The 57,671-nt window shown below is 37.3% G+C and carries 50 protein-coding genes and 1 riboswitch (2 of these 51 only partly in view); of the genes, 31 read left to right on the top strand and 19 right to left on the bottom strand.

Annotated features, from left to right (window positions below):
* A protein-coding gene (locus QH639_RS26020) for a hypothetical protein (RefSeq protein WP_259419725.1) crosses the window boundary here: on the top strand, nucleotides 1-819 show its end. 861 nt of this gene lie to the left of the window's left edge; only the last 819 of its 1,680 coding nucleotides appear in the window; its start codon lies off the left edge, out of view; it ends in the stop codon at nucleotides 817-819.
* 41 nt (nucleotides 820-860) lie between these two features.
* Here QH639_RS26020 and QH639_RS26015 read toward each other — a convergent pair whose 3' ends face one another.
* Together QH639_RS26015 and chrR are read right to left on the bottom strand one after the other, a co-directional pair.
* The gene (locus tag QH639_RS26015; RefSeq protein WP_054549068.1) at nucleotides 861-1,286 is read right to left on the bottom strand and encodes a hypothetical protein; all 426 of its coding nucleotides are present in this window, start codon (nucleotides 1,284-1,286) and stop codon (nucleotides 861-863) included.
* Between the two features lie 204 nt (nucleotides 1,287-1,490).
* Nucleotides 1,491-2,222 carry a class II chromate reductase ChrR gene (chrR, locus tag QH639_RS26010; protein WP_259419726.1) on the bottom strand — a complete coding sequence of 244 codons (732 nt, stop codon included), beginning with the start codon at nucleotides 2,220-2,222 and terminating at the stop codon, nucleotides 1,491-1,493.
* Nucleotides 2,223-2,589: 367 nt separating this feature from the next.
* Here chrR and QH639_RS26005 point away from each other — a divergent pair, with 367 nt between their 5' ends.
* The gene (locus QH639_RS26005; protein WP_259419727.1) at nucleotides 2,590-4,113 is read left to right on the top strand and encodes a succinyl-CoA:acetate CoA-transferase ScpC; all 1,524 of its coding nucleotides are present in this window, start codon (nucleotides 2,590-2,592) and stop codon (nucleotides 4,111-4,113) included.
* A gap of 73 nt (nucleotides 4,114-4,186) precedes the next feature.
* On the opposite strand, the gene QH639_RS26000 is transcribed toward QH639_RS26005, so the two are convergent.
* Entirely contained in the window at nucleotides 4,187-5,668 is a 1,482-nt protein-coding gene (locus tag QH639_RS26000) for a DASS family sodium-coupled anion symporter (RefSeq protein ID WP_281115472.1), read from the bottom strand.
* A 195-nt stretch (nucleotides 5,669-5,863) separates the two neighbouring features.
* Nucleotides 5,864-6,496, bottom strand: coding sequence for a glycerol-3-phosphate acyltransferase (locus tag QH639_RS25995; protein ID WP_131520686.1), 633 nt, complete (start codon nucleotides 6,494-6,496; stop codon nucleotides 5,864-5,866).
* Between the two features lie 155 nt (nucleotides 6,497-6,651).
* A riboswitch (SAM riboswitch) is annotated at nucleotides 6,652-6,765 on the top strand.
* Nucleotides 6,766-6,881: 116 nt separating this feature from the next.
* Here QH639_RS25995 and QH639_RS25990 point away from each other — a divergent pair.
* From QH639_RS25990 to QH639_RS25980, 3 genes are all read left to right on the top strand, one after another.
* Entirely contained in the window at nucleotides 6,882-8,183 is a 1,302-nt protein-coding gene (locus tag QH639_RS25990; RefSeq protein ID WP_131520687.1) for an O-acetylhomoserine aminocarboxypropyltransferase/cysteine synthase family protein, read from the top strand.
* Nucleotides 8,184-8,516: 333 nt separating this feature from the next.
* Nucleotides 8,517-8,900, top strand: a complete 384-nt coding sequence (locus tag QH639_RS25985) for a hypothetical protein (RefSeq protein ID WP_131520688.1) — start codon at nucleotides 8,517-8,519, stop codon at nucleotides 8,898-8,900.
* A 463-nt stretch (nucleotides 8,901-9,363) separates the two neighbouring features.
* Nucleotides 9,364-10,350 carry a homoserine dehydrogenase gene (locus tag QH639_RS25980; protein WP_066038433.1) on the top strand — a complete coding sequence of 329 codons (987 nt, stop codon included), beginning with the start codon at nucleotides 9,364-9,366 and terminating at the stop codon, nucleotides 10,348-10,350.
* A 59-nt stretch (nucleotides 10,351-10,409) separates the two neighbouring features.
* On the opposite strand, the gene QH639_RS25975 is transcribed toward QH639_RS25980, so the two are convergent.
* Nucleotides 10,410-10,640, bottom strand: coding sequence for a MerR family transcriptional regulator (locus QH639_RS25975; protein WP_281115471.1), 231 nt, complete (start codon nucleotides 10,638-10,640; stop codon nucleotides 10,410-10,412).
* A gap of 155 nt (nucleotides 10,641-10,795) precedes the next feature.
* Here QH639_RS25975 and QH639_RS25970 point away from each other — a divergent pair, with 155 nt between their 5' ends.
* From QH639_RS25970 to QH639_RS25955, 4 genes are all read left to right on the top strand, one after another.
* Nucleotides 10,796-11,659, top strand: a complete 864-nt coding sequence (locus QH639_RS25970; protein ID WP_131520690.1) for a DMT family transporter — start codon at nucleotides 10,796-10,798, stop codon at nucleotides 11,657-11,659.
* A 76-nt stretch (nucleotides 11,660-11,735) separates the two neighbouring features.
* Nucleotides 11,736-12,428 carry a response regulator transcription factor gene (locus QH639_RS25965; protein ID WP_004229740.1) on the top strand — a complete coding sequence of 231 codons (693 nt, stop codon included), beginning with the start codon at nucleotides 11,736-11,738 and terminating at the stop codon, nucleotides 12,426-12,428.
* Nucleotides 12,406-12,561, top strand: a complete 156-nt coding sequence (locus QH639_RS25960) for a hypothetical protein (protein ID WP_193767359.1) — start codon at nucleotides 12,406-12,408, stop codon at nucleotides 12,559-12,561. Before QH639_RS25965 ends, QH639_RS25960 begins: the two co-directional genes overlap by 23 nt.
* Nucleotides 12,562-12,577: 16 nt before the next feature.
* Nucleotides 12,578-14,788, top strand: a complete 2,211-nt coding sequence (locus QH639_RS25955) for a sensor histidine kinase (RefSeq protein WP_281115470.1) — start codon at nucleotides 12,578-12,580, stop codon at nucleotides 14,786-14,788.
* A 36-nt stretch (nucleotides 14,789-14,824) separates the two neighbouring features.
* Here the strand turns inward: QH639_RS25955 and QH639_RS25950 are convergent, their stop codons facing one another.
* Nucleotides 14,825-15,973, bottom strand: a complete 1,149-nt coding sequence (locus tag QH639_RS25950) for an acyl-CoA dehydrogenase family protein (RefSeq protein ID WP_004229727.1) — start codon at nucleotides 15,971-15,973, stop codon at nucleotides 14,825-14,827.
* 309 nt (nucleotides 15,974-16,282) lie between these two features.
* On the opposite strand from QH639_RS25950, the gene QH639_RS25945 reads away from it, so the two are divergent.
* From QH639_RS25945 to QH639_RS25930, 4 genes are all read left to right on the top strand, one after another.
* On the top strand, nucleotides 16,283-17,362 hold the full coding sequence (locus QH639_RS25945; protein WP_237899177.1) for a metallophosphoesterase: 1,080 nt from the start codon (nucleotides 16,283-16,285) through the stop codon (nucleotides 17,360-17,362).
* Nucleotides 17,363-17,466: 104 nt separating this feature from the next.
* Nucleotides 17,467-18,303, top strand: coding sequence for an undecaprenyl-diphosphate phosphatase (locus QH639_RS25940; RefSeq protein WP_175400802.1), 837 nt, complete (start codon nucleotides 17,467-17,469; stop codon nucleotides 18,301-18,303).
* Between the two features lie 294 nt (nucleotides 18,304-18,597).
* Nucleotides 18,598-19,890, top strand: coding sequence for a globin-coupled sensor protein (locus QH639_RS25935; protein WP_131520693.1), 1,293 nt, complete (start codon nucleotides 18,598-18,600; stop codon nucleotides 19,888-19,890).
* Nucleotides 19,891-20,106: 216 nt separating this feature from the next.
* Entirely contained in the window at nucleotides 20,107-21,069 is a 963-nt protein-coding gene (locus QH639_RS25930) for a 2-hydroxyacid dehydrogenase (RefSeq protein WP_281115469.1), read from the top strand.
* A 37-nt stretch (nucleotides 21,070-21,106) separates the two neighbouring features.
* Here the strand turns inward: QH639_RS25930 and QH639_RS25925 are convergent, their stop codons facing one another.
* Nucleotides 21,107-21,907 (bottom strand): TIGR00266 family protein, encoded by an 801-nt coding sequence (locus QH639_RS25925; protein WP_004229711.1) that lies wholly within the window; start codon nucleotides 21,905-21,907, stop codon nucleotides 21,107-21,109.
* A gap of 579 nt (nucleotides 21,908-22,486) precedes the next feature.
* On the opposite strand from QH639_RS25925, the gene QH639_RS25920 reads away from it, so the two are divergent.
* The 4 genes from QH639_RS25920 to QH639_RS25905 all read left to right on the top strand — a co-directional run bounded on the left by QH639_RS25920 (nucleotide 22,487) and on the right by QH639_RS25905 (nucleotide 28,591).
* The gene (locus tag QH639_RS25920) at nucleotides 22,487-23,965 is read left to right on the top strand and encodes an aldehyde dehydrogenase family protein (protein ID WP_004229708.1); all 1,479 of its coding nucleotides are present in this window, start codon (nucleotides 22,487-22,489) and stop codon (nucleotides 23,963-23,965) included.
* 26 nt (nucleotides 23,966-23,991) lie between these two features.
* Nucleotides 23,992-25,164: a saccharopine dehydrogenase family protein gene (locus QH639_RS25915; protein WP_131520695.1), complete on the top strand. Its 1,173-nt coding sequence runs from the start codon at nucleotides 23,992-23,994 to the stop codon at nucleotides 25,162-25,164.
* A gap of 9 nt (nucleotides 25,165-25,173) precedes the next feature.
* Nucleotides 25,174-26,367: an acyl-CoA dehydrogenase family protein gene (locus QH639_RS25910; RefSeq protein ID WP_237899183.1), complete on the top strand. Its 1,194-nt coding sequence runs from the start codon at nucleotides 25,174-25,176 to the stop codon at nucleotides 26,365-26,367.
* A gap of 124 nt (nucleotides 26,368-26,491) precedes the next feature.
* On the top strand, nucleotides 26,492-28,591 hold the full coding sequence (locus QH639_RS25905; RefSeq protein ID WP_281115468.1) for a beta-propeller domain-containing protein: 2,100 nt from the start codon (nucleotides 26,492-26,494) through the stop codon (nucleotides 28,589-28,591).
* A 52-nt stretch (nucleotides 28,592-28,643) separates the two neighbouring features.
* Here QH639_RS25905 and QH639_RS25900 read toward each other — a convergent pair whose 3' ends face one another.
* Nucleotides 28,644-30,053, bottom strand: a complete 1,410-nt coding sequence (locus QH639_RS25900) for a polysaccharide deacetylase family protein (RefSeq protein ID WP_131520697.1) — start codon at nucleotides 30,051-30,053, stop codon at nucleotides 28,644-28,646.
* Nucleotides 30,054-30,391: 338 nt separating this feature from the next.
* Here QH639_RS25900 and QH639_RS25895 point away from each other — a divergent pair, with 338 nt between their 5' ends.
* Together QH639_RS25895 and QH639_RS25890 are read left to right on the top strand one after the other, a co-directional pair.
* The gene (locus QH639_RS25895; protein WP_131520698.1) at nucleotides 30,392-31,144 is read left to right on the top strand and encodes a threonine/serine exporter family protein; all 753 of its coding nucleotides are present in this window, start codon (nucleotides 30,392-30,394) and stop codon (nucleotides 31,142-31,144) included.
* Nucleotides 31,145-31,156: 12 nt separating this feature from the next.
* Nucleotides 31,157-31,633 (top strand): threonine/serine exporter family protein, encoded by a 477-nt coding sequence (locus QH639_RS25890; protein ID WP_131520699.1) that lies wholly within the window; start codon nucleotides 31,157-31,159, stop codon nucleotides 31,631-31,633.
* Between the two features lie 44 nt (nucleotides 31,634-31,677).
* On the opposite strand, the gene QH639_RS25885 is transcribed toward QH639_RS25890, so the two are convergent.
* Entirely contained in the window at nucleotides 31,678-33,702 is a 2,025-nt protein-coding gene (locus QH639_RS25885; RefSeq protein WP_281115467.1) for an EAL domain-containing protein, read from the bottom strand.
* 186 nt (nucleotides 33,703-33,888) lie between these two features.
* On the opposite strand from QH639_RS25885, the gene QH639_RS25880 reads away from it, so the two are divergent.
* The 4 genes from QH639_RS25880 to QH639_RS25865 all read left to right on the top strand — a co-directional run bounded on the left by QH639_RS25880 (nucleotide 33,889) and on the right by QH639_RS25865 (nucleotide 39,635).
* Nucleotides 33,889-34,785 carry a DMT family transporter gene (locus QH639_RS25880; protein ID WP_131520701.1) on the top strand — a complete coding sequence of 299 codons (897 nt, stop codon included), beginning with the start codon at nucleotides 33,889-33,891 and terminating at the stop codon, nucleotides 34,783-34,785.
* A 66-nt stretch (nucleotides 34,786-34,851) separates the two neighbouring features.
* Nucleotides 34,852-36,573: an ABC transporter ATP-binding protein gene (locus QH639_RS25875; RefSeq protein WP_281115466.1), complete on the top strand. Its 1,722-nt coding sequence runs from the start codon at nucleotides 34,852-34,854 to the stop codon at nucleotides 36,571-36,573.
* Nucleotides 36,573-38,405 (top strand): ABC transporter ATP-binding protein, encoded by a 1,833-nt coding sequence (locus QH639_RS25870; RefSeq protein ID WP_131520703.1) that lies wholly within the window; start codon nucleotides 36,573-36,575, stop codon nucleotides 38,403-38,405. Before QH639_RS25875 ends, QH639_RS25870 begins: the two co-directional genes overlap by 1 nt.
* A gap of 360 nt (nucleotides 38,406-38,765) precedes the next feature.
* Nucleotides 38,766-39,635: a GNAT family N-acetyltransferase gene (locus QH639_RS25865; protein ID WP_237899187.1), complete on the top strand. Its 870-nt coding sequence runs from the start codon at nucleotides 38,766-38,768 to the stop codon at nucleotides 39,633-39,635.
* 266 nt (nucleotides 39,636-39,901) lie between these two features.
* Here QH639_RS25865 and helD read toward each other — a convergent pair whose 3' ends face one another.
* On the bottom strand, nucleotides 39,902-42,127 hold the full coding sequence (helD, locus tag QH639_RS25860; RefSeq protein WP_131520704.1) for an RNA polymerase recycling motor HelD: 2,226 nt from the start codon (nucleotides 42,125-42,127) through the stop codon (nucleotides 39,902-39,904).
* 157 nt (nucleotides 42,128-42,284) lie between these two features.
* On the opposite strand from helD, the gene QH639_RS25855 reads away from it, so the two are divergent.
* On the top strand, nucleotides 42,285-43,001 hold the full coding sequence (locus QH639_RS25855; RefSeq protein WP_281115465.1) for a glycerophosphodiester phosphodiesterase: 717 nt from the start codon (nucleotides 42,285-42,287) through the stop codon (nucleotides 42,999-43,001).
* 91 nt (nucleotides 43,002-43,092) lie between these two features.
* Here the strand turns inward: QH639_RS25855 and QH639_RS25850 are convergent, their stop codons facing one another.
* Complete coding sequence (locus tag QH639_RS25850; protein ID WP_131520705.1) at nucleotides 43,093-44,115, bottom strand: DUF2804 domain-containing protein; 1,023 nt, start codon at nucleotides 44,113-44,115, stop codon at nucleotides 43,093-43,095.
* A gap of 182 nt (nucleotides 44,116-44,297) precedes the next feature.
* On the opposite strand from QH639_RS25850, the gene QH639_RS25845 reads away from it, so the two are divergent.
* Nucleotides 44,298-44,792: an amidase domain-containing protein gene (locus QH639_RS25845; protein WP_131520706.1), complete on the top strand. Its 495-nt coding sequence runs from the start codon at nucleotides 44,298-44,300 to the stop codon at nucleotides 44,790-44,792.
* A gap of 97 nt (nucleotides 44,793-44,889) precedes the next feature.
* The gene (locus tag QH639_RS25840) at nucleotides 44,890-45,462 is read left to right on the top strand and encodes a nitroreductase family protein (protein WP_237899189.1); all 573 of its coding nucleotides are present in this window, start codon (nucleotides 44,890-44,892) and stop codon (nucleotides 45,460-45,462) included.
* 57 nt (nucleotides 45,463-45,519) lie between these two features.
* Here the strand turns inward: QH639_RS25840 and QH639_RS25835 are convergent, their stop codons facing one another.
* The 3 genes from QH639_RS25835 to QH639_RS25825 form a co-directional block, all read right to left on the bottom strand.
* On the bottom strand, nucleotides 45,520-46,902 hold the full coding sequence (locus QH639_RS25835; protein ID WP_054549083.1) for a dipeptidase: 1,383 nt from the start codon (nucleotides 46,900-46,902) through the stop codon (nucleotides 45,520-45,522).
* Nucleotides 46,903-47,179: 277 nt separating this feature from the next.
* Nucleotides 47,180-47,923: an SDR family NAD(P)-dependent oxidoreductase gene (locus tag QH639_RS25830; RefSeq protein ID WP_131520708.1), complete on the bottom strand. Its 744-nt coding sequence runs from the start codon at nucleotides 47,921-47,923 to the stop codon at nucleotides 47,180-47,182.
* Between the two features lie 20 nt (nucleotides 47,924-47,943).
* On the bottom strand, nucleotides 47,944-48,699 hold the full coding sequence (locus tag QH639_RS25825; RefSeq protein WP_048393320.1) for an SDR family NAD(P)-dependent oxidoreductase: 756 nt from the start codon (nucleotides 48,697-48,699) through the stop codon (nucleotides 47,944-47,946).
* Nucleotides 48,700-48,891: 192 nt separating this feature from the next.
* Between QH639_RS25825 and QH639_RS25820 the strand changes: the two genes are divergently transcribed.
* Both QH639_RS25820 and QH639_RS25815 read left to right on the top strand, forming a co-directional pair.
* On the top strand, nucleotides 48,892-50,025 hold the full coding sequence (locus tag QH639_RS25820) for a LuxR C-terminal-related transcriptional regulator (RefSeq protein ID WP_131520709.1): 1,134 nt from the start codon (nucleotides 48,892-48,894) through the stop codon (nucleotides 50,023-50,025).
* Nucleotides 50,026-50,318: 293 nt separating this feature from the next.
* On the top strand, nucleotides 50,319-50,867 hold the full coding sequence (locus QH639_RS25815; protein ID WP_036078118.1) for an RNA polymerase sigma factor: 549 nt from the start codon (nucleotides 50,319-50,321) through the stop codon (nucleotides 50,865-50,867).
* A gap of 106 nt (nucleotides 50,868-50,973) precedes the next feature.
* Here the strand turns inward: QH639_RS25815 and QH639_RS25810 are convergent, their stop codons facing one another.
* The 5 genes from QH639_RS25810 to QH639_RS25790 form a co-directional block, all read right to left on the bottom strand.
* Nucleotides 50,974-51,420 (bottom strand): MarR family winged helix-turn-helix transcriptional regulator, encoded by a 447-nt coding sequence (locus QH639_RS25810; RefSeq protein WP_131520710.1) that lies wholly within the window; start codon nucleotides 51,418-51,420, stop codon nucleotides 50,974-50,976.
* A 23-nt stretch (nucleotides 51,421-51,443) separates the two neighbouring features.
* Nucleotides 51,444-51,848 (bottom strand): transcriptional regulator Spx, encoded by a 405-nt coding sequence (gene spx / locus QH639_RS25805; RefSeq protein ID WP_004225558.1) that lies wholly within the window; start codon nucleotides 51,846-51,848, stop codon nucleotides 51,444-51,446.
* Nucleotides 51,849-52,287: 439 nt separating this feature from the next.
* Nucleotides 52,288-53,859, bottom strand: coding sequence for an ABC-F family ATP-binding cassette domain-containing protein (locus tag QH639_RS25800; protein WP_281115464.1), 1,572 nt, complete (start codon nucleotides 53,857-53,859; stop codon nucleotides 52,288-52,290).
* 34 nt (nucleotides 53,860-53,893) lie between these two features.
* Nucleotides 53,894-54,079, bottom strand: coding sequence for an SE1832 family protein (locus tag QH639_RS25795; protein WP_004225556.1), 186 nt, complete (start codon nucleotides 54,077-54,079; stop codon nucleotides 53,894-53,896).
* Between the two features lie 192 nt (nucleotides 54,080-54,271).
* Nucleotides 54,272-55,318, bottom strand: coding sequence for a PseG/SpsG family protein (locus tag QH639_RS25790; RefSeq protein WP_281115463.1), 1,047 nt, complete (start codon nucleotides 55,316-55,318; stop codon nucleotides 54,272-54,274).
* 318 nt (nucleotides 55,319-55,636) lie between these two features.
* Between QH639_RS25790 and QH639_RS25785 the strand changes: the two genes are divergently transcribed.
* The 3 genes from QH639_RS25785 to QH639_RS25775 all read left to right on the top strand — a co-directional run.
* Nucleotides 55,637-56,467, top strand: coding sequence for an oxidoreductase (locus QH639_RS25785; protein WP_237899195.1), 831 nt, complete (start codon nucleotides 55,637-55,639; stop codon nucleotides 56,465-56,467).
* Nucleotides 56,468-56,595: 128 nt separating this feature from the next.
* Nucleotides 56,596-57,150 carry an NADPH-dependent FMN reductase gene (locus QH639_RS25780; protein WP_131520713.1) on the top strand — a complete coding sequence of 185 codons (555 nt, stop codon included), beginning with the start codon at nucleotides 56,596-56,598 and terminating at the stop codon, nucleotides 57,148-57,150.
* A 112-nt stretch (nucleotides 57,151-57,262) separates the two neighbouring features.
* Nucleotides 57,263-57,671: the 5' portion of a DEAD/DEAH box helicase gene (locus QH639_RS25775; protein ID WP_281115462.1), read on the top strand. Its footprint extends 3,374 nt past the window's final position; only the first 409 of its 3,783 coding nucleotides appear in the window; its start codon is at nucleotides 57,263-57,265; the stop codon falls past the right edge of the window.

Raw genomic sequence — 57,671 nt, 5'->3', positions numbered from 1 at the left:
GAGGTCATTAAACTGGATCAAATACCTGAATTTATTGATGGTGCTGTATCACCAGAGACAGTAAGTTTACAAAACAGTTATTTCGGTAATTATGTACATGGTTTTTGGAATAGTATGTTTGGTAAAAAGGATGTAAAGATTCCTTCTGATGAAGGAACAGAATCGAATGTTAGCCCGATTTTCGATGAGAAGGGTGATATGTATTACTTTACAGATTTTACAAGTCCTAAAGAAGGTGTAGATTCAATGTTAGGCTATTCACTAACTAACGCACGAACAGGGGATGCAACATACTATACAGGGAATCAAGACTCAAGTTATATGGATTCACAAGGTAATTTACAAATAATAGAGAAGAAATTTATTGAGAAAAAGTGGAGTGGCGAAATGCCAGTGTTGTATAACTTTTATGGAGAAGCGAGCTGGCTGACAGCGGTGCTAGATTCCAATGGTTTCTTACAAAACTATTTTATTGTTTCTGCAGCCAATCCTGAAATTTCCGTTTACGCTACTACTCCTAAGGAGGCATTGAAATTATATAAAACAGCCTTAAGTCGAGGAGGAAATACTGTAGATGGTAGCTCAAGTGCTGAGGAAAAACAAATAAGTGGTAAGGTATTACGTGTATATAAAGAACGTCTAGGCGATTTTACAACTGTATCTTTCTTATTAAACAATGGTGAAAATTATTTAGTGAGTGCCGAAACAGAACCTTTAGCAATTTATTTACAGGAGGGTGATGAGGTAATACTCACTTATGGAGATACAGGAGAGCAGTTCCTACCAGTTCGCTCTCTTATAATTAGAGGACTACAATAAAAGAACAAAAGACGATCTTGTTATTACGAAGATCGTCTTTTTTATGTAGCTTGCCCTTGAACATAGGTAAGCATCTTTTCTCTATGGTTCATAAATAGTCTTTTTGCATGATCATTTAGTGTAAAGATTTCTTGTATATACCCCTGTAACAATTTATCTTCATATTCAAAAGCATGGCTTTGAGTGTTTTCTAAAATATAGGATAATAAAAGAGCATGCAAGACAACTACTTCTAAATTCTGTGTATTCGTAACGAATTTTAAATTGAGTATAGTAGTGTGAGAAACGAACTGATTGACATAATCAATGGGTTTTTTATATACATTCAAATCAATATGTGGCTCCAGTCTTTTTCTTAATTGGGTGCATTCATTATTTAAGTCTTCAATTTTTAAGAATAAACCTCTTACACTTCTCTTATGCTGTTGTTCTAAGGTGCGAGCAAGATGTTTATTGATATTGGACATTGTTTCTATAACTCCTTTCTTTAATAGGTATCATTTATTAATATGAATGGAATAGCTGGAAAAGGAAAGAGTCTTTTCGTTTAATTTAAGGTTAGATTTATAGAAGTAATTGTGGCAATATCCCTAGATTGAATATATATAGGTAATATTTTTATGTAAAAAATGGAATTATTATCATACGATAGTAACTCCATTTTCGTTCGTTTATTTCCAATTAAACCCTTTAGTTGCTAAAAACTCTTTGATATGCGGACGTCGTTGTTCAATTAAAAAGTCAGCCATCTGTTTTGTCCAGTTATCAATTTTTCTGTTAGACGAGCGGCTGTTATAATATATTTCCATTTCCTCGTTGTAGGCTGGTAAGAGTTCTTCATATTTTTCAACATTGTATTCATTTTCATGTAATACAGCAGATACAGGTAAACGAGGTTTTACCTCATTGCGACGTACAGGAACGCCGATTGTTAGCCCGAATAATGGGAAAACGTGATCAGGCAGATTAAATAATTCACTGATTTCAGAAGGTTTATTGCGTACACCTCCAATATAGCAAATGCCATAACCCATTGATTCAGCCGCAATAACAAAATTCTGTGCAAACAATGATACATCTGCTACCCCAACAAGGACATTTTCAGCAGAATCAGCTACAATATCCACTCCCTCTAGTTTCCCGGCCATTTGAAGTCGCTTGAAATCTACGCAAAAAACAAATGCCCCACCTGAAGTTTCATATTGACGTGGATTACCAGAGAGTAAGCCTAATTTTTCCTTTTTATCTGCATCTGTTACCCATATTACACTATAGGCTTGCACAAAATGTGATGTTGCAGCCATTTGTGCTGTTCCAATTAAATCTTCAATGATTTCTTTTGAAATCGGTTCTCCATCATAGATGCGTACCGAGGAATGGCTACGTAATAGTTCTTTAACCATTAAAAACTCTCTCCTTTGTGTCTGTTCTATACCTTGAGCATAGCATGCTTTTCTAGCAAAATCGAATAATGAGGAACAAAAAGTTATTTATAAATAATTTATAAATGTCGAAATTATCTCGTAAAGTAAAATATTTCATTTGATATAGATTAAATATTCTAAATAGTATAAAATTATAGAAGCGACTGTTTATTTGGTTGTGCTACCAAAAATTACATGATCTTTATTCACAAATGTTTAGACAGCATTAGCTATTAGGTGATGAGATCCTTCTGGAATAAAGATACACTCTCTGACGGATGTCACAGATTTACTGGAACCAAATATGCAAGTTGAACAAAAATAAAGTGGAATGGAGGAATAGGGAATGGAAGAAAAGTTAGCGAAAAAGCTTCGTCATGAACAATTACGAAGCAAGGTTGTAACAGCAGAAGAAGCAGCTTCTTGGATTAAGGATGGCATGGTATTAGGGATGAGCGGATTCACACGTGCTGGCGATGTTAAGGTTGTACCTCTTGCACTTGTAGAAAAAGCAAAAAAAGAGGATTTTCAAGTAGATGTCTTTACAGGTGCATCACTTGGACCTGAAGTAGACCAATATTTAGCGGAAGCAGGGGTCATTCGTAAGCGCGGTCCTTTCCAAGCAGATTCTGGTATTCGTAATAAAATCAATAGTGGTGATATCACATTTGTCGATGCCCATCTTTCCCATAATGCTGAGCTTGTTCGTCAAGGTATTATTGGACCAATTGATTTTGCGATCATTGAAGCTGCTGCTATTACAGAAGAAGGCTTATTAATTCCTACAACATCAGTTGGTAACTCTCCTATTTTTGTGCAAGAAGCAGACCAAGTCATCATTGAATTAAACGTAGCACAGCTTGATGCATTAGAAGGTATACATGATATTTATGTACCTGCACAACAAGGAAAACGTGATCCAATTCCTTTACAGAATGTTTCTGATCGTCTTGGTATAATTGGAATTCCACTAGATTTAGATAAAGTAAAAGGCATCGTCATTTCGGATATATTAGATGCGCCATCAACAATTGTCCCTGCGGATGAAGAGACAGATGTTATGGCTAATCACTTATTAAATTTCCTACGTGAAGAGATTAAAGTAGGTCGCTTAACTACAAGTTTGCGACCAATTCAATCTGGTGTAGGTTCAGTAGCAAATGCTGTATTGCTAGGCTTTAAAGACTCTGAGTTTGAGAACTTAGAAGTTTATTCTGAAGTTCTCCAGGATGCAGTATTTGAATTAATGGATGCAGGGAAAGTGAATTTTGCATCTGCAACTTCTATTACCCTTTCTGAGCAAGTAGGAAACCGTGTTTATGGGAATTTTGAAAAATATGCTGATAAATTAGTGCTGCGCCCTCAAGAAATTTCAAATCAGCCTGAAATTATTCGTCGACTCGGATTAATTTCAGTGAATACGGCATTGGAATTAGATATTTACGGCAATGTGAATTCCACACATGTTTCTGGTACAAAGATGATGAATGGTATCGGAGGGTCTGGTGACTTTGCTCGTAATGCACGTTTAGGAATTTTTGTAACAAAGTCTTATGCTAAGGGTGGAGATATTTCGAGTATTGTCCCAATGGTCTCACATGTGGATCATACGGAGCATGATGTTGATGTCATTGTAACTGAACAGGGCGTAGCAGATTTACGAGGACTTGCTCCAAAAGAACGAGTGGGACTTATCATTGATAATTGTGCACATCCTGATTATAGGGAGCAGTTGTGGCAGTACTTTAATGATGCCAATGAGGCAACGGGTGGACATCACACACCACATGACCTAGAAAAAGCACTATCATGGCACGTTAACTATGCGAAAAACGGTACGATGAAGGACCCTGCTTTTACGAAACAATAGTCTTATCTTAAAAGCCTTGAAGGACAGATAGTCTGTTTCTTCAAGGCTTTTACGTTTTAATTTAATGAAAGTTCTATAATAATCCAATCCATTTCCAATAAGTTGCAGAGAACAAAAGTACGAGAAGGAAACCGATAATGGTTAATGGAATTCCAGATTTCAAGAAATCCTTTGTTGTAAAGGAGCCTGTACCATAGGCAAGCATGTTTTGTGGTGCACTAATTGGTAATAGGAAGCCAAAGCTTATGACGAATTGTTGCACAATAACAAAACCAACTTGATCAACATTAGCCGTTAATGTGGAGGCTAAAACGATAAACACAGGTATAAGTGCTGAGGCTAAGCTAGTTGCGCTTGCAAAGCCTAAATGAATCAAAATGTTAAATAAAGTTACGAGTGCAATGGTTGCTAGTAAAGGCATAGTATCTAGCCCAAGTGAACCGAAAACTTTATCTGATAACCATGCAGCACCTTGCGTATTCAGTAAAATGGTTCCTAACATAATACCTACCGCAAAGACGATAATTGTCCCCCATGGAATATGGGGCTCAACTTCCTTCCATGAATACACACCGATTTTGGGCATTAATAGAATAGCGATAGCAATAATTGTGACTGTTGTCGTATCGAATGGATGTAGCTTTCCTTCAGTTGCCCAGAAAAATAGTAAAACTACGGATGTAATGATTAAACGAATTTCAGGAGCCTTTAATGGGCCCAGCTCTGCAAGCTGTTTTTTGATGACCTCTTTACCACCTTCGATATTGCTAGTCTCAGGTTTAATTAAAGCAATCATAATGAAAAATAAAAAGATAGACATAATAATTGAGAAGGGGGCGGCATAAAGTAGCCAAGCACCCCATGAAATATCCACGTTAAATTGCTCTTGGATAAAGTTTAAGGCCACCATATTTTGAGCTGCTGCAGTCTTAATACCGATATTCCAAATGGAAACGGCTTGTACCGAAGTAATAACTAACAAGGCAGCAAGCCGACTATCACGTGGTAAACCAAACGCTGCAACCATTCCAAGCAATATCGGTACTACCGCGCCAGCTCGTGCTGTAGCAGAGGGTACAAAAAATGCGAGGACGATAGAGACTAAAATAGCGCCAAATACGATAGCTTTTGTTTTCGTTCCCACCAGTGAAAGAATCCAAAGAGCAAGTCGTTTATGTAGATTAGTAATTTGCATTGCTGCCGCTAGAAAAAGAGCTGCTGCTACTAAAGCAACGGCAGAATTACTAAAGCCACTTAAAGATAATTTTAATGCGCTAGCTGTTCCTAGCTCTGTAGTTGGATCATCCATTGACGGAGCGAGTCCTAGTAATACAGTTACTAGTGCAATGATCATGGCCGAGCTTACAGGATATGAAACGGCCTCTGTAACCCAAAGGATGACTGCAAAAGCTAAAATGGCTAAAGCTCGTTGTCCAGCTATAGGTAAATCACCATTATTAGGTAAAAAGGTAATAATGATAAGTAACGCGAATGCCAAGCCAATCCATAGTGGCTTTAAATTAAGTTTTGTAGCTGCTTGCTTTGGTGAAGACATATTTCCTCATCCTTTCTACGATAAAAATGACGATTATTATCCATAACATCGGCCTGTATAATGTTTTATTAAGATAAGAATATATGTATTTTATTGTAGATAAAAATCTATGTGAAAATGGTGTTTTTTACAGCAATATGAGTAGATAAAGAGAAAATACATGGTCACAAAAAATACAAAAATATCCATAAAATATTATTTCTTTTTCTTAAAGGCAGAAGTTACTTTAGGCTCTGTGCCATTGACTAATCGTTTAATATTTTCAAGATGCAGGATGATGGCTATGCCAAAAAGAAAAAGAGCTATAATGGTTGGACCAATGCCAGGAATCCATAAATAAGTTGCTGTACAAAACACGAGATAAAATTCTAGCACACCAACAATTAAATAATTTGTTGCAAAGGATAAAATAACAAATAAAATAAGTGCAAATAAACCAATCTTCCAATCAACGGCAAGTAAAATACCAATGATGGAGGCCGTTCCTTTCCCGCCGTTGAAGCCCATGTAGAATGGGAAATTATGACCTAAAATAACCCCAGCAGCCATAATATAAGTAAGCAGCCAAATCTGTTCTTCTGTTAAATGAATGGCGTCCGCTAGATAAAAATGTGCACCTATAATAGCCACAACGCCTTTCCCTATATCGATGAGGGCTACTAAAACGCCATATTTCCAGCCGAGGGAAAGAGTAGCATTAGAGGCACCAGCATTACCGTGGCCAGCCTTTTTTAAATCAACCCCCGATAAAAATTGGGCTACTTTAGAGCCGTGAATACAGCCTATTAAATAGCCAATCATAAGAAAAATGATCACGGCTTTTACCATAAAAATACTCCTCTCAAAATTTTTTCTAAAATAGTGTATGCGTTCATATTACGTATAAGAGCAGACAGAAGTTTCGGAAAAAATAAAATTTACATGTTGACAGAAAAAAACTCTATGTTTATACTGTGTAACAACGATGGAAATTGAATCTCATACTCTTATCAAGAGCGGCGGAGGGATAGGCCCTATGATGCCCGGCAACCAGTAAGCAATGAGCTTACTAAGGTGCTAATTCCTACAGATTCTTACTTGGATCTGGCAGATAAGGGGAGGAAAACTTGCAACCGCAACCCTCTTCTTAGCTGAAGAGGGTTTTTGTTTTCTACAGAAAAATCCTCCTCATCTCCGGTACCATCGTAAAAAAATAACCATTTGGAGGTACACAATGACAAATTTTAAACCAGAAACATTGCTGTTGCATGGTGGTCAAGAGCCAGACCCAGTGACGGGTTCTCGCACAGTTCCAGTCTATCGCTCAACTGCTTTTGTATTTAAAGACACTGCTCATGCGCAACGTCTTTTTGCCTTAGAGGAAGCAGGGAACATTTACACACGAATTACCAATCCAACAGTTGATGTGTTTGAAAAACGTGTGGCTTTATTGGAAGGTGGAACAGCAGCAGTAGCACTTTCATCTGGTGCAGCAGCTATCGCATTTTCCATTTTAAATCTAGCTGGAGCTGGTGATGAGATAGTAGCAGCTAGTTCTTTATATGGTGGTACGTATAATTTATTTGCTAACACATTACCAAACTATGGTATTAAAACGATTTTTGTAGATGAAACAAACCCAGAGAATTTTAATGCGGCGATTACTGATAAAACAAAAGCTGTCTTTGCAGAGGTTTATGGTAATCCAAGCTTAAAGGTTTTAGATATTGAAGCAGTAGCTAAAATTGCACATGATAATGGTCTACCATTAATTATTGACAGCACGTTCGCTTCTCCTTACGGTTCTACACCTATTGAATACGGTGCAGATGTTGTGGTTCATTCAGCAACTAAATGGATAGGAGGTCATGGCACAACTTTAGGGGGCGTTGTTGTAGACGCTGGTAAGTTTGATTGGACTAGCGGTCGATTCCCTGGTTTTACTGAACCAGATGCCTCTTACCATGGTCTACGTTATGGAATTGATACAGCTTCTGCTGCCTTTGCTACAAAGCTACGTGTACAATTATTACGTGATTTTGGTCCAACATTAAGTGCTGATGCTGCCTTTAATTTATTGCAAGGGTTAGAAACGCTTCATCTGCGTATCCCTAAACACAATGAAAATGCATTGGCAGTGGCTGAGTATTTACAAAACCACCCATCTGTGGAGTATGTAAATTATAATGGCCTAGAAGATTTTCCGACACATGGGTTAGCAAAAAAATATTTAAGAAATGGCTTCGGTTCAGTGCTTACATTTGGCATAAAGGGTGGACGAGAAGCTGGGCGAAAGCTTATTGATAGCGTGAAATTATTCTCACATGTAGCAAATGTAGGTGATGCAAAGTCATTAATTATTCATCCAGCTTCCACTACTCATCAGCAACTATCAGCAGACGAATTAGTTCAAGCTGGTGTAACCGAGTCGCTCATTCGCTTATCCATCGGTTTAGAGGCAGTAGAGGATATTATTGCTGATTTAGATCAAGCCATTACACAGGCAACAACAGCTGAACAAACAGTAGAAGCTTAAAATTTAAAACAAATGGTAGAATGTTGTGGCGTTTACGTATTTTCTCATTCGATTAGCCTCATTTGGTAATGCGTTAAACGCTGCTACATCAACCTATTACTGCACCCGTTAATTATCAGAACCTTATAAAAAATAATACCAAGTAATTATATATGTATTGTTGACTTATTTAAATCCATGTTCTATACTAGGAAATAAGTTAATGGTACGAAAATTCTTTTTAAAAAAGGTAAATGTTTTCATAAGTGCTCCCCCACTTTTGAATATATAGAAGGGTAGTTGCCTAGCCAGTGACTACTCTTCCCAAAAACTGATGATAAAGGAGTGTTTAAAATGGGTAACATCTATAGTGCGCAAAACATTGTATCCTATCTAATATATGAGCTAAATGAAGGGCATGTATTTGTCAACAATAAATCCATTCAACACCTTCTTACATCAGTCGAAAGAAAATGGCAGGAAGTTTTTGGTCATACAGCATTTCAAGAACATGTTTTTACAGAAGAAAACTTTACTGTTAAGGAAGTATTTGAGACTTATGAACAGTACGGTGTGAGCCATATCTCACTTCCTGCGACAGAGTTTTACTTGAAGTATGGTACATTTCAATTAGTGGAACGTACGTATGCAATACCAAATTTTACAGAAGAAGAGATTAGTCTTGTTCAACAAGCTTTAGCACAATATCGTTATCAATTGCTTTCAAAAGCAAGTTAAAACCCCCTCATATTTTTAAGCTCATTCTCTGCTGCTACAGGGAATGAGTTTTTTCTTTAAAAGGATTGTTATGAGTGTCTGAGCATACATATATATAATAGAAGAAAGACATTCATATATTGAAATGTAAATAGTCAATATTTGTTCAAATCTTATAGATTGATTAATAAAACGTATAATAAAGGGAATGAAACCGATTTCTTTTGCACATCTAGAGAAAACAAATGTCCTTCCTAGAAAGATTTTTCTTGTGCAAAGTGTGTATTTGCGTTACAATTTTCTTTAAGTTAAATTTTGAATTATTTGAATTTGTATGTGTCCTAACACATATAGAAATAGCGAAACTCATACAAAGAGAGTTGTTGGCTAAAGGCTGCGGTGGGTGTCAAATTGTTATGACACAACCCCATAGAGAGTTAGCTTTAATGAAACTGCGGAATGTAAGTTGGAGGGAATAATAAGAATGGCAACTATAAAGGCAGCGATTTTAGGATTTGGAACGGTAGGTCAGGGGATTTACCATATTTTAAATGAAAAACGAGAAGAGCTAAAAAATAAATTAGGTATTGAATTAGAGGTAGCGAAGATTTTAGTGACAGATGCTAGTCGTGAACGTGTCCCAGGCACAGCACATTTAATGACAACAAGTATGGATGAAGTCTTAGCAGAGCCAGGTATGCAGGTTGTGTTTGAAGCAATTGTGAACGAAGAACCTGCATACAGTTATTTAAAGCGAGCGGTGGAACATAAGTGTCATGTTATTACTGCCAATAAAGTGATGTTTGCCAAACGAGGTTTGGAGTTGCAGGATCTTGCAAAAGCTAATGGCGTTTTTGTAGGCTATGAGGCTACTACTGCTGGTGGCGTACCTGTTATAAAAACAATGAAAAATATCTTACTTGTAAATGATGTAAGTCGTATTCAAGGTGTCTTAAACGGCACATGTAATTATATTTTAACAAAAATGCGTGCACAGGGCTGGTCGTTCGAAACAGCTTTAAAAGAGGCACAAGGCTTAGGTTATGCCGAAGCAGATCCATATAATGATATATCTGGACAGGATGCATTTAAAAAATTAATGATATTAAGTGCCTTAGCTTTTGGTGAGCAGCCTGACTGGTCAGATGTAGAGGTAATTGGGATCGATAGTATCTCTGCAGAACAAGTTCATGAAGCATGTGAAAAGGGTCTACGTTACCGCCATGTAGCTGAAGTGGAAAAACTAGCTGACGGTAAGATTATTGCAAAAGTAGGCCCTCAACTAGTTGATAAAGAGCATCCACTTTATCCAGTCGATGATGTGTTCAATGCGGTGGCATTAGAGACTAACTATATTGGTACATTAACATTAATCGGTCCTGGAGCAGGAATGTATCCAACAGCGAGTGTCATGGTAGAAGATTATGCTGAAATCATTGGGAAAAGAGCAGGATTTGTTGTGACAATCTAATAAAAGCTTTAAAAAAGGCCCGCCATTCAACAATGTTCAATTGTATGAATGGTGGGCTTTTAGTCTTCATCTTTGACGTCTATGTCCTCTGGAATAGGGGTAGCACGCCAAATTTCAATTTCCTCTTTTATACGTTCCAATTGTTTAAAATAAGTGCTGAATTGTCCACTATTGATTAAAATTTGTTGGCCATCGTAAACAGAACGGATGCGTCCTTCGTAAACTAGACGCATTACTTGATCCTCAGGCATACCAAGATCAATAGCTGTCTCTCCAATTGATTTGTACATACGATTCGCTCCTTTTACTGTTTTTATTATAACGTCCAATCATGAGAAAACATACTATTGGAATTAAAAGAAAAGTAAAAATGATAATTGTTTGATTTTGGATAAATATGTATGATTAGTATGGATAAAGATGTGGAGTGGGGATGAGTTGATAAATGTTAAATTCATTGTTTGTATTACTAGCAGCTATTCTATGGGGAATGACAGGTACTGCCCAAACCTATTTGGATCAAGGGGTATCTCCAATAGCAGTGGCCATGATTCGTTCTGCAATTGGTGGCAGTTTATTATTAGCTATTACGATTATAATGAGGAAAATTAATTTTTTAAGGTGGTCATGGAAATGGACAATTTTAGCTGCGGCTAGTATTGCACTTTTCCAAGGTCTTTTCTTCTCATCCATTCGTCTAACAGGTATAGCCATTGGAACTGTTGCTACTATTGGTAGTGCACCAGTGTTTTCTGGTGTTTTGGAGTGGCTAGTATGGAAAACACGTCCCACAGCGGTATGGGGACTTGCGACATTAATGGCCATTGTCGGATGTCTTTTATTGTTTATGAATAATGGAGAGGAGTCTGTTCACGTTGGCGGATTCACATTAGCGCTTTGTGCAGGTTTATCCTTTGCATTTTACACAAACATAAGTAAAAAATTAATGGCACAAGAAGAGGCATTACCCGCAGTTGCTATGACTTTCTCCATTTGCGCTTTGTTTTTACTGCCGTTTTCTTTACAAGGTGGATTTTCCTGGTTAGTAAATGTACACAACTTATGGACAATGTTATTTATGGGGATTATGTGTACAAGCGTAGCGTATTTCCTGTTTTTAAGTGGACTACAAAAAATTAGTTCATCCTCAGCTGTAACACTTTCATTAGCAGAACCATTGACTGCTGCAATTCTTGGTGTGTTTTTAATTGGAGAACACTTAAGTATAGTTTCCTGGCTTGGAGTAGCGATGCTTTTAGGTGGCATTGTTGTTTTAACATTGGGTGGGAGAAAAAAGCTAAAACCTTAAGAAATTCTTCATTTTTATAATAGCTGGTTTTTAAGATTTAGAAGATACACTTATATTTGAGAGCGAGGTGTATATCATGACGAAATTAACAGTTCTTGTTACAGATGACGATCAAGATATTCGTGATGGTATTGAAATCTATTTAAAAAATGAAGGCTATCATGTCATTAAAGCAGCAGATGGCTTAGACGCATTAAAAAAGCTAGAGAACAATGAAGTACATTTAATCATTTTAGATATCATGATGCCAAATATGGATGGAATTACAGCAACCTTTAAAATTAGAGAAGAGCGCAATATTCCCATTATCATGCTAAGTGCTAAGGCGGAGGATGGCGATAAGATTCATGGATTATCAGTTGGAGCAGATGATTATGTGACAAAGCCATTCCATCCATTAGAGCTATTGGCACGTGTAAAATCTCAGCTGCGCCGTTATGTTCAGCTAGGAACGTATAGTGAGGGAGCTACAAAGGTGGAAATAGACGGACTTGTACTTGATGAAGAGGCAAAAGAGGTTGTACTAGAAGGAGAACCAGTTCGACTAACCCCGATAGAATATAAAATTACAGAACTATTAATGAAAAATGCAGGGCGTGTGTTTTCGATTCGTGAAATTTATGAACGTGTTTGGAATGAGGAAGCTTATAATGCTGAAAATATTGTAGCTGTTCACATTCGGAAAATACGTGAAAAAATTGAAGCTGATCCGAAAAATCCGCGCTATCTAAAGGTGGTATGGGGCGTTGGTTATAAAATGGAAAAATAAACTAGAGAAGTATATGACAATTGCAGGGTTTGTTGCAGGCGTTGTTGGACTCATTTATTTTGGTGTTTATGCCTACCAAATTGTCAATTCTCGCTCCTCAGAGGTTTTACAATTGTTAGAAAGAATTTTTTAGAGGAGTGTAAAAAAGGATGGTAAAAAAGTGGAAATCTCTTCTCGTATTAATGTGTTTAATTTGGACAATTTTCGGTGTCTTTACTTTTTATAATGTGGGCTATCAGTATATTGGTAAATCATATTTTGATTCGGAAAATTTCCAACATGAAATCGATAATTTCACGGCAGAACTAGGACCGTTAGTAATTAATGTACCAAATGCAGAGGAATTGAAAAATAAAATTGAGATTACTCAAACTGAAATAGAAGATCATCGTAATTATTATGGTACATTAGGACAGCAAATCGATAATATTAAGGCACAATACGAACAACGTATTCAGGAAGCTATAGATGCCAATGCAACAGAATTAAAGACAAAGCTAGTGTCTGAACGTGATAATAAAATTAAAGATATTACAGCAAATTTTGAAGATGATGAGCATGTAAGAAAAAAGATTCTTGCTGAAAAGGAAGCCCTCATTGATAAATATATTAAAGCCGCAAAAGGTGATTCCAAAAACTTTGGAAAAAACTACGACTATTGGTCTTATGAGTTGACCAATACAGAAACTGGTAAAACGTACCGTGCAGGTGATGTTACCGAAAGTAGTGCCTATAAAATTAAGTATACTGATCGAAAACCGCTATATGCATGGAATATCAGTGAGAATTTAAGAGATATTTTTTACAATACCGAAACATACGTGAATGTAGATGATCTTTACGAAACAGCTGAATATACAGGTGTAATAGCTATTTCAAAAAAAGCAGCTATGTCAGAAGATGTTATACGGGGAGGATATCAACAATTTCAACAGTTTCAACGCAATCAATATACTCATTACTTTATTTGGCTCACAAGTATTTTAATGGCCGTCTTAGTATGGAGGGGGCGTAAAGACTTATTACAGATAGTTACGAGTATGAAGGAAAAAGATCTTTTAACAAAGTATAAAATCGATGTACAAATTATTCTTTTGTTAATAACGAGCCTTATGTATTTCATTTCAGCCCAGGTTGTTTTTGAATCTATTGAATATAATTCTGTTTATAATTATAATTATGTCCGTTTTATACTCGATATTGGCTTTAAAATAGTTGTTTTAATGGTAATTGGTAGTGCTTTCTTCGTGCAATTAATTTGGTTGTATACAAGAGTAAATACTTTGAATAAGCTAGAGGAAAATGTGAAATCGAGCTATTTATGGTCACTTGGGGATTCGTTGACTGACTTATTTATTAATCGTTCGATCGCATTACATTCAATTGTAATGCTAGCCGCAGCCTTCTTTGGAGGTGGTAGCCTTGTTGCTACCATGATAGGAGGCGGAGCTTTTCCAGTCCTTGTACTTGGCATTTGTATGTTTATAGGATTTCCTGCTATGATTGTTTTCCTATCAAGAATGGGTTATTTAAACCGTATTATGAAAGATACGAAGGACATGGCTGAAGGACGTTTAAATCGTGATGTAAAGGTAAAAGGTAAATCTCCGCTTGCAGGTCATGCAGAAAACCTCAATCATTTACGAGAAGGTGTGCGTACGTCCATGCATGAGCAGGCGAAAAGTGAGCGGTTAAAAACAGAGCTGATTACAAATGTGAGTCATGATTTACGTACTCCTTTAACCTCTATAATTACGTATACTGATTTACTGAAGAAGCCAAATATTACAGAGGAAGAACGGAAACAATACATCCATATACTGGATAAAAAGTCTGAACGTTTAAAAGTGCTGATTGAAGACCTTTTTGAAGTATCGAAAATGGCTAGTGGTAATATTGAACTTCACCGCAGTCGAGTAGATTTAACACAGCTTATCCAACAAGCTGTAGGGGAGCATAAAGAGGATTTAACACAGTCACAACTAGATTTACGAATGACCATGCCTCATGATCCAATCTTTGCATATGTGGATGGTCAAAAATGGTGGAGACTTATTGATAATTTAATTGTCAATGTGTTGAAGTATGCGCTAGAGGGAACGCGTGTTTATGTGACATTTAAGCGTACGGCAGATGGCGATGCTGAATTTACGGTGAAAAATGTAGCAAAGTATGAAATTAGTGAAGATGCTGAGGAGTTATTTGAACGCTTTAAACGTGCAGATGCCTCACGTCATACAGAGGGCTCAGGGCTTGGATTAGCCATTGCACAATCCATTGTCGATTTACATGGAGCAAGAATGAGCATTGATGTAGATGGCGATTTATTTAAAGTAATCGTTCGAATTCCAGCAGTTTAATGGTAAAAGGGCGGCAAACTTCTGCCGCCTTTTTTATTATAGGCCTAAATTTTTGGCGATAATAACCTTCATGACTTCATTAGTACCCGCATAGATCGACATAACAGGTATATCTCTATATCTTCTAGCAATCTTATATTCCTCCATATAGCCATAGCCACCATGCAATTGCATACATTGCGTAGCAAGGTCACGTGCATTTTCGGTAATCCAGTATTTTGCCATAGAAACTTTTGTCACAACATCATTGCCTGCAATATGCTCTTCAATCAATGATTCCAAAAATGATTTACCAAGCTCGATTTTAGTAGCCATTTCAGCTATTTTAAATTGTGTATTTTGGAAGTCACCAATTGTTTTGCCAAAAGCCTGACGTGATTTCACATAGTCTAGTGTTAGCGTAAGCATATCCTCAGCGGCTGTTTGTGCGGCAATCGCTACTGCTAATCGCTCTTGCTGCAGTTTTTCCATCATATAATGAAAGCCCTTGCCTTCTTCGCCAAGTAGGTTTTGAACAGGTACTCGACAATCTTCAAAATAGAGTTCAGCTGTATCTTGGGCATGCATACCAACTTTTTCGAGCTGTCTTCCTTTTGTAAAGCCAGGTGTGCCTTCTTCAATAACAAGTAGGCTAATACCACGATGTTTTTTCTCAGCCTGAGGATTTGTTTTTACTGCGACAACTGCTAAGTTTGTATGGATGCCATTTGTTATAAAGGTTTTTTGACCATTTACAATATAATGGTCCCCATCACGAATGGCTGACGTTTTGATATTTGCCAAGTCTGATCCTGTACCTGGTTCCGTCATTGCAATAGCTGTTATATAGTCGCCTGTAACACATTTTGGCAGCCAACGAGATTTTTGTTCGTGTGTACCATATGCTTCGATATACGGGACAACAATATCATTATGCAGGCCAACCCCGATAAGACTTGAGCCTATACGTTCAAGTTCTTCTTGTATGATGACGCCAAAGCTGAAATCCAAGCCTAGTCCGCCATATTGTTCTTCTACTTGTGGACAAAGATAACCCATATCACCAAGCTTACGCCAAAAAGAAAGCGGAATAAGATGATCCTTTTCCCACTGTGCATAATGCGGTTCAGCTTCTTCAGCTAAAAACTTACGAAAGGTTTTGCGAAATAGCTCATGCTCTGTTGTTTCAAATTTATATCGTGTCATTTGAAATAGCACCCCTTTTTCTTCGTAAATACGCGAATTTGCTCGTTCACCTACTATGTTACTGGAAGAAATGAGAAAATAAAAGTGGCGTTTAGTATGTAAATGACGAAAATGTCATCTATATACAGTGAAATGTCATGTAAAACGAGAGTAACGAATGAAATGAAAAGGTAAACTTAAATTTGTCATAGAATAAATGGACAAGTTCCCACTTTCTCTAGAAGATTATTCAAGTGCTATAAGCAATATGATTGATAAGTATAATGGTATAATCAATTAAATTATAGAAAGAAAGTAGAGGACTTGGTTATGCCAAAAGTAATCGGCGCTGTTCTTTTAATTAGTATTTATAGTGCTTTGACTTTCTATTTAGGGTGGGGAGTAAAGCAGTGGCTTGTAGCAATGGGGTGGTTTCGTTTTCCAGTATTATTTTGGATATTGCTGTATATTGTTGCTTTTAGTATTATAATCGGAAGATTACACGAGTCATTACGAGTGTTTTCTGTAATCAGTAATTATTGGATGTTTATCTTTGAATATGGCTTATTGCTATGTTTAGTTGCACAATTCATTATTTGGCTCACGCCTTTTAAAAATGTGCAAATAATAGGTAGTATAGCAGTAGCAATCCTATTCTTGTTAAGTATCATTGGCTCCTATTTAGCCTACTCTCCAGTCGTTCGTCATTTAGAAATAACTGTTGATAAACAAGATAGTGAGTTAAACACACTAAGAGCTGTTGTAGCATCTGATTTTCACTTAGGTGTTTTATCACATAAACGACATTTACAACGTTTTGTAAGTTTAGCTAATGAAGCACAACCAGATATCGTGTTGTTAGCTGGGGATATTGTGGACGATGACCCTAAATGGTTTGTTCAAGAGGGTATGGCAGATGTCATGAAGCAATTAACATCTACATATGGAACATATGGTATAGTAGGTAACCATGAATATTATGGCAAAAAAATTCCTGAATTTATTAAGGAAATGGAAAATGCCAATGTGAAAATGCTCCTAGATGAAACAATTTTTATAGAAGATGCGTTTATATTAACAGGGCAAGAGGACAGAACGAATAAAGAAAGAAAACCACTTGAGGTACTAAAGCCTTCTGCTAATTTACCATGGCTTGTAATGAATCATACACCTGACGACTTGATCACGCCTTCTGAAATGGGCGTTGATTTACATATGTCTGGTCATACACACAAGGGACAACTGTGGCCGAATCAATTTATAACAGCTCGTGTATTTGAACTGGATTATGGTTATAAGTTGAAGGAACAGATGCATACACTTGTTTCATCAGGCTATGGCTTCTGGGGCCCACCGATGCGAATTGGCAGTAGATCAGAGCTTTGGGTAGTAGATATAACATTTAAATAGTATGTGATAATCTAACAATCGGCTTCTTAGGTGAAATGGCAGTAGTATATAAAAACGTAGTATTTTATAATAAGTGGGTATTTGATTAAAAAAGGTAAGGTGACATGGTGGAAATTATAGAGTTATTAAAAGCATTAATATTAGGCTTTGTCGAGGGTATGACAGAATTTGCACCAGTATCTTCTACGGGGCATATGATTATCGTGGATGATATGTGGTTAAAGACTGAGGAGTTTTTAGGGAAATATCCTGCCAACACATTTAAAATTGTTGTACAACTTGGTTCCATATTAGCGGTTATTGTAGTTATGTGGAAACGTATGTTAAGCTTAGTTGGTTTATATAAAATTGAAGGTCAAGCTAAGTCCATAAATGGCCGCTTTAACTTATTGCATGTTATTGTTGGTATGCTACCAGCAGTTGTCTTAGGTTTTGCATTCAAGGATTTTATTGACGACCATCTTTTTAAAGTAGAGCATGTTGTTTATGCACTCGTGGCAGGAGCAATTCTCATGATTGCTGCAGATAAGTTGGCACCGAGAAAACCAAAAGTAGATTCTTTAGATAAGATTTCTTATGGTTTAGCATTTAAGGTAGGACTTGTACAATGCCTATCTCTATGGCCAGGTTTTTCTCGTTCAGGTGCAACGATTTCAGGTGGGGTACTATTTGGTATGAGTCACCGTGTTGCAGCCGATTTTACATTCATTATGGCTGTGCCAATCATGGCAGGAGCTAGCCTCGTATCCGTTTTGAAAAACTGGGATACTTTATCAATGGACTATTTTGGCTTTTATGCTGTAGGATTTATTAGTTCGTTCGTCTTTGCATTACTGTCCATTAAGTTTTTCTTAGCGCTTATTTCAAAGGTAAAATTAATGCCTTTTGCCATTTATCGTTTAGTTTTAGCCGCAGTTCTTTGCGTTATCATTTTCATGTAAACAATAAGTCACGCTTCTTCTTCAAGAAGCAGTGGCTTTTTTTGCGTTAAAATTATTGAATCATCCATCCGTTTTTTCAATAAAGTGAGAAATAATGAGTATAAAGAATCATGTTGCGGCATAAATTAATAGCAAATTATAATAATATTAGACAACATTTACCTACATATTGTTCATTTAGATGTTTTGAGATTATAATTGATACATAAAGTGTCTAATTATTTGTTGTTTTTTTATAAAAAGTAGGAATATAGACTTAGTAAGGTATATGATTAAATATATGAGGTGGAGAAAATGTTTCAACTTATCAATAGATCTAAGAAAAGTACAATTGAAATAAGCAATGAAACAACAATCGGTATTTTTATAGAAGATCCAGACCGTTTACTACAATTAAATCTTGTAGGGTTAAGTGTGCATGATCTTCAGCTGATTAATAGTTTAAAACCATATGTAGAAAGAAATGTAGTAGAAGTGGTAGTGGCATTTTATCATGCAATAGAAAGTGTTCCTACCTTACAAAAGGTCATTCAATCACATAGCTCCAGCGAACGTTTACGTCAGACATTACGTCATCATATTATTGAAATGTTTGAGGGGCGAATAGATGAAGCCTTTTTAGAGAAGCGAAGACGTGTGGCAAAAATGCATGTAAAGATTAATTTATATCCGAAATGGTATTTAGCTGCATTTCAAATACTTGAGAAATCACTTCGCAAAATAGTCTATGAACTACGATTACCAAAGGGCGAAGAAGAGAAGTTTTGTGATGCTATCAGTAAAATATGTAATTTTGAACAACAAATCGTTTTAGAAGAATATGATAGCTATGCAAGTATACTAATTGAAACACAACGCAATAATGTTAGGGACCATGTAAAGGATGTTATAGGCGGAATTTCTACACAATTAGAGGTTCAATCACAAACTACGACTGAAACAGTAACAGAACTTGTATATAGCGCAAAGCGTGTCAACGTTTCTTTGAAGGAAAGTATGTATGAAGCAGAATCAATGCAAAAAGTGTCTAGTGAAGGCTATACTAAAATAATATCTATTAATGAGCAAACAGGGAAGATTCATCATAAGACCGTAGAAATGGCAAATATGGTGGAGCAATTAGATGCATCCTCTTCGAAAATAAATGCCGTTGTAGAAATTGTGAAAAGTATTTCTGGGCAAACAAATTTACTTGCGTTAAACTCTGCAATTGAGGCGGCACGTGCTGGTGAGCATGGTAAAGGCTTTGCAGTTGTTGCAAACGAAGTACGCAAACTTGCGGATCAAACGAAAAGTTCTGTTGAACAGATTGCTGAGTTAATCATGACGTCAAATGGTATCACAACACAAGTTGTACAAGCTATTCAGGACATACAGGAGCTTGTAAATAGTAGTATCGAACGTAATGCTGAATCTCTAAAAGCTTTTGATGCGATTTCTGGCTCTGTAGAAAATTCGATCTCAAATTTCCAAAAAGTCGATAATCAAGTATCTGAATTAGCTACTATTATTGAATCGATTGGTGAATCTTCGGAAGAATTAGCGGGGGTGGCTAATCGCTTAAATACAACAATAAGAGAGTTTTAAAAGAAACATAGCTATGCATACTATCTATGCATAGTTTTTTAGTATGTGAATTAGGATAAAAGGTCTTATTTTATGGATAAATCAACTAATAGGCTGATGAATTAGCTAATAACAAATTTTATAGAAAGAGGAAGATTACAAAACCCCTAGAAAATGCTTGTTTTAAGTGTTACGCTATAGGCGAATTAGGGAATTGAGTAGAGGGGTGTTTGGAGCATGAAAAAGAAATTATTTATAACACGTAAGTTTCCTACACATATTGTTGAACTGCTACAGGAGTTTTATGAAATCTCACAATGGGATGAGGAAGAAATTGTGATTCCACGTGAAAAATTGCTCACAGCTGTCGCTGACTGTGAGGTACTGTGGGTAACGATAGCTGACCAAGTAGATGAAGTATTACTTTCGCATGCCCCCAACTTAAAATTAGTGACGAATTTAGCAGTTGGATATAATAATATCGATGTGAAGGCTTTAAAAAAACGAGGCATTATGGCGACAAATACGCCTGGAGTTCTAACTAATACAACTGCGGATTTAGTATTTGGCTTACTGCTTGCAACTGCTCGTAGAATTCCAGAAAGTGAAAGATATTTACGTGAGGGCAAATGGAAAAGCTGGTATCCAATGCAACTGGTTGGCAAGGATGTTTCAGGAGCCACAATTGGCATTATTGGCATGGGAAGAATTGGCCAAGCTGTTGCTAGAAGAGCAAAAGGGTTTGATATGAAAATTTTGTATAATAATCGCAGACGTCGTCATGAAGCAGAAGAAATGTATGGCTTTCAGTATGTTTCGCTGGAGGATCTATTAAAGCAATCTGATTTTGTTGTGATTATGACACCTTATAATAGTGATACGGAAGGGCTCATTGGTGCAAAGGAACTTGCTTTGATGAAAGAAGATGCGGTATTAATTAATGCCTCACGGGGTGGAATTATTGATGAGGATGCGCTGTACGATGTTCTTAAAAATGGGAAGCTTTGGGCTGCAGGACTAGATGTGTTTGAACAAGAGCCAATTGCGATGGATCATCCTTTATTAACACTTCCAAATGTAGTAGCTCTGCCACATATCGGTAGCGCGTCATTAGAAACGAGAACGGCTATGCTCATGTTAAATGTAAAAGCTTTGACTGCTTATGGACAAGGAAAGGCAATATCCAATCGAATTGATTAAAAAGAGGAGCATATCGGTGAAAGATATGCTCCATTTTTTATCTATTGAATAAATCGAATAAGCCACCGATACCGCCTTCACCTTTAGATTGACCGCCGCCACCTTGCGAAATAGGTGCAGCTGCAAAGACACGACTGGCTAAACGGCTAAATGGTAATGATTGTACCCACACTGTTCCAGGACCACGTAATGTAGCAAAGAAGATTCCTTCGCCTCCAAACAGGGCTGTTTTTACGCCTCCAACCATTTCAATATCGTAATCTACATTGGATGTCATTGCTACAAGACATCCTGTATCCACACGTAAAACTTCACCTGGTTGTAATGTTTTTTCATGAATGGCTCCTCCTGCATGAACAAACGCCATGCCGTCACCTTCTAGCTTTTGCATAATGAAGCCTTCACCACCGAAGAAGCCTACTCCAATTTTTTTCTGAAATTCAACGCCTACAGAGACCCCTTTAGCAGCAGCTAAGAAGGCATCTTTTTGACAGATAATTTTACCATTTAATTGGCTTAAATCCATCGGAATAATCTTCCCAGGGTATGGTGATGCGAAATAAACATGCTTCTTACCTGAGCCAACGTTTGTGAATGTTGTCATGAATAAGCTCTCGCCTGTTATTAGGCGTTTTCCGGCACCTAATAATTTACCCATTAGACCACTTTGTGAGCCACCTCGTGAGCCGTCACCAAAAATAGTTTCCATATGGATCGAATCATCCATCATCATTAACGCTCCTGCTTCTGCAACAACTGTTTCCTGAGGGTCAAGCTCAACTTGCACATATTGCATGTCGTCACCAAATAACTTGTAGTCAATTTCATGATTATTCATAAAGGGATTCCTCCAAAAATAAATTTAATGATATTGTATACGATTATAAGCTACATTGGTTTCAATAGAAAATTAAATATTTTAGAAAAAAAGGGAATTAGTTAGAAAATGTCGAATATAAAAAACTAGAATGTGTATTATTTATTTTCATTTAACTAAGGGTATTGTGAATATACATAACCTTAAGAGGCTTCTAAATTCAGAAGTCATCCTCTATATTGAGGTAAGGAAGTTAAGTGGAAATAAAGCCTCTGGCAGTTGTCACCGATTATTATTGAAATGCTAGTATTACAAGGTGTGGTGTATATTGAAAATTCGGAATTTTGACATATTTTATCTCCGTTCATCCAAGATTCCTAATGAGATATTTATTGTTTTGGTGGGGATCACCTATTGATTGTATGGAGATAAAGCCACTGGTAGCTGTCACGAATAGTGAAACGTGCAAGCACACTCCACTACTCGGACACAATTATCCTAAGGCGAAAAGGATTCTGGTTAAATTCATAGACTTATACCTATGGAATACGACTGGTACAACAGCTGAGGCATCATAGAGTATTTCAGGGGGTGTATGTAGTGGAGATTAAAAACTATATCGGTGGTAAATGGATCACACATTCACATTTACAAAGTATAGCAGTGACGAACCCTGCAAACGGTGAGCAGCTTGCTACCATTCCGCGCTCTACTTCGAACGAGGTAGGTGAGGCTGTAGCTGTTGCTAAACAAGCACAAAAGAGCTGGGCACTTATACCAGCACCAAAACGTGCAGATTATTTATATGCCATCGGTCAAAAAATGAAAGAGAAAAAAGAACATTTGGCGACCGTTTTAACAAAAGAGATGGGCAAGGTCATTGAAGAGGCTAGAGGAGAAGTTCAAGAAGGAATTGATATGGCATACTATATGGCTGGTGAAGGACGTAGATTGTTTGGTGAAACAACACCGTCTGAGCTTGCCAATAAATTTGCTATGAGTGTAAGGGCACCTATAGGCGTTGTAGCACTCATTACACCTTGGAATTTCCCTGTTGCTATCGCCACGTGGAAGTCATTTCCTGCCATTGTTGCAGGGAATACATTCATTTGGAAACCGTCTAATGAGACTCCAATGATGGCCTATGAAATGGGTAAAATCTTTGAGGAAGTAGGCTTACCAGATGGTGTCGCTAATATCGTATTTGGTACAGGACCTACAGTAGGCACAGCATTAATTGAACATCCTGACGTCAAGGTTATTTCGTTTACGGGTTCTACAACAACAGGCAGTAAAGTAGCTGAGCTTGGCGGGAAGCATTTGAAAAAGGTTTCTTTAGAGATGGGTGGAAAAAATGCTGTTATTGTCATGAATGATGCTGATTTACAGCTAGCTACAGAAGGGATTTTATGGAGCGCATTTGGTACTGCTGGGCAAAGGTGTACAGCATGTAGCCGAGTCATTGTGCATAAAGATGTAAAAGAACAATTAGAGAAACGTCTCTTAGATGAAATGCAAAAGCTCACAATTGGGGATGGTCTAGATGAGGGAGTAAAAATCGGGCCAGTGATTAATAAAGCAGCATTGGAAAAAATTAATCACTATGTACAGATAGGTAAACAAGAGGGTGCTACATTATTAGCAGGTGGCAGGATACTAAATGAACCACCTTATGATAAGGGGTTCTATTATGAGCCAACATTGTTTACAAATGTGAAGCCTGACATGATTATTGCTCAAGAAGAAATCTTTGGTCCAGTCGTATCTCTAATTGAAGTGGCAAGTTTGGAAGAAGCAATTGAAGTAAATAATGGTGTGAAATTTGGCTTATCTAGCTCAATATTCTCACAAGATGTCAATACAATTTTTCGCGCACAACGTGATTTAGATACAGGTATTGTTTATGTAAATGCTGGCACAACAGGTGCTGAAATTCATTTGCCATTCGGAGGTACTAAAGGGACAGGAAATGGACACCGTGATTCAGGTGTAGCAGCCCTAGATGTATACACAGAGTGGAAGAGTATTTATGTAGACTACAGCGGTAAATTACAAAGAGCACAAATCGATACAGAGTAACAGATCAACGAAAGGGGATGTTCTTGATGAAAGTTGTTGTATTAGGTGCAGGTTTAATGGGGAAAGAGGTAGCTCGTGATTTAATAAAAAACGATAAAGTGGAGCGCGTGTATTTAGGTGATATCGATGTAAAAGTTGCACAGGACTTTGTAGATACGCTAGATACAGATAAGGTAGAAGTGGTAGAACTACACGCAGAACGTGACGATTCATTAATGAACGTTATTTCGAAGGGGGATGTTGCCGTCAATGCATTGTTTTATTCGTTCAATGAACGAGTAGCAAGAGCAGCTATTGAGGCAGGCGTTCATTCCGTTGATTTAGGTGGTCATATCGGTGGCGTTACAGAGAAGATATTAGATTTACATGAGGAAGCAAAGGCAAAAGGTGTTACAATCATTCCTGACCTAGGTGTTGCTCCCGGCATGATCAATATTCTAGCGGGCTATGGTGCTTCAAAATTAGACGAAGTAGAATCTATTAAACTATTTGTTGGTGGTATTCCAACTGAGCCAAAGCCTCCGCTTCATTATACACGCGTATTTTCTTTAGATGGCGTTTTCGATCATTATACTGAGCCTTCAAAAACGATACAGAAGGGCAAGCTTGAAGAAGTTCCATCCCTATCAGGCGTTGAACCTATTTATTTTGATGATTTCGGTGTGCTTGAGGCATTTTATACATCTGGTGGTATCTCCACATTGTATAAGACATTCCCAAATGTCCGCACATTAGAATATAAAACCATCCGTTATAAAGGCCATGCTGAGAAATTTAAACTTTTAGCAGACTTGGGCTTCCTTGATTCTGCGAATAAGGTAGAAGTGGATAATCAAGAAGTGCCTGTTCGTGCAGTCGTACGAGAGGCTCTCAAAAAGAAGCTTGAATTGGGCTCAAAACCTGATGCTGTATTGTTACGTGTTATTGTAGCAGGTGAAAAGGCCCAACAGCAGGTGACATATGAATATGAAATGGTTGTACGTAAAGATATGACTATTAATGAAACAGCTATGGCACGTGCTACGGCAAATACGATTTCAGTTGTTGCTCAGATGATTGGTGCCGGTGCTATTACAGAGCATGGTGTATTCCCGCCTGAAGCAATCGTGCCAGGTGATACGTATATTGAAGAGATGGCTAAACGAGGTGTGGTCATTAAAGAGACATCACATAAGTCTGCTATGATTGTGAAATGGTAGGTGCTGACCATGAACTTTGAAATGTCCACTGAACAGGAAATGCTAAGAAAAACAGTAAGACAGTTTGTTGATGAGGAAATCATTCCCTATATTGCAAAATGGGATGCTGAAGGTGGCTTTGATGCTAAAATTTGGTCCAGACTTGCTGAGCTTGGCTTAATGGGGGTTTGTGTTCCTGAACAATACGGAGGTAGTGGCATGGATTATAATGCACTTGCTATCGTATGTGAGGAGCTTGAACGGGGAGATACGGCATTTCGTACAGCCGTATCTGTCCATACAGGTTTAAATAGCATGACCTTAATGCAGTGGGGGACTGAAGAGCAAAAGCAGCGATACCTTGTTCCGCAAGCTAAAGGTGTACGGATTGGAGCTTTTGGTCTCACAGAACCTGGGGCTGGGTCTGATGTAGCTGCTATGTCAACAACTGCTGTCCGTGATGGAGATCATTATATCCTCAATGGGCAAAAAACGTGGATCTCCTTATGTGATATTGCAGACAACTTTATCGTATTTGCCTATACAGACAAATCGAAGAAACATCATGGAATTAGTGCGTTTATTGTAGAACGTTCCATGGCTGGTTTTACATCTAAAGCGATTAAAGGAAAATATGGTATTCGTGCTGGTAATACAGGTGAGCTCTTTTTTGAAGATTTACGCGTGCCAATTGAAAACCGACTTGGTGAAGAGGGCGAGGGTTTCAAAATTGCCATGTCTGCGCTAGATAATGGTCGATTTACAGTAGCAGCAGGTGCTGTTGGTTTGATCCAAGCTTGCATAGAGGCTAGTGTGAAATACTGCCATGAACGGGAGACATTTGGTAAACCTATTGGTGAGCATCAGCTTGTTGGACAAATGATTGCTAATATGGAAGCAGGCTATCAAATGAGTCGTCTCCTTGTCTATCGAGTTGGAGAATTGAAAAATAAAGGTGTTCGAAATACTCGAGAGACATCATTGGCAAAATGGCAGTCTTGTGATTTTGCGAATAAGGCTGCGGATGATGCGGTACAGATTCATGGAGCCTATGGCTATTCAGACGAGTATCCAGTTGCCCGTTATTTAAGAAACTCCAAAGCACCAGTCATTTATGAAGGGACTCGCGAAATTCATACTATTATGCAAGCAGATTATGTATTGGGAAGACGACAAGATAAGCCATTAAAAAATATGTTGCCTAAATGGCCATTTGAAGAATAAACGAGAGGGAAGTGTTTCCCTCTCGTTTTTTTGGTAGTGCCTTAACTTGAAAATTTCAGAAAAATGTAACTTTCCTCTTTTTTACTAGTCTAATTAATAAACAAGTATATGAAGGAGAGGAAAAATGATGAAAAGTAAATGGTTCGCAATTATGCTGATAATCGTTCTAGCTATCGTGCCTGGAATTTTTACATGGATAGTGAATACAGATGTGACGGCAAAGGCGGCTAGTGCAAGTATGGCAACACAAAACTGGCAAGCATCTTTTTCAGTTGCTTTAAAGAAAAACAAAATAACTGAGGAATATGTCTATATCACTACGGAAAAAGGACGCAAAGTACCTGCAACGATTGAATTGTTGGAAGATCAAAAAACGATAGTGGTCAATAAGTTAGCACCAGGTAATTATCAATTGCATGTAAAAAAGGAGGCCTTTGCACAAGGCGGACTGAATGTAGCTTCGCAGACAATCCCGTTTACAATTATGGAGACATTAACAGCCGTTAAATCGGAGAAAGAGTTACAGCAGTATTTTAAAAAGTTGTTAACAACTCAAAGAGTAGAAGTTAGAGAAGAAGAGAGCTTACAAAGTACAGCAAGTGAAGATAAAGCAACCGCTAATAATGAGTCTACAACTAATAATCAAGTAGAAGGGGTAGAAGAGGGAGACATTGTAGTTGTCAAAGATGGCTTTATTTACACTGCAAAAGATCAGAGCATTACAGTTGTGAATGCTAAAGATCCTAAGAATTTAAAGGTGGCTACAAGTATCAAATTAAAAGATTCCCAATATATTTCTAAGCTTGCCCTATATGACAATCTATTAATTGCTATCGGGGATCAATATATTGAAAAAGCTGGCACAGCTATGGTAACAGCCTCAATTTATGATATTTCAAATCCAAGCAATCCAAAGCATGTACGTGATGTTGGGCAAGAAGGCTTCTTGCAGGATATTCGCATAACGAATGATACATTATATTTAATCGGAAATATGTATCCAAATTACTGGATGCTACAAGAAAACAATAAAACCGATTTAAAGCCTAAAACATTTGATAGTATGGCAGGGCCAGAGTACAAAAGTCTGCCTTTAGAAAAAATCTCAATCTTACCAAATACGATGGATGGTACCTATAGTTTAATTACAGCTGTCGATTTAAAAAATGGAGCTAAGACAACGGCCAATACGAAAGGGTATTTAGGTGGAAGTAGTGGTCTTTATATGTCAGAGAATGCCCTGTATTTAACGACACCAATGTATGAAAGTAATATTGATGTTTCATCTGAAAAGCGCGTCATGGATATGATTTGGTTACCGAGGTCAGCCGACACTCAAATTTTCAAGTGGAATGTAGATGGAACGACTTTGAACTTTGTCGGAAGTACGGAAGTAAAGGGAACTGTGTTAAATCAGTATTCAATGGATGAATATAAGGGGAACTTCCGAATCTTTACAACAGAAGGTAATACGTGGAATGAGAAAAGTACTTCCTATAACCATCTCTTTATTTTGGATGAACATTTAAAACCGCTTGGTTCAGTAAAAGATATGGCGCCTGGAGAAAAGATATATTCAGCTAGATTTATGGGAGAAAAAGCATATGTGGTGACATTTAAACAAGTGGATCCACTATTTGTCATTGATGTAGCGAATCCGAAAAAGCCTGCAGTACTAGGGGAATTGAAGATTCCTGGCTTCAGTAATTACCTACATCCATTAGATGATAAGCATTTAATTGGTATTGGTTATGATACGGAGCAACGCTATGATTCGTATACAAAACGTAATTTTACTGTGACAACCAATATGAAGATGTCCCTATTTGATGTATCAGATTTCCGAAATCCGAAAGAGCAATCAACCGTAAAAATTGGTGGAAAAGGTTCTTCCTCTGAAGTGCAATACAATCCTAAAGCGCTATTCCGCAATAAGGAATTCAACTATTTTGGCTTCCCTGTAGTACTGTATGAGGCAGGTAAGGGAGACGAGGTTGTCTATCAAGGTCATGGTGCTCAAATTTATGAGATTACTGCAGAGAAAGGGATTGTATTGAAAGGAAATATAATCAATCGTAATAATAATGAGGCCTATGAAAATTGGGAGCAGGTTGTACAACGTGTTGTCTATATAGATGATACGCTGTATACAATAGCGCGTAACGAAGTGAAGAGCTATCAGTTAAATGACTTCAAGCCTTTAGATACTTTAACAATAAAATAATTGCAAAAGTCCAATGAATATCGAAATTCATTGGACTTTTTCTTTGTAAATACTATTGGCGATATGGCAGTATCTCGGACACAGTCACAAATTCATAGCCCTGCTCTTGTAAATAGGCAAGAACAGCATCAAGCCCGTCTGCAGTGGATTGATGAATATCATGCATTAAGACAATGGCATTATTGTGTAAATTATTTTTTACGTGTGGCAATAGCTGCTGTGCATTTCGATGTTTCCAATCCAATGTGTCAATTGTCCATAGCACAACAGGGATAGGAATCTCAGCATTAATTGTGTCATTAGTTGCACCGTATGGTGGTCTAAAAACTGTAGCACCTTGATTGATTGCCTTCTCAATTTCAGTGGCAGTAGTGTTATATTCTTTCATCACTTGTTCCTGCGTAAGCTTTGTTAAGACAGGGTGGTTCCACGAATGGTTTCCAATTTCATGACCGCGCGCAAGAACATCTTTTACGATGTCAGGATAGTATTGTACACGACTACCGAGCATGAAGAAAGTAGCCTTTGCGTGGTACTTATCGAGAATATTTAAAATTTGCTCCGTCACTTTTGGATGTGGACCATCATCAAATGTTAAAGCAATACGTTTTTTATTCGGATCACCAGTTGGTGGTGGATTAATTGGTTTTACATTTTCCATTGCGATCTGAAATTCAGAGGCTAACAATGGGTTAATAAGCGAAAGGGGTAGTTTCACTATTGGGGTACCTGCTGCTCCACTAGCAATCTCATATTCATCGAAATAGATTTGTAATGAATCGTCAACAATAGCAAAGCGATTGAAGTTAGACCATTTGGGTTCTGTAGCTTTTAATAGTTCATCGTTGAAAAGCTCATCCTTTAATTGGAGGTTTTTTTGCAAATCCTTTCGAACATTTACAGCCAACGTAGATAAGTTATTCTCATCATTTTGTAAGAGCGTTTGAATCGTAATTTGTTCGCCCGTTTCGTTGTTAATGAAGTATGTTTTTGTGGAGACTTCGTGATTGGCTCCACCTACATATAGCATTTTTGTAAGCACAAAGGAATAGTAATGCTCTCGGTATGGAAAAGTTTCAAGACTAATATTTAATTCACCCATAGCTTCTTTATCTTTATTTTTCTTCATCGATGTTAGATAGTTTTCTTTTGAATCCGATATGTATTGTAATACGGCATCATTAAAAACCTCGTTATCTGTTTGCGGGTAATGAATAGCAAATGGTGTTCGTTTGTCATTTGAAACGTCCGTAACAATACGTATGCCTGGAAACGCAGAACTTTCGGTCGATAAATGACTATTCACCGATTCCGTCTCGGATTCTTTTGAAGCACTAATCTTTTGAAACTTAAAGTCATCCTTTGAAAGGATAATAAAAAGTATAATAGTTGTTAAGGTCACAATAAGGCTAAGTAATAAGAAATCAATTATTGGACCGCGTCTTTTTCTGCGTTCCTGCATGGTTTTGGATACGCTCCCCTCTTTTTTTATTTTCTATACAATCAGACGTGCCAGTCATTAAAAAAGTTATACAAATCTAGAATCTTTTTATGTAATTTTATGGAAATTTATTAAGGTCACTTTTTCTTCAAGAATCAGCGAATTAATTGTAGTTGTACTTCTATTTAAGAGGTTGTAAAATACCTACTAAAATAGAAAAAACACATGCGTAATATTAGTGTAACTGTAAAAATAAATTGAAAGATAATCCATTGCTTATGAAAAATTTTCAGTTGAGTTTTTATTGGCAGTTCGTTAATATTGGCAAGGAACCTTTTTGAAGGAGGCAGATAGCTGCAATGGTCTTACAAGATGCGGATAATGAACTTACGATTGACTGTTTGTTGCTTGCAGGACGCATTATGATTGAAAGTGGTGCAGAAACATACCGCGTAGAGGATACGATGCTACGTATGGCACATTCTCAAAATATGCCGAATGCTCAATGTTATGCCACACCAACTGGCATCATTTTTTCGTTAGGCAAGACACAGCCAACAAGAATTACATCAATTCCCAGTAGGGTTACAGATTTGCAAAAAATCGCCTTGGTAAATTCAGTATCTCGTAGACTCACATCTCAAATCATAACATTAGAAGAAGCTTATGACGAGTTAAAGTCGATACAAAAAACAAATTATTTTTTACCAACTTATTTGCAAGTTTTGGCAGCTGCGCTTGCTAGTGGTTGTTTCCTTATTATGTTTAAGGGTGGATGGTCAGATTTTCCGGTAGCTTTTTTAGCAGGTGGGCTAGGTTTCCTAGTACTGATAATCATTAATCATTTAACAAGGGTAAAGTTTTTTTCTGAATTTACAGCATCACTCGTCCTCGGCTTTGTTGCCTTCTTTGCAGTAAAGTATGGTTATGGTACTGAACTTGATAAAATTATTATTAGTTCCGTCATGCCACTCGTACCAGGTATTTTGATTACAAATGCTGTTCGTGATTTAATGGCAGGTCATTTTATGTCAGGGATGGCAAAGGGAGCAGAGGCCTTTTTAACAGCCTTTGCTATTGGTGCAGCAATTGCCGTCACACTAGGATTTTAGGAGGCGGACAATATGCATATGATGGATATTATTATACAATTAATAGTTAGTTTTTTTGCGACAGCGGGGATTGCCATTATTTTTAATGTTCCTAGAAAAACACTACTTCATTGCGGACTCGTTGGGGTAATTGGCTGGATTATATACTACGTTCTAACAGAGCAAGGCATGGATGTTGTCAAAGCTTCTTTCTTTGGCTCATTTGTCATTGCCATTGTGGCTCATTTATATGCCAGACGTTTTAAAATACCCATGATTATTTTCATTGTTGGGGGAATTATACCATTAGTGCCAGGGGGCATGGCCTATAATGCAATGAGAAATGTGGTAGAGGATGATTACTTACAAGGCTTGCAATATGGCTTAAAGGCATTTTTAATTACAGGTGCTATTGTTATTGGACTAGTTTTTGCAGAAGTAATTATTCAACTCATATTCCGCTCAGTTCGTTCAAGTAAAGTAAAATTACAAAAGGTTTATAAAAAATAGAAGGAGGCTGCGTGCAAAATGGACGCAGTCTCCTTCTTCTTTAATTATTGTTTAATCAATAATAGTTCAATCTCTTCAGGTGTAACAGGCTTGCTAATATAATAGCCCTGAATGGCATCACAGCCATAAGTAATTAATAGATCTGCTTGTTCAGCTGTTTCTACACCTTCAGCGACCACTTTCAATTCCATGGATTTACCTAGTTGAACCATACCATTCATAAGCTTTTGGCTCTTTTCGGATTTCAAGAGTGAATTTGTAAACGTTTGATCGATTTTTAATGTACTTATTGGTAAAATTTGCATATATCTAAATGAGCCGTAGCCAGTACCGAAATCATCTAATACAAAGGAAATGCCTTCGTTTTCAAGCTTACGCATTTGCTGTGCAATAGACGTTGCGGCTTCAGCTTCTAAAGCAAATTTTTCAGTAATCTCAATTTGTAATAGGTTCGCTGGACAACCTGTTTTTGTAATCATTTCAAGTATAGATTTTGCCATATTCTTATCACGGAATTCGCGTACAGAAGAGTTAATAGATACTTTTAAATCATAGCCAGCCTTTTTCCAAAGTAATGCTTGTTCACAAGCCCTTTCCAGCATGAAGGACCCAATATTATTAATTAGACCTGTTTCTTCAGCGATAGGAATTAACTCATCAGGCGTTACGACACCTATTACCTCATCTTCCCAACGTACCAGTGCTTCCACAGCAGTAACTTTTCCAGCATACACATCGATTTGTGGCTGATAGAGTACCTTCAAGTTTTTTTGGTCAAGTGCTTGGAGTAAGCGCTTTTCAATTAATGCTTTACGATTTAAAGCTTTATGTGTTGCTGTTGATAAAGAAACAATTTTATCTCCGCCAGCCTCACGGACTGTTGAAATAGTAGCAATGGACGCCTTCATAAGCTGAGAGAATGTTGTTTGATCCTCAGGATATCTAGTTATGCCGCCACTTATAGAAATTGGTACAGCAATATTGCCGCTGTAAATCGGATGTTGTTGTAAGTAAGATAAAAAGCCTTGAATAAACCATTCACTTAAAGGCGTGATGACAACAAAATCATTTTCATTTATACGAGCCATCGTGCTATCTTGGAAATACATTTTTATACGATTTGTAAATTCAACAATCAGGCTTTGATCGATTTGTTGATCATGTAATTCTTTAAGTGTATAAAATTTATCAATACTTAGATAAACAAATGAAAAGTGTCTCTCATCGTCAATCATATTGGTGATTACTTTTTCAAGTCGATGTGCATTCATCAAACCAGTTTCTGTATCGATGTAAGCAATTTTTTCGAGTTGGTGTTGAATCGTTTTTGATTTTGTTACATCCTTTTCAATTAGGATAAATTGTTGTTCATTTGTTTCAAGATTAAAGAGAGGGATAGCCGTTAGTAGCACCCAATAGGATTGCCCCGTTTTTGTGATTTTTTCAACTTCTCCCTGCCATGTATGACCATTATTTAAATTACGCCAGATCGTATGTGTTATTTTTTCACTCACTTCATTATCAGGGAACAGTTGCCAAAAGGTTTTGCCGATAACACGCTTTGGTGTCCATTGGCTTGTTTTTAGAAATTCATTATTACATTCCAAGATAAATCCATCGTGATCGAGTGTAACAGTCATAAAGGTCGCATCTAAACCTTGCTTAAGATTTACAAAGGTATTGCATTGAGAGATAGCCTGCGTCATTAATTCTGGTAGCATAAAAATCAATAGAATAAAACGCTCTCCCTCATCTGTAAAAGGTTTAGCTAGCAGAGCTGTTGTTATTTCTGCATTTGAAGTTGTGTGTACTTGAATTTTTTCTAGATACGTACTGTCCTCATTTTGTAAAATAGATTGAAATGTTTCAACAGGAAGCTGACGCAGTAGATTTTCGTGTATAGATGGAGTAGTATTTCCTTTAATATCATTAGCTGATAAGCCAATCAGATGTTCAGCACTCTTTCCCCAGACTGTTGCTTGTCCATCTTGATTAATGATAATTGCAGGAAAAGGAAGTGAATTTAAATAATGTTCATCAATCGTAAATGATTTATGCATATGACTCATGATTATTCGATCTCCTTGGGTAATCAATATATACTAATATTATAGATAATAATCGGGAATTAGTCATTATGAATATATTTGTAAATATTTGATAGTGAAAAATAATAGGACTTTTCTAGTGAAGTACAAGAAATGTTTTGAAGAAAAGTAACAATTTTTAGTACGTATATAGGAAGCAGGATTGGTATGAAACGTTTAAAAGGAATAATATTTATCGTCTCAGGTGCTATGTTATGGGGAGCAACTGGCCCTTTAATGGAGTGGTTGCTGAATCATACACCTTTGACTGTATCCTTTATGTTAACAATCCGTTTATCGGTTGCAGGTATATTACTACTTACATATTTATTGTTAACAGGAAAAAATATTTTTGGAATTTGGCAGCACAAGCTATGGGGGAGGCAACTCATAGTTTTTGGTATTGCAGGTATGCTTGGTGTCCAATTTACATTTGTTGCTGCAATTAATGAAAGTAATGCTGTGCTTGCTACCTTACTACAGTTTTTAGCGCCAATATTTGTTGTCGCGTATGTCTCTCTTAGTTTAAAGAAATGGCCACCAAAATATCAAGTGTTAGGTATTATTGGTACCCTTATAGGGTTATTTCTGTTACTAACGAATGCATCATTTGAAAGTTTACTTATTAGTCCAAAAGCCTTGTTGTGGGGAGTAGGAGTAGGCTTAACATTTGCATTTTACACCTTGTATCCTGCACGCTTAATGAAGGAGTGGAGTGTGCTTTTAGTAGTGGGCTGGGGGATGTTGGTGGGTGGCTTCACTTTAGGCTTAGTAAGCCGTGTTTGGCAGCAGTCCAGTCAATGGGTTGTTCTAGTAGATTTTAAAATTTTAATGTTATTAGTTACTTTAATATTTTTTGGAACAGTAGCTTTTATATTGTTTTTAAGTAGTATGAAATACATCACAGCAGTTGAAACGAGCATTCTTTCTAGTATTGAGCCATTAACTGCGATGGTTATTTCTGTTATTGTTTTTGGTACTTCATTAGGTTTTTGGCAATTAATAGGAGTATTCGTTATGCTTGTTTGTGTAACGTGGCTTTCAATAGCGGGAGAGAAAGCATAAATATACTATAGTGTTAGTAGTTTTTGACTGCCTTTAAATTTTATCTACCAACAAGGAGGAAAGAATATGAAAGAGGTTTTTTCCTATGTAAAGCCATATAAATGGACAGCTATTTTTGCTTTATGTTTAATGCTTTTAGAGTTATTTGTTGAGCTTGTGCAGCCACTCATTATGGCAAAAATAATCGACGAGGGAGTAAGGGCACAAGATCAAGGAATGGTTTTGCAATGGGGGGCTGTTTTACTTGGGCTATCTTTCGTTGCCTTTCTGGCGGGCGTTATTAATTCTTATTTTTCTTCACATACAGCTCAAAGCTTTTCGTATGATCTTCGAAATGCCATGTTTGATAGGATTCAATCCTTTACGCTAGCAACCTATCAAAAATTCTCCACTGCATCGCTTATTACTCGATTAACAAATGATGTCACACAAGTACAAACTGTGCTGTTTATGAGCTTGCGTATTATGCTTCGAGCGCCACTTGCTGTGATAGGAAGCATTATTATGGCTTTTGTCGTAAATCCGAAATTAGCTTTATTTTTAGTTATTGGTGCACCGATCATTTTTATTTTTCTTATTTTTATGGTGGCAAAAGGTGTGACTTATTTTGGGCGTGTACAAAAGAGGGTGGATCGTTTAAACAGAGTTTTACAGGAGAATTTACAGGCGATACGGTTAGTAAAGACTTACTTAAGAGGGGCATATGAGGCTACACGCTTTGATGAAGTTGCAGTACGGTTAAAGGTTGATACTGTGAAGGCATTACGCATAATGGAATATATTATGCCGGTTCTTTTGTTTATTATGAATATGAGTCTGCTCGCAGTTTTATGGTTTGGTACAAAACAAATTGCTACAGGAACAACGCCACTTGGTGATATTGTGGCTATTGTGAATTATGCAATGCGTATGACAGGCTCATTTTCAATGTTCGCTTTTATTATTATCTTCTACGCACGTGCGAAGGCATCTGCAGAACGTATGGCAGAAATCCTTTCCATTGAAAATGAGGTTGAAGATACGTCCCTTTTAGAAGAAGTAGGTCATGCAACACAGTATGGAGAATTAACCTTTGACCATGTTAGTTTTACTTATCCAGGAGGGGATGTTCCTGTTCTGTCAGATGTGAGCTTTCAAGTTAAGTCTGGCGAGAAACTAGCGATTATGGGGGCAACTGGTGCAGGGAAATCAACATTATTACAACTCATTCCCCGATTCTATGAAGTAACGCAAGGCAGAATACTTGTGGAAGGTCAGGATGTTCAACATTGGGATTTACAAGAGTTGCGGGAAGTGATTGGCTATGTCCCTCAGCAGTCATTGTTATTTACAGGAAGTATTGCAGATAATGTGCGTTGGGGAGATACACAGGCTGAAATGGATGCTGTATTACAGGCTACAATGCAGGCGCAAATTCATGCATCTGTTGAAGATTTTCCAAATGGTTATGATACCAAGGTTGGGCAAAAAGGTGTTAATTTATCGGGGGGGCAAAAGCAGAGGTTATCTATAGCTAGAGCCCTTTTGAGAAAAGGACATATTTTAATGCTTGATGATAGTACAAGTGCTTTAGATGTTAAAACTGAACAGTCTTTGTGGGCGGCACTGAGTGAAGAAAAAGCAACGATGCTTGTTGTTACGCAAAAAATACGTACAGCTAAAGGTGCAGATCGCATTTTACTGATTGATGCTGGAAAAGTAGTTGCTTATGGCACACATGAAGAGCTTTTAGAGACTTCCTCGCTTTATAAAAAAATAGCTATCTCTCAACAGGAGGTGGAGGATTAATGGGATTTTTCCAGAAACCTTTTGGCTATGAACCGCTTTTGACAAAAGATGATCTCAAACAGGTTGTGAAGAAAAAGAAGGGGCCACGTGCAGCTGATTGGCGAAGCACATTGCTGCGGTTATGGAAAATTGTCGACGAACAACGTGCACTGCTCATTGTCGTGCTCTTATTAGTGATGATTAGCTCCATATTAGCTTTGGTTGGTCCTTATGTAATCGGTCAAATGATTGATCACTATGTTATGCATGGCGAGCTTTCAGGCTTAGGTAAGGGGATTGGCTTATTAATTGGTATTTATGTGTTATTAGCCGTTTCACTTTTCCTACAAAACTATTGGATGATTGGCATCGCCCAGCAAACGATCTATAGATTAAGGACAAGTGTATTTACTCATTTTCAACGACTGCCAGTGGCATTCTTTGATCGTCGTCAGCATGGCGAATTGATGAGTAGAATGACGAATGATATTGAAGCTGTCAGCTCAACATTGAACAGTTCCTTTATTCAGGTATTTTCAAGTGTACTTACGCTTGGAGGAACCGTCATTATTATGCTCAGTTTAAGCCCATTGCTGACAGTTCTGACGATGATCATTATTCCACTGATGTTTTGGGCGATGCGATGGATTACACGTCGTACAGCACCACTGTTTAAAGAACAGCAGGTAGCTATTGGCGCCTTAAATGGGATGATAGAAGAAACCATTTCAGGACAGCGGATTGTAAAGGCATTTTCACAAGAGGAGCGAATGAAAGCAGAATTTCGTGAAAAAAGTTTGCGCTTAAAAAGAACTGGTTTTTGGGCACAGACATATTCAGGTTATATTCCTAAGGTTATGAACTTCTTAAATAACATAAGCTTTACCATTGTAGCAGGCGTAGGAGGAGTCCTTGCGTTATATGGACATGTATCGATAGGGGTAATTGTTATATTCACTGAATATGCACGACAATTTACACGTCCTTTAAATGATTTAGCAAACCAGTTTAATACGGTACTGTCAGCCATTGCTGGTGCAGAACGTGTATTTGCCTTACTTGATGAACAACCAGAGGCAGAAAATGTGTCAGCACAAAAGCATCAGCTGTTGGGACATGTATCGTTTAAGCAGGTGTACTTTAAATATGAACTAGAAGAAGAAGGATACACACTAAAAAATGTAGACTTTAAAGTGGAACCTGGTCAAACGGTAGCGCTTGTTGGTGCAACTGGGGCTGGTAAAACGACAATCCTTCAACTTATTGCAAGATTTTATGAGGTCTCAAAGGGAGAGGTATTATTTGATGGTATAAATGTACAGCAAATTGATCGACAATCCCTTCGTTCACAGATGGCTTTTGTTTTACAGGATCCATTTTTGTTTGAGGCTTCTGTTCGCGAGAATATCCGATATGGTAGACTGGATGCGAGTGATGCAGAGATTGAAGAGGCGGCCAAGCAAGCTAATGCACATGATTTCATAATGAAACTAAAGGATGGATATGATACTATTCTTGCTGCGGATGGACGCGAGATTTCCCAAGGCCAAAAGCAATTACTTTCTATAGCAAGGGCTCTTATTGCTGATCCAAAAATTTTACTATTGGATGAAGCAACAAGCAGTATCGATACTGTGACAGAGCTGGCGATACAAGAGGCTCTCGATACGTTAATGCAAGGGCGCACCAGCTTTGTGATCGCACATCGTTTAAATACTGTCCATAATGCCGATATAGTCTTAGTTATGCATAAAGGGGAATTAGTGGAGGCTGGACCTCAGCAAAAGCTAATCGAATCAGGCGGTCTTTATGCACAAATGCTGCATTCATCCTCACACCATCTTGAGGAATAGATGGAAAAAGAGCAATTTCATTTGAAGTTGCTCTTTTTATCGAATTAAAAATGTTCTTAATTTGAATAAATGGTACAATTATTATAAAAAAATACTAAAATAGGAAGCGATATATAGTTTAAAAGTAATAGTTTGTAACAGAATAAATATCTCTATTTTTGGAAAATTAGTATATTATATTATAGCTATTATTTCTAGTAAATTTCAGTCATTTTACTGACTTTTTATAGTATAAATCCTTTTATTTTTCTATTATTTGAAGTAAAATTTTGATTAATAGCAGGTAATAATATATTTTGTTGCCAGCTTATTTTCATTCTTGCTACAATAGGGCAATAGTCTGTTACAGGAACGGAGTAAATGATGAATATTTCAGTGATGACAGTGTCTTTTCCATTAGATGGAGAAACATTGAAAGAAGTAAAGTTATTATGTGAAGAAGCAACAGTTCAAGATTATCGAGTATATGAAACCATTATGAACGTACCAATGGCAGGATCTTTCGAGAATAAAGGCTTTATGGTACTAGCGTATGAGGATGATAAGGATTTACTAGTTGGTGCTGCTAGTGCTATCGACTTAATGGGGCTTCATACATATGAGTGGTCATTAGTGGTGACACCTGCATATCGACAAAAGGGTATTGGAACTGCGTTAGTTGATGGTATACAAGTTGGGCTAAAAGAAAGAGGGGCAGAGGGTCAATTAGCTGTAGTAATTGATGGTTCTCCTTATGGGCATACATTTATTGAAAACAAAGGTTTTACCTATAGTTTTTCAGAAACGACTTTAGAAACAAAAGCAGAGCCTGTTACGTTACGAGGTGATATAAATATACAGGCCTATAACGGAGAGCAAGCTGAATTGATTACTATTTATTGTGAGGCTTTTGGAGATCTACCCGAAGAATCAGAAGAGCTTATTGCTTTTAATACATCAACAAATGGAAGAGAGCTTTGGGTTGCTTACAGAGATGGTGCAGTTGTTGGCACAGTGACTACAGCGAAGGAAAATGAAATCCAGTGGGTCACAGCACTTGCTGTACATCCAAATTGTGAAGGACAAGGTATTGGGACAGCCCTTCTTTCCTTTTCAAAGGATTATGCGAGTAAGGTTGGTGCAGCATTTGTCATGCTAGATGTAGAAGTAGACAATAAAAAAGCACTTTCTGTCTATGAAAAAGCAGGCTTTATGAAAGCACAGCAAATTGATTATTATGTAAAACAATAGAAAAAAGGGTGATGAGAGGTATTTAATATTAACTCATCGCCCTTTTTTATCATAATCACCTACTATCTTCATATAATATTAATAAGCTTTAAGAAAGGAGTCGTGATCATGCGCATGCCAGCATTGCCAAAGAAGAAGTCTCCTCCGAAGGAAGCCCCTAGTTCATGGTGGAAAGTTGTGAAAGCTTATTTATCCAAAGGGAAGTTTTATAAATTACCCCCAAGAAATTAACGATGCAAAGAAAAAAGTCGCCTTTTAGCGACTTTTTAATTTTCTAATAAAAATGTCTTTTTGGATGGCCCGATTAAGTATAGCTCGTGCATAGCTCGTGTAAGAGCTACATAAAGTAGCTTTCGATCAATTGGTGTATCGTAAAATGGTGTATCGTAGGCAGCTACAATGACGGCATCAAATTCAAGTCCCTTAGCTAAGTGACTTGGGACAACAAGTAACATTTCTTGATTAATAGATTCATTTTCTGTTAGTAGTTGTGAAGCAATGTCATTATCTTTTAATGCCTGTTGCATAGTAATGGCTTCTGCAGTAGTTTTGCAAATTAAAGCGATGGATCGGTGACCATTTTGACGAATGGCTTCAAAGATCTCTTTAATTTTGAAGGCATCGAATTGCTCCTCTTGAATAAAACTTGGTACGTTACCGTGACGCACAACGGGTTCTACTAAAGGTAGCTGTTCATTCATTTGCGCTAGAATTTGATTCGCGACTTCCATAATTTCAATTGTTGTTCGATAGCTTTTTTGCAAAGTGCGGAAGCTTGCACGAGGAAATAAGCTTTGGACAGGCTCCCAGGCTGTTAATGAGCGATAGCTATGGATACCTTGTGCTAAATCACCGACCATAGTAAACATATCTGTATCAAGACCTGCTTTTAAAGCAGCAAGCTGAAATAAACTGTAATCTTGGACCTCATCGATAAAGACAACACGCATCTTCCATTCATCTGCAATGCCTTTTAAACGTGCTTGTAAATAGTATAGTGCAGCTAAATCTTCGAGTGCCCATTGTTCTTTACGATGTGCCTGCAAAAATTGTTGCTGTTCAAGGTAATGCCATTCAGGGGCGAGTTCTGCTAATAGTTCTGCATCGGTGAGAAGGGTACGATAGAGTGTTTTAATATTATGTTTGGGAAAGCGCCGCATATAAGCTGATGCCGTTGTCTTCGTTTCTTTTTCAATGGCAGGAATTCGTTCATCACGCTCATCAATGAATTTTGTGACAACACGTCGCCGTTTTTCATCATCTCGAATTCCATTTAAGGCTTTACCCAATGCTTCATCATACTTTTTATGGAGTGTAGCTAAAACAGCCTGTTTTTTTTGACGTACATGGCTTGCTAAGACCTTTTTAATATGTTCAAGTCGCTTTTCGATAGGCATATATGAGAATTCATATAAAAACAGCTTCTTCAGGTGGGAAGCACGCATGATACAGTATTTTTCAATATAGACATCTTCGAATTGCTCTGCGATCCTTTGTTCCAGCTTTTGTACGTAGCGTTCGATGACATCACGATAGTAAAGTGAGCCTTTCATTTCAGCAATCCAGTCAGTAGGCTGACTTCCTCCAGCAACGAGCAATTCTAATTGCTCATTTGGATTTTGAAGCTTAAGCTTTAATTTAGTGGCAGAAAGAACGTAGTCTGTAAAAGTAGTTTGGCATATTTTATCGACGCCAAGCTCTGGTAAAACATCGCCTATATAATCAATAAATAATTTATTCGGTGCTAAAATCATGAGCTGCTCAGGATTAAAATGTTCACCCATTGTATAAAGGAAATAGGATATTCTGTGTAGAGCAATGGTTGTTTTTCCACTACCAGCAGCACCTTGTACAATAATTGGTTGACGAAGATGTGCTCGAATAATTTCATTTTGTTCCTTTTGAATTGTTGAAACAATTTCAGTTAGACGGACATCAGCTTTTCCAGCTAATGCTTCTTGTAGTAGTTCATCATTTGTTGTTAGATCAATATCTCGTATATCGAGTAATTCGCCATTTTCGATCTTGTATTGCCTTTTAGCAAAGAGATGTCCTTTATGAACTTCACCACGGACATCGTATTCCATGTCACCAAGACGTCCATCATAATAAACATTAGCTACGGGTGAGCGCCAGTCAACAATAATGGGCTCATGGGTTTCACGATGAAATAGTGATGTTTTCCCAATATAAAGGAATTCTTCTGGGTCACCGGTTTTTTGGAAATGGATTCTAGCGAAATAGGGCTTCTTGCGAACGGCCTCTAGACCTTCTTTTTGATTACGTGCCATTTCAAAAAATCTGGCATTTGTTAAGATATTTAAATAACTTAAACTCGAATCTAAGTAATCAAGATCTGCCATAGATTTGCGGATATTTTCTTGAGCAGATTTTAAATCTCGTTGTGATTCGTCTAATATTTGTTGCATATAGCCTTGGGTATACGCTAACCGCTCTACTTCAGCCTGAAAATCTGGATGTTGTACAGTCATTTTTTAGCACCTCCTAGGTACTTACAATTTCAAAGTAGATTATCATACTACTATATATAATATTTACCAGCAAGTGAAAGCTAAAAAGTCAATTATGCTATTATTACATGGGGCTGGAAGGTTTTTCTTTGAATAATAATAGAGGAGGTTATTGAATTTGGACATATTTGCACATAGAGGCGTTTCGATAAACTATCCAGAAAATACGATGGCTGCCTTTCAAGCAGCATCAAAGCTTCCTATAGCAGGGGTAGAGCTAGACGTTCATTTAACCGCAGATAAAGAGGTAGTGGTGATTCATGATGAGACCATTGATCGTACCTCCAATGGCTCAGGCTATGTAAAAGATTTTACATTACAGCAATTACGTACTTTTGATTTTGGCTCCTGGTTTTCACGGGAGTTCGGAGATGAAGTAATTCCTACGCTAGGGGAAGTGTTGGAGTTATTTGCAGGTACCAATCACCGTATCAACATTGAACTGAAAACAGACATTATTGCATATGAAGGAATCGAAGCGCTCGTGCTCAAAGAAGTAGCAGCACAGCAAATGACAGAGCGGGTGATCATTTCATCTTTCAATCATGAATCATTGCAAACAATATCAAAAATAGCGCCTTATATAGAAAGTGCAGCATTGTTTGCAGAGGTGCTGGTGGATTTCCCAACTTACATTGCTCTTATACCAGCTAAGGCGTTGCATGTAAGTTTACCAACTTCCTTCCGTAAATCAGTTAAACTAGCTCTCGCTGAAGGTGCAACTGTACGTGTGTATACCATCAATGAACAACGAGATGCTCGAAGTTTACAACAGCTCGGTGTACAGGCGATATTTACAGATGATCCAGAAAAAATATTAAGAGCCCTTAGTTAGAGCAAAAGTGGACAGTTAGGAGACAAAAGCTTCCGTGGAATCATTTGCATTTTCAAAATACCCACGGAAAGCAACGTCTTCTAGAGGATTTTTACCATTTTGCACGATGTTCCTCAATACATCCGAGCATTTGTTGAATAACCAGTGTTTCACCATTGTCGAGTAAAATAGAACCGTCGTAATAGCCAAATAGTTGATGTACCTCTGATTTAACTAGTTTGGCATTCGTTTGGGCTATACGTTCAAAAAAGGGTGAAAAGGTTAAGGAGACCTGATTAGAAAATTTTGTTTTTACTTTCCAACGCTGCATATAATCTTCGGAATCATATTGAAATAATAAATCCTCATGTATTTTTGTCATTTTACCATCAACAAAAACAGCATTTTCGGTCATGCCTGTGCCATCTGTCCATTTACCTCCTAAATTAAGTCCGATGCGTCGTCCACGTACTCGTTGAGAGGCCATTCCCCAGTTCCATAATGCTTCACGTGGCCATACACCTCGTCCATAATCCAACACAGCAAAATTCTCCTCAGCTGAGAAATTAAAACGTCGAGTACCAATTGTGACAACACCTGATGTTGGCAATATGTGATGCTTGCCTGTGAACTGAAATGTTTTGCGATTCCAAGGAATGACTACATTTAGGGTTTCGTCCGCTGGTGGGTGCTGAATGATAAGCTTCGCTCGTAAAACATCTCCGTCAAAGTTTGGTATGGAAACAGATAGATGTGTTTCATTTTGTATATATAATAAATCAATCATCATTTCACTATTTTTAAATGAAACAGATTCTAAAACCTGTGAAGGCATTTTTAGTTTACCACCGAAGGGGATTGTGATCGTTTTTTCAAAATAGCGCTGTGTTTCATATTCAAGGAAATAAACGAAGCAGACTGCTGCGTAATCTAGATGACTAATCGTAGCTGAAAACAAGATTTCATCACCGTAGACACACCAATAGTTCCATTTCTTTTTGCGCATGAGATGGCCGCTTAAATTGCTATTAATAAGTGGTTTGCGTGCAAATCCGATGGCTGCTGGATTTAAATTACCTTTTTTATCGCATAAAAGAGTTGGCTGTAAAATCTCTTTTTCAGCATGCTGCCTCACATTCAACATCCCTTCTGGTCATAAAATAAAATTGACATATCTTTAATCCTTATTGTAGCAAAAATGTTCTTGAAATTGGAAAGGAACATGCTGAATATAATGGATTTCAATAAGAATTATGAGGAAGGACCTAACTAATAGAAATGCTTAAATAGACATATGATGGCATGAGGAGGTTATGTATGGCAAAAATGTATAATAGGCAGGCTGCAGTTCAATATGCTAATTTGTGGTGGAACAGACGCAATCCTGCTTTTCCAAATTTTGATGTAGATTGCACGAACTATATATCTCAGTGTTTACTTGCAGGAGGTGCACCGATGCGAGGTGCACCAAGTAGAGAGAAAGGCTGGTGGATTCAGCAAGGGAATTGGAGCTTTAGCTGGTCTGTTGCCCATTCATTACGATGGTATTTAGAAGGATCTACAACAGGATTGAAGGGTAGACGTGTTCAATATGCAGAGGAACTAGAGCTTGGAGATGTCATTTTTTATGATTTTCAAGGGAATGGTAGAATTGACCACTCCGTTATTGTTACAAGTATTCAAAATGGTATTCCTTATGTGAATGCCCACACCTCAGATAGTCTTAATCGACCTTATTTTTACGAGGATTCCACCGCCTATACGCCAAGCATGACCTACTTTTTCTATCATATAGATGACAGCTTTGCTTAGGAACAGGTAGTTTTAAAGCATACAAATATATGATAATGTGAAAGATAGAAGAGATAAACTCTAATATGTTGTCTTATGGTAGAAGGAGAATTGATATATGAGCGAACAAATTTTATCTGTTAGAGATGCAATTATTCAACGTCGTTCCATTAAAAAGTTTAATGGCCAGCCTGTAGAGCGTGAGGATTTAATGGCTATTATTGACGATGCAGTATGGGCTCCCAATCATGGTAATCGTGAGCCGTGGCAATTAGTTGTTGCCTGTGGAAAGGAATTAACAAATCTTCACCAGCTATTACGTGACTTAACAATTCCTAAATGGCAGGAGCTTTCAAGCGAAGATTTAGCGAAGCAGATGTTGAAATTTACATTACCAGGTGGCTATGCCTTTGTTATCGTTCCAGAGGATGCGCGTCAAAAAGAACGTTTAGAAGATTATGCAGCAGCAAGTACATTTATTCAAAACATGCAGTTACTGGCATGGGATAGAGGCATAGGCTCTTGCTGGAAAACACCAGGCTTCCTAGATAATCCAAAATTCCGTGAAGCTTTAAAGGTACAGCCAGGTGAACGTGTCATTGCTATGCTACAAGTTGGTTATTTTGATGAAGTGCCAAAAGGCAAAGAGCGCAAACAAGCAGCTGATATCGTTACGATTTTTGGTGAGTAATCAAATAAAAAAATCCCTTCACTTTGACAGTGAGGGGATTTTTTAATTAATCGATATTTACTTTTGTAATCCTGAAACCTCATATAAATAATCACTAAGAACACGCAAGCCTTTATCAAAGTTTTCTAAATGGAAGTGTTCATTTGGTGCATGGAAGTTTTCACTTGATAGACCGAAGCCCATTAGCACTACAGGTAAATCTAAAATTTCATCAAACGCAGCGACGATAGGGATGGATCCACCGCCACGTGTGTATGCTGTTGGTACATTATACACTTTTTCATAGGAGCGTCCAGCAGCCTGAATAAATGGATGATCGAAAGGCGTTAGGAATGGACGGCCTTTATCAAATTCAGAAATGTTGATTTCCACACCAGCAGGTTTGTGCTTTTCAACATGTGCTTTTAAAAGTGCTACAATTTCATCGGGCTCTTGATTTGGTACAAGACGACATGTGATTTTAGCGCCAGCTTCAGCGGGCAGCACTGTTTTGATGCCTTCACCTGAGAAACCACCAAATACACCGTTAACCTCTAGGGTTGGGCGGGCCCAAGTACGTTCTAAATAAGAATACCCTTGTTCACCGAATAATTCTTTTACGCCAACTTCCTGTTTAACAGACTCTTCATCGAAGCCAAGCGCAAGATAAGCCTCACGTTCCTCTTCTGTTAATGGCAACACTTTGTCGTAGAAACCTTCAACTTGAATCGTACCATGCTCATCACGGAAGGATGCTAAAATTTCAGCTAATGCGTGAATAGCATTTTGTACGCCACCACCATAAAGACCGGAGTGTAAATCTCCCTTAGCTCCACGCACATCAATTTGAATGCCCGTTAAGCCCCGTAAACCATAGCATACCGCAGGCTTCCCAGGACCATAAAGACCTGTATCGGAAATTAAAATTAAATCTGCCGCTAGTTTTTCTTTATATTGTTCAACATAGGCAGGTAGATGTGGACTACCAATTTCTTCTTCACCTTCATAAATGAACTTAACATTGACAGGTAATGTCCCTGTTGTAGCAAACAATGCCTCAATCATTTTTAAGTGCATAAAGACTTGTCCTTTATCATCACTCGCACCACGAGCAAATAATTTATTGTCTCGAATTGTAGGATTAAAAGGCTCACTGTCCCATAAATTTAATGGATCAACAGGTTGAACATCATAATGACCATAAAATAAAATAGTTGGTTTACCCTCTGCATGTAGCCAGTCTGCATAAACAACAGGGTGCCCAGCTGTTTGTGTAATGGAGATATTTTCAAGATTTAGTTTTTCAAACGCACTGGCTAGCCACTCAGCTGCATGTTGAATATCCTCTTTATGCTCGGATAAAGAACTGATACTTGGAATTCGTAAAAATTCATTCAATTCATTTAAATGTGCCTCACGGTGTTCTGCAAAATAAGCATCAATTTGCTGTAAATTAGTCATTAAGCATCCCTCTTTCTACTATTTCGATAATAGAAATAGTATAGCACAATTTGCTTTTAGGAATCTTAAATTGTCTTGAAAGATTACACATAGCACCTACAAAATAAACCACAAGAGCTAAATAGCAATTGTGGTTGAGTCTTACTTGAGTGGATTATAAATTTGTCATTTTTCAGTGAAGGGTTCAGATACAACAGCCAGATCGCTTCACACTTTTAACGGCTAGAATGGCATCATTAAATGCACTAGCTTTCAGGCAAGTCTATTCAAAGCCCCATTAGTGAGCAGTATAACCACCATCAACAAGAAGCGTTGTACCATTAACAAAGCTTGCGTCATCGCTTGCTAAGAAGAGAACAGCTTTAGCGATTTCTTCTGGTTTACCAAGTCGACCTTGTGGGTGAAGGGATGCTAAATATTCTTTCTTCTGAGCATCGACCTCAGCTAATAGAGGAGTGTCGATATAGCCAGGACACACCGCATTTACACGAATACCCTGTTTAGCGTAAGCAGTACATAGGTTTTGTGTTAATAATTTAACGCCACCTTTTGCAGATGAGTAGGCTGTAGGGTTTGGTAAGGCAACGAAGCTATGAATTGAACCAGCGTTAACAATGACACCACCTGTCCCTTGAGCAAGGAATTGTTCAATGGCATATTTATCCGAAAGAAATACACCTGATAAATTAATATCAATTGTTCTTTTCCATTTTTCAAAAGAAAGCTCGTGTGCTGGTGCATCGTCAGCTACACCTGCATTTGCATACATAATATCAAGTTTACCGTATTTAGCAACGGTCTCCTTTATCATGTTTTGAATGTCCGTTTCATTAGTTACGTCTGTTTTTACGAAGAGTGTATCAAAACCATTGTTATTTAATTCTTCAGAAACGCTTTGTCCACGATCAGAAAAATCGGCAATAACGACTTTAGCGCCTTCTTCTACAAAGAGACGAACTGTGGCTTCACCGATACCACTAGCCCCACCTGTAACAATTGCTACTTTATCTTTTAGTTTCATATAAATGACCACCTTTAATGTTATTTTGCTGTTGCTCCGCCATCAATAACGAATTCTGCACCTGTTGAAAAGGAAGATTCATCAGAAGCTAAAAACAATACAGTTTGCGCTACTTCCTTTACAGAGCCTAAACGTCCTAATGGGAATAAGTTTTTGCCTAATTCATCTTTTGAGCTTCCTGTTGTTGCTGATGCATAGTCTGCCATACCTGTATCAATGTAGCCAGGATGAATGGAGTTGACACGTACGCCGTATGGAGCATACTCCATAGCAGCATCTTTTGTCATAATGCGAACAGCCCCTTTACTAGCGCCGTATAATACGTGACCAGCAGCACCTGTTAAGCCTGCAATAGAGGAAGCATTAATAACAGAACCATTATGTTGTTTAGCCATAAGCGGCATAATATGTTTCATGCCTAAGAACACACCTGTCACATTGATGGACATTAAGCGGTTCCAGTCAGAAAGCTCGATTTCTGCAAGGGGTTTTATGATATAGATACCTGCATTATTGAAAAGAATATCCACTTTCTTAAATGTTTTTATTGATTCATCTGCAACCTTTTTCCAGTCTTCTTCATTACTAACATCGTGGCGGATAAATACTGCCTCACCGCCGATAGTTTGAATATCACGGACTGTATCGTTCCCAGATTGTTCATTTATATCAGTAATAACTATTTTTGCTCCCTCTTTAGCAAATAATAGTGCAGTTTCTTTCCCGATTCCTGTACCTCCACCTGTAATAATGGCCACTTTGTTTTCTAATCTCATTTCAAGCACGCACCTTTCATTATTTCTGGTTATATGGTTGCCTTAGGATTCAAAAGTATTCGCATTGTTTAGCGATACCTTCATCTTACTCCTTTCAATTTGAAATACTATCCTATAAGATGCTGTATAATATAGTGAGTGAATATCCTCCATTTATAGGGGTATTTTTAGTGTGAAGGAGAAGAATTTCCTATGACGCATCCATTTCAATCAATTGAAGAAGTAACACTTCAAGAGTTTGTGTTGTTTATTAAAATCCATCATCAGCAAATTGAAGAGAATACAATTATTTACCTTAATCTAGAACCTTCTATAACTGGGGCAGATCGAAATAGAACAGCAATGCTATTAGATTCATTTTTGCGTTTAATGACACATGCAAATATCGAGGAATTAAATAATGATGATAAGTATTTTTTTAACACATGGCTTCAATCACAGTTGTCCATTATTGATAGGAAGAGCTTTAATTTATTCCAATTAATTTTCGAGAAATCATTGATTACTTTTATGATTCAACAGAAGAGTAGTCGAACGAATGCCATCTTCATGTATGTATTATCGACATTTACGTTACTTGTAGAGCTTTATTATTATGACTGTGAGGGAGATAACCAAACTAGTAACATCGCTAGCGAAAATCAGAAAATTAGGCATCTACAGCTATTAGATAGGCTTGATAAATTGCTTATTAGTTCCTCAGGTTATCAGGATTTAGCGCTGATTTTAAAAAAATGTGAAGAGTATTTTAGTTATAAAAGATGTGTATTTTACGCATATGTCCCATGGTCCAATCAATTTTATGGAGTTATTGGCGCAGAGCTTCCTAAGGTGCAAAGCATGAAAGGGGAGTTGACTGGGGAAAACACAATACTTAGTTCAAGAAAACCCATTTATTTAAAAAATCCTAAAAATTACTTGAAAGACGAGCATATCCAATTATTTAATTTATCCTCGATTATTTTTATTCCCATTTTGCGTCAAGATCAATTATTTGGATGGTTAACATTTGATCAGCTAGGGGAGGAGTTTGATTGTACAAAGGAAGAATTAACACTCCTTGAGGAAGTAGGGAAGCGTTTAGGTTTATTTTTATCACGTAAGGGCGAGAAGGTAGAAAAGAATACAGTGCTTCATTTAACTGAAAGGGAATCGATGATACTTGGCCTGCTTGCCGAAGGATATGATAATAAAAAAATTGCTGGTTTATTATTTTTAAGTGAGCATACTGTCAGGGATTATGTAAGCAGTCTTATGACAAAGCTCAAAGCAAAGAATCGAACACAGGTCGTTGCCTCAGCCTTTCGTCTAGGACTGTTAAGCTAAAACACCCAATGCACTTCTATTAGGAGTGCATTTTTTGTTTCTTCAAATGCTAATTAATATTCTGACAATAAATACTATTGAAAATATAGTTTAATTAATAGGTAACTATTGTCATCAAAAGCTTTTTTGGAGGGAAAGCAGTATAGTAGTAAAACAATTTTTACGAATATTACAAGTGAAAGCGATTAAGCTTACACGATTGTAATGAAATTGAAAGCCAATGCGATAGAGTGTAATACATTATTTTGCGAGAATGTGTATAGAAGCAAGAACAAGAAGCGGAGGCATACACAATGAATGAAAAATTAGAAGGCGTATACGAGGAATACAATCGTTATATATATCATTTATGTTTAAAACTAACTCGCAATAATATAGAAGCTGAAGATTTAATGCAAGAAGTTTGGGTTAAGGTTGTACGCTATGAAGATAGCGTGGCCGAAGTAGAGCATATTAAAGCTTGGCTGACAACTATTACAATGAATACATTTAGAGATCGCTATCGTAAAAAAGTACGACGTAGCAAATATATGATGAACCAACCTGAAACATTAGACGTGCCGATTCTAGATTTGGTTCCCAATAACGATATTTCTACAGAAGAAAAAATTGAAAAGGACATTGTGACAAAACTAGTCCAGGATAAAATGGAGCAATTAGATGCGATTTATAGAAAGACTTTATGGTATTTCTACATAGACCAATACTCACTTGCAGAAATCTCTACAATTATGAAAGTTTCCATTGGTACTGTGAAATCTCGTTTATTCCGTGCAAAGGCTCGATTAAAAGAAATGCTCATGTCAGATACAGCTATTGTGGAATCTGTGCTACCAGCGTAATAAAGCAGATTGGTCGCACATCACAGTACTTAGACGGAAGTATTTGGTCGACTAATCAAAAAAGATGCATTCGCAAATAGTTGCAAATGCATCTTTTTATTGTGCTTTAATCTGGTCGATTTGTCTCCACATCCAATAAACATTTAGAAAAAATAGATCGTAAGGTTTGCAGTTCCTCCGCTGTTAGCATACCAAACATATTATTAATGATTTCACTCACTTGTTGACGAGATTCTTTTAATATGTTTTCACCGTCAGCCGTAATGACTAGTTGAGAAGCACGGCGGTCTGTGGCATGCTGTGTTTTTTCAATAAAGCCACCATTTATCAGCTTGGTTGTTAAAACGGTGACACCACCAGTAGTTACTTTTAACCGCTCAGCAATAGCAGAAGGGCGTTTTGGGCCCTCCTGCGATAAGTAGTCTAAAATTAAAATATGGGATTTTGAAAAGCCGAGTACATTATGATTATTCCACTCGTTTGCCCACTTACGCTCAATAGATGAAACGACTTCAAACAACGAGGTAATGGCTTTTTGTTTTTCTTGGTCCATAGAAGGTCATCTCCAAAACTGTTTTAACTTTCTTGTGCCAATCTTGTCATCGCATTTAATTCGTAAGCACGTACTTTACGTGGGATAAAACGACGGATGTCCATCTCATTGTAACCAACTTGAATACGTTTTTCATCTATTATAATAGGACTACGCAACATTCTTGGATGTGCCTGAATAATAGCAAATAGCTCTTGAATAGAAAGTTGGTCGATGTCGATATTTAAATTTTTAAAGTCATTTGAGTTTGTTGCAATGATTTCATCCGTGCCATCTTCAGTCATACTTAAAATTTCTTTGAATTCTGCAAGTGTAAGTGGGTGAGATGTAATACGTTTTTCTTTATATTCTATGTTGTGATCTTTTAACCATTTAAGTGCTTTTCTGGATGAAGAACAGCTCGCTTGTGAGTAAATTGTAACTGTCATTCTTCATTCCTCGCTTTCTTTTTTAGATTATATTTTACAAATAGCTTATTAGTAAGTTAATAGTTTATATATATATATCTTACTAGTAAGCTATATATAAATCAATAGTTAATTGAAAAAATTTCTCAATCGAATTATTATTTTTTCAGCTATATTAAAATATACGAAGATAAGCGTAAAAAGTTTCGTTTATTCAGCTTACAATGATGTAAGTTTATGTTAACTCTATAGAAAATGTCTTTTTAAGCTATAAAATCGATGTTGAATGAATAGGGACTACTAGAATTCTATGTTGTCTCGTAGGAGAGAGTTAGTTGGAAGTAGGAGTAAAATTGTTAGTCCACTGATTATAGTATGTTTAAATGAGGCTATTTATACATAGAAGTTAAAAAATTTAAAAGAGCAGCCCCATAACATGTTGGAGCTGCCCTTGAAATAATTAGTCTTGGCCTTGTTGTCCAGAAGTAAACCAATCTTGAACATTCCAGACTTTTGTTACGAGTCCTTCATAGAAATCAGGTTCGTGACTTACTAGCACAATGGTACCTTTAAATTCTTTCATGGCACGTTTTAATTCATTTTTTGCATCTACATCTAAATGGTTTGTCGGTTCGTCGAAGAGAAGCCAGTTAGCTTCCTCCATCATTAATTTACATAAACGCACTTTAGCTTGCTCGCCACCAGATAATGAATTAAGCGGACGTGTAATATGGTCAGTTTTTAGGCCTGCTCTTGCTAAAGCTGCACGTACTTGGGCTTGTTCCATAGAAGGGAATGCATTCCAAACATCATCAATAGGCGTGATTTTCTCAGCTTTTACTTCCTGTTCAAAATAGGAAGGATATAGGTAGTCACCACGGACTACTTTCCCACCAAGCGCATTAATTTTACCTAACATTGTTTTTAATAATGTGGATTTACCAACACCATTCATACCGACTAAAGCAATTTTTTCACCTCGTTCAATCGCAAAAGAAAGTGGAGGAAGTAATGGCTTTTCTTTATCGTAACCAATCACTAAGTTCTCAGCCTCTACAACATAGCGGCTAGATGAACGGGCTTCTTTAAAACCGAATTCTGGTTTTACAGCTGTTTCTGGGCGATCAATTCGCTCTAAACGATCAAGTTGCTTAGCGCGTGATTTTGCACGACCAGTAGTGGAGTAACGAGCCTTGTTTTTGGCTATAAAATCTTCTTGCTTCTTGATGAACTCCTGTTGCTTTTCATAGGCTTCAATATGCTGACGTTTATTGATTTCAGCAAGTTCAAGGAATTTTTCGTATGTTGCAGTATAACGAGTTAATTTAGAAAATTCCAATTGGAAGATGACATCCACTGTTTCGTTCATAAATTCTGTATCATGTGAGATTAGAAGGAAAGCATATGGATAATTCTTTAAATAAATTTTCAACCAAGTAATATGTTCCTCATCAAGATAGTTCGTCGGCTCATCTAATAAAAGTACTTTTGGTTTTTCTAATAAAAGCTTAGCGAGGAGTACCTTTGTACGTTGTCCACCAGAAAGGGCAGCTACATCACGCTCTAAGCCAATGGCATCAAGTCCAAGTCCACGTGCCACCTCTTCAATTTTCATATCTAATGAATAAAAATCTCCTGCATCTAATGCATCTTGTACTTCTGCCATTTGTTCTAAAAGTACTTCTAATTCTTCAGGCGTTGCGTCTGCCATCTTGCCTGTAATTTCATTCAGTTCTTCTTCTTTTTTATATAATGGTAAAAAGGCATCGCGTAACACTTCACGCATTGTTCTACCAGCCGTTAGTACGGTATGTTGGTCTAGATAACCATAGTGTGTACCAGGCAGCCACTCAACTTTTCCTGTATCGTGGATCGTTTGACCTGTAATGATACCCATTAATGTAGACTTACCGACACCATTAGCCCCTACAAGTCCAATATGATCACCTTCCACTAAGCGAAACGATACATCTTTAAAGAGTGTACGATCACCGAAAGAATGACCTAAATTTTCTACTGTTAATATTGCCATATCTGTTCCTCCAACTATCTTTCTTGTTTACATTTTATAGTTCTGCAAGCTGCTTGTTAAGTTCTGCTAATTGAGCTTCCATATTCGCAAGACGTTGCTCTGCCTTAGCTACCTGATCGTTGTGTCCAGTAGACTCCAACTTTTCTATATCACCTTGTAAATTCATATAGTCCATTTTTAACTCTCTAATTTGGTATTCAATATCACTTTTTGTTGGCATGAAGACTACTCCTTTTGAGAATATTTTTATAGTGAATGCGTGTAAAAGCGATGGAGGTTTTAAGAATCCCCCACCGCTTATTCTTTAAAATCAATCGGGTACTTGTTGAATTTACTTATGTCCCAACTACTGTAAGAGCTGTTGGAGTGAAAAATTCTTATATATTGTATCATAATCATCTTCGAAGTAGCACTAAGTAGAAGCGATATTATGACGATCGTAAGCAAAATCTAAGAGTAAAGCTTGAAGTGTTTCATTATTACCAGCAAGATTGAGTTGTCGCTGTTTTCTCACTGCTCGTTCACTGCGAGCTTCGTGTAAAAGAAATTCCATGACAGCATTTTGGATTTGTGATTGCTTCATTTTACGACCAAGTCCTAGATGGATAAAGCCATTATGCTCACGAGGAAAAGCATGTAAAAGCTCAGCTTCAGTTTGCGCAAGTGTAATGCATGGCACGCCATAAGAGGCAATTTTATAAGGTGTATAGTTAGCATTACAAATAATGACATCTGCTTTAGGTAGTAGTCTGAGGAGTGCATCTTTATCTCGAAGAATAGCAGTATTGCGACGACTAAGTACCATCATTTGCAAGTCATCCGTTGCATGGCGATAGCTGTCGTCAATCATAACTGTAATTTGTAGTGGTATTTGTAGCTGAGTTAGGTGTCGAAGTGTTCGATACGTTAAATTATGCTCGTCCCCATCCTCGAAAGCAACAACGATATGAGGCGGATTTTCAGGTGTTTTACTATCAGGTATATTATCGAAATGCTGATATGCATCTGGCAGGGCAAAAACAAAGCTTCCACCAATATAATGCGCTGGTAAATAATCTTTCACTTCTTGATAGAGTGCTAGTAGTACACAATCACAGGCTTGGCCACCTTCACCAAAATCATCAAAATGAATAATTGTTTTGCAGAATGGTCGTAATTCCTCTACTTGCCAGCTTTCAGAATTTCGCCCATCTCTAACAATTAAATCAGGTTGAAGTCCTTTGATTTGCTTAGGTAATTCGTTAAAGTGATCAAATAGAATAGGCGTAACTCCTTCATTCATTAAAATTTGAATACCGTCATTTGAAGGAGTCTTTACAAAGATAAAAACCTTCTCATTCGAAAGTAGTTTAGCTAATGTTGAAACCCGTTCAAAAGGATACAGCCCTTTATCAATACAGCTTTCAATAATGAAAACAATCGTTTTTTTTGGTTCAATTGCGTGTGTTTCGTTTTGCAAATGTATCCCATCCTTTCCTCTGTCTCTTTAAATTATGGCGAAGAAAGGGCAAGTATGTGTAAAATTTAGGATTTGATCATGATTGTCTCTAGCGGAATCTTCTAAAATAGCTATCTTTAATCAGTTTTAATCATTAAAAAAATGGTCGATATATATAGTAAGGCGAATTGTAGGAATATACATAACAATTGGAAGTTCTTTATCTTGGTTCGAAAAATCCCTCTACAAATGGAGATGATGGGATGCTTTGTTTAACTCCGATGTGTCAAGATAAGCGTAATTGATATACTATCAATAAGTAGAAGGACGGGAGAAAAAATGAGTATGCGTGCAGCGATTGTTGTAGGGGCGACTGGTTTAACCGGCTCCGCTCTAGTTGAACAATTATGTGAAAATGATGAGTATATTTCAGTAACAGTTATTGCACGAAGAAAGCTAACTTATACGCATCCAAAGTTAGAAGTGAAAATTCGTGATTTTGATAGAATAGAAGAAAACGATATAGGATTTGCTCATGAATTGTATTGTTGCTTAGGTACAACCATTAAAAAGGCAGGCTCTCGTGAAATGTTTGAAAAGGTAGATTTTGAATACCCGTTAGCAATTGCCTCTTTAGCAAAAAAACGGGGAATCCCTCATTTTCTTGTGATTACGGCAATGGGAGCTAATGAAAATTCTCCATTTTACTATAATCGAGTTAAAGGTAAACTTGAGCGTGATTTAGAGGAACTAGGTTTACAAAGGCTTTCCATTATTCGCCCATCACTCTTAGTAGGGAACCGTGATGAATTTCGATTAGGAGAAAAGGCAGGAGAAAAATTATTAAAGCTTGCACAGCCTTTATTGATTGGACCTTTAAAACGTTCTAGAGCAATTGAAGCTACACAAGTGGCAAAGGCTATGATTATCATTGCCTTATATGGTAAACAACAGCCAGTCACTATTTATCCTTCAGATGAGTTAGCTACATTAGAGTATCCGGAAATACCAGAAGAGGACATTTCAAGAGAGACATTATTTAATTGGGATAAGCTGAATGAAGGCGAGAAAGTTAATCGTGAGGTTGTCATTAATCGAGATAAATATAAGCTTGAGGAAACGGTCATTGATAAGGAAGTCCATTTCCGACAACGTGATCAGGATAATTAATTTTAGGATTAAATTCGTCGTTCCGTCTAAAGACTGAATTTATATCAATTGTCATGACAATCCTTTCCGAGCCACTTTTCATTTGTTACAATATTATTGTAGAAGATGAATGTGGAGGCAAAGTAAAGATGAAAATTTTACTCGTAGATGGCACGATGTTTGGTCGTAAAACTGGTGCTATTTTAGAGCAAGTGGAGCAATATATTAAAGAATTAGATGCTAGTTTCGAGTTAGAAATGATGCATTTTAGTCAATATAAGCATCAAATTGTGGATGGTTCTCCATTAAATGATGATATGAAAAAAATGATTCAACAATTTGAAGAGGCAGACGCTTACATTATTGCAACGCCTATTTTCCAAGCGTCCATTCCAGGTGTTTTGAAAAATGCCTTTGATTTCTTACACCCTAAAACAATGCGCTATAAGCCCGTATCTATTGTTGCAAATGGAGGCACATACCAGCATCACCTTGTAGTCGAAAATCAGCTAAAACCTATTTTAGACTACTTCCGAGCGCTTGTTACGCCAAACTATGTGTATACACATACATCACATTTCGATGCAAATAATACTATTGTAGATGAAGACGTTCATAGTCGTTTACGTGAATTAGCTCGAGTATTTGTTCAATACTGTGAAATGAGCAAGAACTTGCCGAAGGAAACAATTGACCAACATTAAGATAGCCCTTGTACGGTGGTAAGAAATCACTGTGCAGGGGATTTTTCTTTGTAAGTATTGTTTTAGGATGTGATAAAATAAAACTTTAGTGACACAGGAAGGAGGGCTGCTCATGCAGGACATCGCTTTACTAGAAAAACAACGCTGTAATCTTATTTTGACCAATAAGGCGAAGGAAGCGGTAGAGGAATGCTCAGCAAACGAGCATGCCTTTTTTGCGTTACAAAGATCTTTTACTGTCTATATTGAAAAACGAAAAGCAAAAACAGTTGGTGAAACCTTTTTATCCATCTATTTTAATGCGGAGGACAATGAAAAATTAAGCGATCTTCTTGCTGAGAAAACGGTTATTATGGATTGTGTGCTAAAGGTGGAAGGATTGCTGGCAACCAATATTCGATTTGTCCATATGCGTGGACCTATTAACACAAATCGTCGCTTAGCAGCCGCATTACAATTTGTGACGAAGCCTAATAATGGAGCAGGTATTCCACTTGATTTGCACACCAAAATAAGACAGT

This window comes from Lysinibacillus sp. 1 U-2021 (assembly GCF_029916965.1).
Taxonomy (GTDB): Bacteria; Bacillota; Bacilli; order Bacillales_A; family Planococcaceae; genus Lysinibacillus; species Lysinibacillus capsici.
This window is presented reverse-complemented; position numbering and strand designations above follow the sequence as displayed.

Coding starts and splice junctions, on each gene's coding strand:
- QH639_RS26000 (WP_281115472.1), bottom strand. CDS start 5,668: ATGTCTTCACCAAAGCAAGCAGCTACAAAACTTAATTTAAAGCCACTA.
- QH639_RS25905 (WP_281115468.1), top strand. CDS start 26,492: ATGATGAAAAGTAAATGGTTCGCAATTATGCTGATAATCGTTCTAGCT.
- QH639_RS25940 (WP_175400802.1), top strand. CDS start 17,467: ATGGTGGAAATTATAGAGTTATTAAAAGCATTAATATTAGGCTTTGTC.
- QH639_RS25825 (WP_048393320.1), bottom strand. CDS start 48,699: ATGAGATTAGAAAACAAAGTGGCCATTATTACAGGTGGAGGTACAGGA.
- QH639_RS25965 (WP_004229740.1), top strand. CDS start 11,736: ATGACGAAATTAACAGTTCTTGTTACAGATGACGATCAAGATATTCGT.
- QH639_RS25870 (WP_131520703.1), top strand. CDS start 36,573: ATGGGATTTTTCCAGAAACCTTTTGGCTATGAACCGCTTTTGACAAAA.
- QH639_RS25925 (WP_004229711.1), bottom strand. CDS start 21,907: ATGAATAATCATGAAATTGACTACAAGTTATTTGGTGACGACATGCAA.
- QH639_RS25910 (WP_237899183.1), top strand. CDS start 25,174: ATGAACTTTGAAATGTCCACTGAACAGGAAATGCTAAGAAAAACAGTA.
- QH639_RS25890 (WP_131520699.1), top strand. CDS start 31,157: ATGCATATGATGGATATTATTATACAATTAATAGTTAGTTTTTTTGCG.
- QH639_RS25840 (WP_237899189.1), top strand. CDS start 44,890: ATGAGCGAACAAATTTTATCTGTTAGAGATGCAATTATTCAACGTCGT.
- QH639_RS25865 (WP_237899187.1), top strand. CDS start 38,766: ATGATGAATATTTCAGTGATGACAGTGTCTTTTCCATTAGATGGAGAA.
- QH639_RS26015 (WP_054549068.1), bottom strand. CDS start 1,286: ATGTCCAATATCAATAAACATCTTGCTCGCACCTTAGAACAACAGCAT.
- QH639_RS25800 (WP_281115464.1), bottom strand. CDS start 53,859: ATGGCAATATTAACAGTAGAAAATTTAGGTCATTCTTTCGGTGATCGT.
- chrR (WP_259419726.1), bottom strand. CDS start 2,222: ATGGTTAAAGAACTATTACGTAGCCATTCCTCGGTACGCATCTATGAT.
- QH639_RS25995 (WP_131520686.1), bottom strand. CDS start 6,496: ATGGTAAAAGCCGTGATCATTTTTCTTATGATTGGCTATTTAATAGGC.
- QH639_RS25950 (WP_004229727.1), bottom strand. CDS start 15,973: ATGACACGATATAAATTTGAAACAACAGAGCATGAGCTATTTCGCAAA.
- QH639_RS25970 (WP_131520690.1), top strand. CDS start 10,796: ATGTTAAATTCATTGTTTGTATTACTAGCAGCTATTCTATGGGGAATG.
- QH639_RS25935 (WP_131520693.1), top strand. CDS start 18,598: ATGTTTCAACTTATCAATAGATCTAAGAAAAGTACAATTGAAATAAGC.
- QH639_RS25930 (WP_281115469.1), top strand. CDS start 20,107: ATGAAAAAGAAATTATTTATAACACGTAAGTTTCCTACACATATTGTT.
- QH639_RS25810 (WP_131520710.1), bottom strand. CDS start 51,420: ATGGACCAAGAAAAACAAAAAGCCATTACCTCGTTGTTTGAAGTCGTT.
- QH639_RS25980 (WP_066038433.1), top strand. CDS start 9,364: ATGGCAACTATAAAGGCAGCGATTTTAGGATTTGGAACGGTAGGTCAG.
- QH639_RS25915 (WP_131520695.1), top strand. CDS start 23,992: ATGAAAGTTGTTGTATTAGGTGCAGGTTTAATGGGGAAAGAGGTAGCT.
- QH639_RS25795 (WP_004225556.1), bottom strand. CDS start 54,079: ATGCCAACAAAAAGTGATATTGAATACCAAATTAGAGAGTTAAAAATG.
- QH639_RS25835 (WP_054549083.1), bottom strand. CDS start 46,902: ATGACTAATTTACAGCAAATTGATGCTTATTTTGCAGAACACCGTGAG.
- QH639_RS26005 (WP_259419727.1), top strand. CDS start 2,590: ATGGAAGAAAAGTTAGCGAAAAAGCTTCGTCATGAACAATTACGAAGC.
- QH639_RS25780 (WP_131520713.1), top strand. CDS start 56,596: ATGAAAATTTTACTCGTAGATGGCACGATGTTTGGTCGTAAAACTGGT.
- QH639_RS25955 (WP_281115470.1), top strand. CDS start 12,578: ATGGTAAAAAAGTGGAAATCTCTTCTCGTATTAATGTGTTTAATTTGG.
- QH639_RS25985 (WP_131520688.1), top strand. CDS start 8,517: ATGGGTAACATCTATAGTGCGCAAAACATTGTATCCTATCTAATATAT.
- QH639_RS25820 (WP_131520709.1), top strand. CDS start 48,892: ATGACGCATCCATTTCAATCAATTGAAGAAGTAACACTTCAAGAGTTT.
- spx (WP_004225558.1), bottom strand. CDS start 51,848: ATGACAGTTACAATTTACTCACAAGCGAGCTGTTCTTCATCCAGAAAA.
- QH639_RS25845 (WP_131520706.1), top strand. CDS start 44,298: ATGGCAAAAATGTATAATAGGCAGGCTGCAGTTCAATATGCTAATTTG.
- QH639_RS25885 (WP_281115467.1), bottom strand. CDS start 33,702: ATGAGTCATATGCATAAATCATTTACGATTGATGAACATTATTTAAAT.
- QH639_RS25945 (WP_237899177.1), top strand. CDS start 16,283: ATGCCAAAAGTAATCGGCGCTGTTCTTTTAATTAGTATTTATAGTGCT.
- QH639_RS25875 (WP_281115466.1), top strand. CDS start 34,852: ATGAAAGAGGTTTTTTCCTATGTAAAGCCATATAAATGGACAGCTATT.
- QH639_RS25830 (WP_131520708.1), bottom strand. CDS start 47,923: ATGAAACTAAAAGATAAAGTAGCAATTGTTACAGGTGGGGCTAGTGGT.
- QH639_RS25990 (WP_131520687.1), top strand. CDS start 6,882: ATGACAAATTTTAAACCAGAAACATTGCTGTTGCATGGTGGTCAAGAG.
- helD (WP_131520704.1), bottom strand. CDS start 42,127: ATGACTGTACAACATCCAGATTTTCAGGCTGAAGTAGAGCGGTTAGCG.
- QH639_RS25975 (WP_281115471.1), bottom strand. CDS start 10,640: ATGTACAAATCAATTGGAGAGACAGCTATTGATCTTGGTATGCCTGAG.
- QH639_RS25880 (WP_131520701.1), top strand. CDS start 33,889: ATGAAACGTTTAAAAGGAATAATATTTATCGTCTCAGGTGCTATGTTA.
- QH639_RS25895 (WP_131520698.1), top strand. CDS start 30,392: ATGGTCTTACAAGATGCGGATAATGAACTTACGATTGACTGTTTGTTG.
- QH639_RS25785 (WP_237899195.1), top strand. CDS start 55,637: ATGAGTATGCGTGCAGCGATTGTTGTAGGGGCGACTGGTTTAACCGGC.
- QH639_RS25815 (WP_036078118.1), top strand. CDS start 50,319: ATGAATGAAAAATTAGAAGGCGTATACGAGGAATACAATCGTTATATA.
- QH639_RS25900 (WP_131520697.1), bottom strand. CDS start 30,053: ATGCAGGAACGCAGAAAAAGACGCGGTCCAATAATTGATTTCTTATTA.